The sequence below is a fragment of the Moritella sp. JT01 genome (genome assembly GCF_001574435.1).
GTDB lineage: Bacteria > Pseudomonadota > Gammaproteobacteria > Enterobacterales > Moritellaceae > Moritella.
This window is the reverse complement of sequence record NZ_LOCN01000026.1, coordinates 57,672-115,331: the sequence shown is the minus strand read 5'-3', so window position 1 is coordinate 115,331 and position 57,660 is coordinate 57,672. Positions and strand designations below refer to the sequence as shown.

44 protein-coding genes and 2 pseudogenes are annotated in these 57,660 nt (G+C 38.7%); 34 read left to right on the top strand and 12 right to left on the bottom strand.

Going from position 1 to position 57,660, the window contains the following annotated elements; genetic code table 11:
- On the bottom strand, positions 1–2,417 hold a 2,417-nt coding region (gene rne / locus AKG98_RS18290), incomplete at its 3' end, for a ribonuclease E (RefSeq protein WP_255358673.1).
- 540 nt (positions 2,418–2,957) lie between these two features.
- Between rne and rluC the strand changes: the two genes are divergently transcribed.
- Positions 2,958–3,911, top strand: a complete 954-nt coding sequence (gene rluC, locus AKG98_RS18285) for a 23S rRNA pseudouridine(955/2504/2580) synthase RluC (RefSeq protein WP_067049290.1) — start codon at positions 2,958–2,960, stop codon at positions 3,909–3,911.
- Positions 3,912–4,018: 107 nt separating this feature from the next.
- Here the strand turns inward: rluC and AKG98_RS18280 are convergent, their stop codons facing one another.
- Positions 4,019–4,606, bottom strand: a complete 588-nt coding sequence (locus AKG98_RS18280; protein ID WP_067049288.1) for a nucleoside triphosphate pyrophosphatase — start codon at positions 4,604–4,606, stop codon at positions 4,019–4,021.
- A 104-nt stretch (positions 4,607–4,710) separates the two neighbouring features.
- Between AKG98_RS18280 and yceD the strand changes: the two genes are divergently transcribed.
- The 12 genes from yceD to AKG98_RS18220 all read left to right on the top strand — a co-directional run bounded on the left by yceD (position 4,711) and on the right by AKG98_RS18220 (position 14,012).
- Positions 4,711–5,259 carry a 23S rRNA accumulation protein YceD gene (gene yceD / locus AKG98_RS18275; protein WP_083544014.1) on the top strand — a complete coding sequence of 183 codons (549 nt, stop codon included), beginning with the start codon at positions 4,711–4,713 and terminating at the stop codon, positions 5,257–5,259.
- A gap of 16 nt (positions 5,260–5,275) precedes the next feature.
- Positions 5,276–5,446 (top strand): 50S ribosomal protein L32, encoded by a 171-nt coding sequence (gene rpmF, locus AKG98_RS18270; RefSeq protein ID WP_006033904.1) that lies wholly within the window; start codon positions 5,276–5,278, stop codon positions 5,444–5,446.
- Between the two features lie 9 nt (positions 5,447–5,455).
- Positions 5,456–6,469 carry a phosphate acyltransferase PlsX gene (gene plsX, locus AKG98_RS18265; protein WP_067049286.1) on the top strand — a complete coding sequence of 338 codons (1,014 nt, stop codon included), beginning with the start codon at positions 5,456–5,458 and terminating at the stop codon, positions 6,467–6,469.
- A 131-nt stretch (positions 6,470–6,600) separates the two neighbouring features.
- Positions 6,601–7,524 carry an ACP S-malonyltransferase gene (fabD, locus tag AKG98_RS18260; RefSeq protein ID WP_067049280.1) on the top strand — a complete coding sequence of 308 codons (924 nt, stop codon included), beginning with the start codon at positions 6,601–6,603 and terminating at the stop codon, positions 7,522–7,524.
- Between the two features lie 16 nt (positions 7,525–7,540).
- Positions 7,541–8,275 carry a 3-oxoacyl-ACP reductase FabG gene (gene fabG, locus AKG98_RS18255; protein ID WP_067049277.1) on the top strand — a complete coding sequence of 245 codons (735 nt, stop codon included), beginning with the start codon at positions 7,541–7,543 and terminating at the stop codon, positions 8,273–8,275.
- A 142-nt stretch (positions 8,276–8,417) separates the two neighbouring features.
- A complete protein-coding gene (gene acpP / locus AKG98_RS18250; protein WP_067049274.1) occupies positions 8,418–8,654 on the top strand; it encodes an acyl carrier protein in 237 nt (78 codons plus the stop codon).
- Positions 8,655–8,773: 119 nt separating this feature from the next.
- Positions 8,774–10,018 (top strand): beta-ketoacyl-ACP synthase II, encoded by a 1,245-nt coding sequence (gene fabF, locus AKG98_RS18245; protein WP_067049271.1) that lies wholly within the window; start codon positions 8,774–8,776, stop codon positions 10,016–10,018.
- Positions 10,019–10,196: 178 nt separating this feature from the next.
- Positions 10,197–11,195 (top strand): endolytic transglycosylase MltG, encoded by a 999-nt coding sequence (gene mltG, locus AKG98_RS18240; RefSeq protein ID WP_067049321.1) that lies wholly within the window; start codon positions 10,197–10,199, stop codon positions 11,193–11,195.
- Positions 11,196–11,210: 15 nt separating this feature from the next.
- Positions 11,211–11,855, top strand: coding sequence for a dTMP kinase (gene tmk, locus AKG98_RS18235; RefSeq protein WP_067049268.1), 645 nt, complete (start codon positions 11,211–11,213; stop codon positions 11,853–11,855).
- A gap of 4 nt (positions 11,856–11,859) precedes the next feature.
- Positions 11,860–12,831, top strand: a complete 972-nt coding sequence (gene holB / locus AKG98_RS18230) for a DNA polymerase III subunit delta' (protein ID WP_067049265.1) — start codon at positions 11,860–11,862, stop codon at positions 12,829–12,831.
- Between the two features lies 1 nt (position 12,832).
- Positions 12,833–13,606 carry a TatD family hydrolase gene (locus tag AKG98_RS18225; RefSeq protein WP_067049262.1) on the top strand — a complete coding sequence of 258 codons (774 nt, stop codon included), beginning with the start codon at positions 12,833–12,835 and terminating at the stop codon, positions 13,604–13,606.
- A 154-nt stretch (positions 13,607–13,760) separates the two neighbouring features.
- Positions 13,761–14,012 carry a DUF2960 domain-containing protein gene (locus AKG98_RS18220; protein ID WP_043994895.1) on the top strand — a complete coding sequence of 84 codons (252 nt, stop codon included), beginning with the start codon at positions 13,761–13,763 and terminating at the stop codon, positions 14,010–14,012.
- A gap of 108 nt (positions 14,013–14,120) precedes the next feature.
- Here the strand turns inward: AKG98_RS18220 and AKG98_RS18215 are convergent, their stop codons facing one another.
- The 7 genes from AKG98_RS18215 to AKG98_RS18185 form a co-directional block, all read right to left on the bottom strand.
- Positions 14,121–16,943 carry an Hsp70 family protein gene (locus tag AKG98_RS18215; protein ID WP_067049259.1) on the bottom strand — a complete coding sequence of 941 codons (2,823 nt, stop codon included), beginning with the start codon at positions 16,941–16,943 and terminating at the stop codon, positions 14,121–14,123.
- Positions 16,944–17,039: 96 nt separating this feature from the next.
- A complete protein-coding gene (locus AKG98_RS18210; protein WP_067049256.1) occupies positions 17,040–18,869 on the bottom strand; it encodes an Hsp70 family protein in 1,830 nt (609 codons plus the stop codon).
- A complete protein-coding gene (locus tag AKG98_RS18205) occupies positions 18,866–19,504 on the bottom strand; it encodes a DUF2760 domain-containing protein (RefSeq protein WP_067049253.1) in 639 nt (212 codons plus the stop codon). The genes AKG98_RS18210 and AKG98_RS18205 overlap by 4 nt, the downstream gene beginning before the upstream one ends.
- A gap of 305 nt (positions 19,505–19,809) precedes the next feature.
- Entirely contained in the window at positions 19,810–21,270 is a 1,461-nt protein-coding gene (gene rsmF, locus AKG98_RS18200) for a 16S rRNA (cytosine(1407)-C(5))-methyltransferase RsmF (RefSeq protein WP_067049251.1), read from the bottom strand.
- Between the two features lie 98 nt (positions 21,271–21,368).
- Complete coding sequence (locus tag AKG98_RS18195) at positions 21,369–24,083, bottom strand: MlaD family protein (RefSeq protein WP_067049249.1); 2,715 nt, start codon at positions 24,081–24,083, stop codon at positions 21,369–21,371.
- Positions 24,070–24,693: a paraquat-inducible protein A gene (locus AKG98_RS18190; RefSeq protein WP_067049247.1), complete on the bottom strand. Its 624-nt coding sequence runs from the start codon at positions 24,691–24,693 to the stop codon at positions 24,070–24,072. Before AKG98_RS18190 ends, AKG98_RS18195 begins: the two co-directional genes overlap by 14 nt.
- A complete protein-coding gene (locus tag AKG98_RS18185) occupies positions 24,680–25,288 on the bottom strand; it encodes a paraquat-inducible protein A (RefSeq protein WP_067049244.1) in 609 nt (202 codons plus the stop codon). The genes AKG98_RS18190 and AKG98_RS18185 overlap by 14 nt, the downstream gene beginning before the upstream one ends.
- A gap of 247 nt (positions 25,289–25,535) precedes the next feature.
- Here AKG98_RS18185 and AKG98_RS18180 point away from each other — a divergent pair, with 247 nt between their 5' ends.
- From AKG98_RS18180 to AKG98_RS18100, 17 genes are all read left to right on the top strand, one after another.
- Entirely contained in the window at positions 25,536–25,847 is a 312-nt protein-coding gene (locus AKG98_RS18180) for a YebG family protein (protein ID WP_067049241.1), read from the top strand.
- Between the two features lie 205 nt (positions 25,848–26,052).
- Entirely contained in the window at positions 26,053–26,685 is a 633-nt protein-coding gene (proQ, locus tag AKG98_RS18175) for an RNA chaperone ProQ (protein ID WP_067049239.1), read from the top strand.
- A 113-nt stretch (positions 26,686–26,798) separates the two neighbouring features.
- Complete coding sequence (gene prc / locus AKG98_RS18170) at positions 26,799–28,799, top strand: carboxy terminal-processing peptidase (protein WP_067049237.1); 2,001 nt, start codon at positions 26,799–26,801, stop codon at positions 28,797–28,799.
- Positions 28,800–28,891: 92 nt separating this feature from the next.
- Entirely contained in the window at positions 28,892–31,504 is a 2,613-nt protein-coding gene (gene pepN / locus AKG98_RS18165) for an aminopeptidase N (RefSeq protein WP_067049235.1), read from the top strand.
- 261 nt (positions 31,505–31,765) lie between these two features.
- Positions 31,766–36,616, top strand: a complete 4,851-nt coding sequence (locus AKG98_RS18160) for an NAD-glutamate dehydrogenase (protein ID WP_067049232.1) — start codon at positions 31,766–31,768, stop codon at positions 36,614–36,616.
- A gap of 90 nt (positions 36,617–36,706) precedes the next feature.
- Positions 36,707–37,717, top strand: a complete 1,011-nt coding sequence (gene pyrD / locus AKG98_RS18155) for a quinone-dependent dihydroorotate dehydrogenase (RefSeq protein WP_067049230.1) — start codon at positions 36,707–36,709, stop codon at positions 37,715–37,717.
- A gap of 101 nt (positions 37,718–37,818) precedes the next feature.
- On the top strand, positions 37,819–38,379 hold the full coding sequence (locus AKG98_RS18150) for a cell division protein ZapC domain-containing protein (protein WP_067049228.1): 561 nt from the start codon (positions 37,819–37,821) through the stop codon (positions 38,377–38,379).
- A 153-nt stretch (positions 38,380–38,532) separates the two neighbouring features.
- Positions 38,533–40,665 (top strand): bifunctional 23S rRNA (guanine(2069)-N(7))-methyltransferase RlmK/23S rRNA (guanine(2445)-N(2))-methyltransferase RlmL, encoded by a 2,133-nt coding sequence (rlmKL, locus tag AKG98_RS18145; protein ID WP_067049222.1) that lies wholly within the window; start codon positions 38,533–38,535, stop codon positions 40,663–40,665.
- Positions 40,665–40,895: a glutaredoxin family protein gene (locus AKG98_RS18140; RefSeq protein ID WP_067049220.1), complete on the top strand. Its 231-nt coding sequence runs from the start codon at positions 40,665–40,667 to the stop codon at positions 40,893–40,895. The genes rlmKL and AKG98_RS18140 overlap by 1 nt, the downstream gene beginning before the upstream one ends.
- Before the next feature lie 166 nt (positions 40,896–41,061).
- Positions 41,062–42,972: an ABC transporter ATP-binding protein gene (locus tag AKG98_RS18135; protein WP_067049213.1), complete on the top strand. Its 1,911-nt coding sequence runs from the start codon at positions 41,062–41,064 to the stop codon at positions 42,970–42,972.
- A 15-nt stretch (positions 42,973–42,987) separates the two neighbouring features.
- Positions 42,988–44,754 carry a DUF3466 family protein gene (locus AKG98_RS18130; protein WP_067049211.1) on the top strand — a complete coding sequence of 589 codons (1,767 nt, stop codon included), beginning with the start codon at positions 42,988–42,990 and terminating at the stop codon, positions 44,752–44,754.
- 149 nt (positions 44,755–44,903) lie between these two features.
- On the top strand, positions 44,904–45,080 hold the full coding sequence (gene rmf / locus AKG98_RS18125) for a ribosome modulation factor (RefSeq protein WP_067049208.1): 177 nt from the start codon (positions 44,904–44,906) through the stop codon (positions 45,078–45,080).
- Between the two features lie 381 nt (positions 45,081–45,461).
- Positions 45,462–46,316 carry a hypothetical protein gene (locus AKG98_RS22535; protein ID WP_067049205.1) on the top strand — a complete coding sequence of 285 codons (855 nt, stop codon included), beginning with the start codon at positions 45,462–45,464 and terminating at the stop codon, positions 46,314–46,316.
- Between the two features lie 566 nt (positions 46,317–46,882).
- Positions 46,883–48,172 (top strand): PAS domain-containing methyl-accepting chemotaxis protein, encoded by a 1,290-nt coding sequence (locus tag AKG98_RS23045; RefSeq protein ID WP_067049204.1) that lies wholly within the window; start codon positions 46,883–46,885, stop codon positions 48,170–48,172.
- Positions 48,173–48,370: 198 nt separating this feature from the next.
- A complete protein-coding gene (locus tag AKG98_RS18110) occupies positions 48,371–48,772 on the top strand; it encodes a DUF2007 domain-containing protein (protein ID WP_067049202.1) in 402 nt (133 codons plus the stop codon).
- A 23-nt stretch (positions 48,773–48,795) separates the two neighbouring features.
- Positions 48,796–49,320: a GNAT family N-acetyltransferase gene (locus AKG98_RS18105; RefSeq protein WP_067049200.1), complete on the top strand. Its 525-nt coding sequence runs from the start codon at positions 48,796–48,798 to the stop codon at positions 49,318–49,320.
- 268 nt (positions 49,321–49,588) lie between these two features.
- Positions 49,589–49,816, top strand: a complete 228-nt coding sequence (locus AKG98_RS18100) for a hypothetical protein (RefSeq protein ID WP_157534163.1) — start codon at positions 49,589–49,591, stop codon at positions 49,814–49,816.
- Between the two features lie 430 nt (positions 49,817–50,246).
- On the opposite strand, the gene AKG98_RS18095 is transcribed toward AKG98_RS18100, so the two are convergent.
- Positions 50,247–50,438 (bottom strand): hypothetical protein, encoded by a 192-nt coding sequence (locus tag AKG98_RS18095; RefSeq protein WP_067049197.1) that lies wholly within the window; start codon positions 50,436–50,438, stop codon positions 50,247–50,249.
- 355 nt (positions 50,439–50,793) lie between these two features.
- On the opposite strand from AKG98_RS18095, the pseudogene AKG98_RS22760 reads away from it, so the two are divergent.
- The 3 genes and pseudogenes from AKG98_RS22760 to AKG98_RS18080 form a co-directional block, all read left to right on the top strand.
- Positions 50,794–51,006 (top strand): annotated as a pseudogene (locus AKG98_RS22760) (integrase); the annotation flags it as partial.
- Between the two features lie 899 nt (positions 51,007–51,905).
- Entirely contained in the window at positions 51,906–52,541 is a 636-nt protein-coding gene (locus AKG98_RS18085) for a CatB-related O-acetyltransferase (protein WP_067049192.1), read from the top strand.
- Between the two features lie 337 nt (positions 52,542–52,878).
- Positions 52,879–54,382 (top strand): annotated as a pseudogene (locus AKG98_RS18080) (ISNCY family transposase).
- 110 nt (positions 54,383–54,492) lie between these two features.
- Here the strand turns inward: AKG98_RS18080 and yidZ are convergent.
- Together yidZ and AKG98_RS18070 are read right to left on the bottom strand one after the other, a co-directional pair.
- Positions 54,493–55,449: an HTH-type transcriptional regulator YidZ gene (gene yidZ / locus AKG98_RS18075; RefSeq protein WP_067049190.1), complete on the bottom strand. Its 957-nt coding sequence runs from the start codon at positions 55,447–55,449 to the stop codon at positions 54,493–54,495.
- Positions 55,424–56,623: an MFS transporter gene (locus AKG98_RS18070; RefSeq protein ID WP_067049188.1), complete on the bottom strand. Its 1,200-nt coding sequence runs from the start codon at positions 56,621–56,623 to the stop codon at positions 55,424–55,426. Before AKG98_RS18070 ends, yidZ begins: the two co-directional genes overlap by 26 nt.
- A 201-nt stretch (positions 56,624–56,824) precedes the next feature.
- Between AKG98_RS18070 and AKG98_RS18065 the strand changes: the two genes are divergently transcribed.
- On the top strand, positions 56,825–57,337 hold the full coding sequence (locus tag AKG98_RS18065) for a tyrosine-type recombinase/integrase (protein ID WP_067049186.1): 513 nt from the start codon (positions 56,825–56,827) through the stop codon (positions 57,335–57,337).
- The last annotated feature ends 323 nt before the right edge of the window (positions 57,338–57,660 follow it).

Sequence of the window (57,660 nt, the reverse complement as noted above, 5' to 3'; positions counted from 1 at the left end):
GCTGCTGTTACAGGTTTAGTTACTGCTGCTGTTACAGGTTTAGTTACCGCTGCTGTTACAGGTTTAGTTACCGCTGCTGTTACAGGTTTAGTTACCGCTGCTGTTACAGGTTTAGTTACTTCAGCCGTTACAGGCTTAGTTACTTCTGCATTTTCAGTTTTTACTACATCGTTAGTCTTAGCATTTTTAGGGCCACGACGAGTACGTTTAGGTTGCGTATTTACATCAGACTTAGACGTGTTCAAAACATCAGCTGTTGCAGGTGTTTGTTCTGATTCTGCAGATACTGTTTGTTCATTGTTTACACGTACTTTTTTACGCATATTTCGGCGTTGGCGACGTTCAGCTAAAACAGCTTGATTTTGTGAGCTGTTTTCTTCTTTCGCATTTTTAGTCTGTGTAGGCGACTTATCTTGATTGTGAGTTTTTTGTTTTTCATCTAACTTATTGTGCTGTTTTGATTCCACGTTGTTATGCGGTTTCGATTCAACATCGGCTGTTTCATTAGCGTCTTGTTGTTTGTTTTCAACATTATCAAGAGTTCGAGGTTTGCGATTACGACGGGTACGTGGTTTACGAGGCTCATCACTATGACGGTTACTCGATATTTTTTCTGTTACCGTCTTTTTAGGTGCTTCTTTAACCGTTTCTTTTACGACAACTTTTTCGTCGCTACTAAAGAACCCTGAAATAGCTTTGCTAATACGGCTAAATACCGATTCTTTTTCTATAACCGGCTTCACTGGTTTAGCTTGAGTTGGTGCTTTAGGTCTTGTACTTTTTGTTGCTTTTTTAACTTCTGGAGTTGGTTTAGCCGTTGAGTTTTCAGGCGTGTTAATTGGCTTCACAAGCGGTTGAACCGTTTCGTTATTCACTTTTGGTTCATAACGAGTAAATTCACGTGACTGTGTCAGTTCAGTACTTGATAACTCAGAGCTATCGTCATCCGCTTTAACACGAGAAACTTCAAAATGAGGCGTTTGTAAGTTCTCATTTGGAATGATGAAGCTTTTAACTTTATAGCGTTTCTCTAAACGTAGGATTGAGTTACGTTTTTCATTTAATAGGTAAGCAGCAACTGGAACCGGTACTTGCGCTACGATGTGATTTGTATTTTCTTTTAGAGACTCTTCTTCGATTAAACGTAGAATAGAAAGTGCTAAAGATTCATTATCACGGATCGTACCTTGACCATCACAGCGAGGACAGACATGCGTACTTGATTCACCAAGAGAAGGGCGGATACGTTGACGAGACATTTCCATTAGACCAAATCGAGAGATACGACCTAATTGAATTCGCGCTCGATCTTGTCGTACCGCGTCACGTAAGCAGTTTTCAACTTCACGTTGGTTTTTAACTGGACCCATATCGATAAAGTCGATAACAACAAGGCCACCAAGATCTCGTAGACGTAGTTGACGAGCAACTTCATCTGCGGCTTCTAAGTTAGTATTTAATGCTGTTTCTTCAATATCGCCACCGCGTGTTGCACGTGCAGAGTTGATATCAATTGATGTTAAGGCTTCAGTTGGGTCAATAACAATTGAACCACCTGATGGTAGGCGAACTTCGCGTTGAAAAGCTGATTCGATTTGAGTTTCAATTTGGTAGTGATTGAATAAAGGCACATCACCTTGATACAATTTAATACGGTCGATAAAGTCTGGGCGTATTAATTTGATGCGGTTTTTAGCTTCTTCAAACGCTTTTGGATGATCAATGAGAATTTCACCAATATCACGACGAAGATAATCACGAATCGCACGGGCTATCACGTTACTTTCTTGATGTATTAAAAAGGTACCTTGACGGTCTTTAGCACTATCTTGGATTGCTCCCCAATGATTTAACAGTACTTTAAGATCCCATTCTAATTCTTCAGCAGATTTACCCACACCAGCAGTACGAACAATGAGTCCCATGCCTTCTGGTAATTCTAATGTAGCAAGTGCTGATTTGAGTTCAGTACGCTCATCACCTTCGATGCGACGTGAAATACCGCCTGCACGAGGATTGTTTGGCATTAGAACAAGATAACTACCTGCTAAACTAATGAAGGTTGTTAATGCTGCACCTTTGTTACCACGTTCTTCTTTTTCAATCTGAACAATTACTTCGGTACCTTCTGCAACAACATCCTTAATACTCGGACGTCCACGTTGCTTACCTGTACCTTGTTTGAAGTAAGTGCGAGAGATTTCTTTAAGAGGAAGGAAACCGTGGCGGTCTGCACCGTAATCAACAAAAGCAGCTTCTAAGCTTGGTTCTACACGGGTAATTTTACCTTTATAGATATTCGCTTTCTTTTGTTCATGACCAGGGCTTTCAATATCTAGATCATAAAGGCGTTGCCCATCAACTAGCGCAACGCGCAACTCTTCTTTTTGAGTTGCATTAATTAACATTCTTTTCATTTTATTATGTTCTTATAAATTAATTTTCATGCTTGGATAAATTAGTTAGACGTACATCAGGCCTTGTGTCTGTAGATAATCAACCTCTCGGCTGTTTAAATTAAGGCGCTGTTAGATGCTCTAAATGTGATCAAGTGTCTTACGATTATTTCTGCACTTATTAGATTCCATCAATAACTAACGTGTATAATTGCATTCGAAAAGGTGTCATACATAGAAGTTGAATTGTGGGAGGTGGTATCCAGCTGGATAAATGAAACTCCCTATCAACATACACCTTATATACAAAATGTACGCTAAAAATCCGCAGCAAGAATAACGGCATCCTGGTTATTCTGAAATTATTGGTATAAATAAATGATTATTTACCCCAATAGCAGATATACTAAAGCCATTATCATTCTTGGCTGTATTTTTTTAGCAGTACAGAGGGTATTATCCCATTGCCTGTATTAATATAGCAAGTTAACTTTCCATTCAATTTAGAAATTCTTTTCAAATTGATACTTATACGCATTTGAGTTAGACAATAAAATAATTATGACCGATAAAATTTCACCGAAAGTAGAATTTGTAACCATTACTGAAGATTATCAAGGACAGCGAATTGATAACTTTTTACGCACCAAGTTAAAAGGTGTGCCAAAAAGTATGATTTACCGCATCATACGTAAAGGTGAGGTGAGAGTTAACAAGGGTAGAATTAAACCCGAGTATAAATTACAGCCTGAAGATATTGTTCGCGTACCACCTGTGCGAGTTTCAGAAACTGAAGCAATCTCACCGTCTGCGAATTTAGATTCGGTACGTGCACTTGAATCACAAATCATATATGAAGATGACTACTTAATTGTTATCAACAAACCATCTGGCATGGCTGTACATGGTGGTAGTGGATTAAGCTTTGGCTTAATTGAAGGTTTACGTGCTATTCGACCAGATAGTAGATTCTTAGAATTAGTTCACCGTTTAGATCGCGATACGTCAGGTTGTTTACTCGTTGCTAAGAAACGCAGCACGCTTAAAGCGTTACATGAGCAACTCCGTTTAAAAACAATGAGAAAAGATTACCAAGCACTTGTTGCTGGTGCATGGCCACGCAGTTCTCGAATTGTAAATGCCCCACTATTAAAGAACACAGTAAGCTCAGGTGAGCGACTTGTACGTGTTGACAGCGAAGGTAAGGAATCTCAAACGCGTTTCAGCATCATACAGCGTTATGAACATGGCACGCTAGTGCAAGCAAGTCCTATTACAGGTCGTACGCATCAGATCCGTGTTCACGCATTACATGCCGGTCATCCAATTGCTTGTGATGATAAATATGGCGACAAAGATTTTACGAAGCGTATGAATGGTTTGGGCTTAAAGCGCCTGTTCCTGCACGCGGCTCGCTTACAGTTCTTTAACCCTGGTACTCAAGAAACCCAGGAAGTTGAAGCACCATTAGATATAGCGTTAGTTAGAGCGTTAGAAAAATTGAAAAAGTGTTAATCATATAAGTGATTAAGTGTCATTCACTTAGTCATCGTTGATTTAAAAGCCAGTATCCTTGATGCTGGCTTTTTTATGTTCTAAATTTGGCTCAAGTTGTTCTCTATTTAAGCTTCTAAAACGTTATATCCTTGTTCTTGCAAGATCTCAACCAAACTAATAAGCGGTAATCCGATTAAAGTATTTGGATCCTTACCTTCTAATTTAGAAAACAATGCGATACCAAGTCCTTCGCACATGAAACTACCAGCACAATTATACGGTTTTTCAGTTTCAAGATAGTACCGAATTTGGCCCTCAGTTAAGCTTCTGAAATGCACAATAAACTCTTCAACTATCGTATCTGTACGACCTGTGCATTGATTTACAACAGAAAGCCCTGTGTAAAAAGTTATATTTTGTGCAGAAACGGCAGATAATTGTGCAAAAGCTGTTTCAAAATCACCTGGTTTACCTATTATTTTGTTATTAATGACACAAACCTGATCCGATCCGATAGATATTGAGTTACTATACTCCCGACTGGCAGATTGAGCTTTTTCTAGTGCTAGGCGTGATACTAGCATTTCAGCCGTTTCGTTTGGCTTGACGGTTTCATCAACTTTTGGGTTGAAGGTATCGAAAGGGCAGTTTAGTTTTTCTAAAATCTGTTTACGAAATGGCGATGTTGAAGCAAGGATTAGTTTAGGTTTCATGGTTTATCTATCATCAATTATTTAATTATTTGATGATTTTAACGGCAACTGGCCTATTTTTGTAGGGAATTTTGATTTTTTTTCATTTTCCTTTTGACTCTAACATGATGAATCTATATTATCCGCAACCTATGAAAAAGGTAAAACTACCAGTAACTGTTGATCCTTATCGTACTGCTCAACAAAGATTGGACTTCAACACTTGTGTTGAAGGTCGTCTGTTGAAACGTATTACGGATGCAACAGCAGGTGAACCAAGTGATGCCGAGGTATCAATATCGTACGACAAAGATGAGCAAGGTCTTATAGTGATACAGGGTAACGTATCACTAACTGTAAACCTTGAATGTCAGCGTTGTGGTGAGATATTTACGCAAGCTTGTGAAACCGAATTTAGATATAGTCCTGTGAAGAATGATTCCCAGGTCGACGATCTGCCAGATGCTTATGAGCCCATTGAATTGGATGCAAATGGCGAAATAAATCAAATTTCATTGATTGAAGATGAAGTGATTATCAATTTACCACTTGTTGCTTTGCACCAAGTGGAAGATTGTTCAGTGAATCCAAATTACATGAGTTTTGGTGAAATCGAGCCTGCTGATGAGCAGCCCAACCCATTTGCCGCTTTATCTGAATTAAAGCGCAAGTAATCAGGAGTATAGGCCAATGGCTGTACAAAAAAGTAAAGTAACTCGCTCTCGCCGCGGTCAACGTCGTTCACATGACGCTCTAACTGCAGCAGCTACAACTGTTGACGTGACTTCAGGTGAAACTCACCTACGTCACAACGTAACAGCTGATGGTTACTACAAAGGCGTTAAAGTAATTAACAAATAAGTTATTACTTTGCCTAATCTAACAATTGCGTTAGATGCCATGGGGGGCGATTTCGGCCCCCATGTCACTATCCCCGCCGCAATTAATATACTGAAAAAGTATAAAAACCTGTCTATTTACCTTGTCGGTAACGAAGCTGAAATAATCCCTTTATTACAGAATACTTCTACGTCTATTACATCTCGTTATACAATTATTCCTAGTTTCGATGATATACCCATGGATCTTGCCCCTGCGCTATCACTGCGTAACTTTAAGCAATCCTCTATGCGTATGGCATTGAATCTTGTCCGTGAAGGCAAAGCGCAAGCCTGTGTGAGTGCTGGCAATACCGGTGCATTAATGGTGCTTTCACGACACTTACTTAAGGTACTGCCTTTTGTCGATAGACCTGCTTTAGTCTCTGCGCTTCCTACCATGACTAAACAACCTGTATATATGCTCGATTTGGGTGTCAATGTGAGTTGTGATGCGGATGCATTATTTCAATTTGCATTAATGGGGTCTGCACTTGCAGAGCATGTCGGTAATATATCGAATCCAAAAGTTGCTTTACTTAATGTCGGACAAGAAGATATTAAAGGTAATGATTTGGTCAAGCGGGCAGCGCAATTACTGTCTGAGCATCAAAACTTGAACTATATCGGTTTTATTGAAGGCAATGATATTTTTTCTGGTAAAGCAGACGTCATTGTATGTGATGGCTTTACCGGTAATGTCGCACTTAAAACAAGTGAAGGTGTTGTTGACTTGGTCATTTCTCAACTCACATCTGTATCAAATAAGAACATATTTACTAAATTAGTATCACTATTGGTCAAACCACTAATAATGAACAGTCTAAGACGTTTGAAACCCGACCAGTATAACGGAGCAACTTTGTTAGGATTGCCGGGTATTGTAATTAAGAGTCATGGTAATGCTGAGCAGGTTGCCTTTGAATTTGCAATTGAACAGGCTGTAAAAGAAGTTGAGAGTGGATTAGTAGATAAAATATCCACCAGTCTTGATGTGATTGATTAAGATTCAATTTAACTTATTTTATTCGTTTTTTCTCTTGAAAAATTCCATCGTTATCCTCATATTACTTTTTAGTTAGATAAGTTCATTCTCAAATTGATACATGAATCTTTATTAATTTTTATAGGTAATTTATGTCAAAATATGCAGTAGTATTCCCTGGTCAGGGTTCACAAACAATTGGTATGCTTGCAGACCTTGCTTCAGATCATCCAATCGTAGAACAAACGTTTGCTCAAGCAAGTGAAGTGCTTGGCTATGACCTATGGGACTTAGTGCAAAACGGAACTACTGAAGATCTAAGCCAAACTCATATTACGCAACCTGCATTATTGACGACTTCTGTTGCACTGTGGCGAATCGCCTCTGCGAAAGAAAGCTTTAAGCCTTCATTAGTTGCTGGTCATAGTTTAGGCGAGTATTCAGCATTAGTATGTGCTGGTGTAATTAAATTTGAAGACGCAATTGCACTTGTGGAATTACGTGGACAATTGATGCAACAAGCTGTACCACAAGGTATTGGCGCAATGGCCGCGGTTATTGGATTAGATAATGATGCGACGATTGCAGCTTGTGCAAAAGCGGCTGAAGATGAAGTTGTATCAGCTGTAAACTTTAATTCACCTGGTCAGGTGGTTATTGCGGGTAATAAAGCCGCGGTTGCTCGTGCTTCTGAGTTATGTATTGAAGCGGGTGCCCGACGTGTCATGCCTTTACCTGTAAGCGTACCTTCTCATTGTTCGTTGATGAAACCTGCAGCGGATGAATTAAAAATCGCATTAGAACAAGTTACTTTTAATACGCCTGTCATTAAGTTGATTAATAATGTGGATGTAGCGTCACCAACGGATGCGGATAGCATTAAAGATGCGCTTATACGTCAACTTTATATGCCAGTACGCTGGACTGAAGTGATAGAGGTTATGGCGAAAGAAGAAATTACAGCGTTATATGAATTTGGTCCTGGTAAAGTACTCACAGGACTTGTTAAGCGTATTGATAAAACGATTAAAGGTAGTGCAGTAAATAATCAAGCAACAATTGCTGATTTTGCATAACAGTAGGAATAAATAAATGAGTTTTTCAAGTAAAACAGTACTCGTGACGGGCGCAAGCCGTGGTATTGGTCGCGCAATCGCGGAACATTTTGCAAAGTTAGGTGCCAGAGTTATTGGTACAGCAACTTCTGCACAAGGTGCTGAGCGTATTGGCGCTTATTTAGGGGATGCGGGTTTTGGTTTGGAACTAAATGTGACAAATCAAGATTCAGTTGATGCCTTATATGCCGAGATCAAAACCCGTGTTGGGCACATCGATATTTTGGTGAATAATGCCGGTATTACAGCAGATAATATCTTCTTGCGTATGAAAGAAGATGAATGGTGTAATGTTATTGACACTAACTTGACCTCTTTATATCGTCTATGTAAGCCTTGCTTACGCGGTATGATGAAGCAACGTTTTGGTCGTATCATTAATATTGGCTCTGTTGTTGGTTCAACTGGTAACGGCGGTCAAGCAAATTACGCAGCGGCTAAATCAGGTTTATTAGGTTTTACTAAGTCACTTGCAAGTGAAATTGCGTCTCGCGGTATCACTGTTAATGCGGTAGCACCTGGTTTTATCGAAACAGATATGACAAGTGAGTTATCGGAAGAACAAAAACAAACAATATTAGCTCAAGTACCAACCAATCGTCTTGGGAGTACTGTTGAGATAGCGGAAACTGTTGGATTTTTAGCATCTGATGGTGCAAGCTATATCACGGGTGAGACCATCCATGTAAATGGCGGAATGTATATGGCATAGCCATTTATATTTGATTTTGTTTATAAATTTGCGAGCTTTTTCACCATTCGTGGTTTGACCACCAAGTTAAGGGTTGCAAGTTTATGAGTAATCAATAAACTACTAATCAAAAGCTTTATATTTTTTAAAGGAAAAGTAAAACATGAGTAACTTCGAAGAACGCGTAAAAAAAATCATTATTGAACAACTTGGTGTTAAAGAAGAAGAAGTGAAAAACGAAGCTTCTTTTGTTGATGACCTAGGTGCAGATTCTCTAGATACAGTTGAACTAGTTATGGCTCTAGAAGAAGAATTCGATACTGATATCCCAGACGATGAAGCAGAGAAAATCACTACTGTTCAAGCTGCAATCGACTTCGTTGTTTCTAGCGCTGAATAATTCAGCTGATTAACTTCTCGATGAGAGATAATCAAAATAAAGTTGTTTTTATAATGACTTTATAAATATATAAAAGCGGTCGCAAGACCGCTTTTTTTTTGCCTATTTGGAGAACGAGTGTGGCTAATAGAAGAGTTGTAATTACAGGATTAGGTATTGTTTCACCGGTTGGTAACTCTGTTACGACTTCATGGGAAGCAATTAAATCTGGTATCAGCGGCATTGAAAATATTGAGCACTTTGATACCACTAATTTTTCAACAAAGTTTGCTGGCTTAGTGAATGATTTTGATGCTGAAGCGGCTGGGCTTAGCCGTAAAGACTGCCGTAAAATGGATTTATTCATCCAATACGGGATCGTAGCAGCAGAGCAAGCAATTAAAGATTCAGGGCTAGTTATTACTGAACAAAATGCAACCCGAGTTGGTACTGCTATTGGTTCTGGTATTGGTGGACTTGGTCTGATTGAGCAAAATGTGCATAATTTTGCTAAAGGTGGGGCACGTAAAGTGAGTCCATTCTTTGTACCTTCAACGATTGTTAATATGGTTGCTGGCCATGTGTCTATCCGTAACAATCTGAAAGGTCCAAACATTGCCATCGCAACGGCTTGTACTTCAGGGACGCACTGTATTGGTCAATCTGCGCGTATGATTGCATATGGCGATGCCGATGTAATGGTTGCCGGTGGTGCAGAAAAAGCATCAACAGAAATGGGCATGGCGGGCTTTGGTTCAGCGAAAGCATTATCAACGCGTAATGATGACCCACAAAAAGCAAGTCGTCCTTGGGATAAAGACCGTGATGGTTTTGTGCTTGGCGATGGTGCGGGTATTTTGGTTCTGGAAGAATATGAGCATGCTGTAGCTCGTGGTGCAACTATCTATGCTGAATTAGTTGGCTTCGGCATGAGTGGCGATGCATTCCACATGACGTCACCGCCTGAAGACGGAGCCGGTGCTGCTCTAGCGATGAGTAATGCAATCGCTGATGCGGGTATTGAAGCAAGTGAAGTAGGTTATGTAAATGCACATGGCACATCAACACCGGCTGGTGATAAAGCCGAAACTGCTGCGGTTAAATCTGTATTTGGCGAGCACGCTTATAAACTTGCAGTTAGCTCAACAAAATCAATGACTGGTCACCTTTTGGGTGCGGCCGGTGCGATCGAAGCCATTTTTACAATTCTTGCTTTAAGAGATCAAATATTACCCCCAACAATCAACTTGGAGAATCCAAGTGAAGGTTGTGATCTGGATTTTGTGACCGATGGAGCTCGTGCAGTGAGTATGGAATACGCTTTATCAAACTCATTTGGTTTTGGTGGGACGAACGGTTCGCTATTATTTAAAAAAGCGGACTAAGATATCAAAGTCATCACGTTAAACAGTTAATTATTCATTTTGGTATAGCGAATATAATAAAATAAGTGTTTTTAGTTATTTGATATCCACATACAAGGTGATTAAACACACCTTGTATGTATCAAACAATTTTTCATTGGTGTAAAATGTGTGCTGGATTTAATTTATGCATCGAGCTATGAAAAAGATAATTACTGCTATTTCCTTATTGTTTACCATTCTATTGATTGCTGGCGTACTTTTCTATTCACGCTATCAATCATTTGTATCCGCTGAACGTGTACAAACAGATCATATCCTCACTGTTTCTTCGGGTGATACCGCGCAATTAATCGCTAATCAAATGATTCTGGAGAGCAACTTCGAATCTAAAGTCTTTTTACGCGTCTTTTTTAAACAAAATCCAGGTATTACCAATATCAAACTTGGGTCGTATAAAGTAGCAGCGGGCTGGAATTTCCAAACATTATTCGAGCACCTTGTGTCTGGGGGGGAGTTCCAGTATAAAATCACCTTCATCGAAGGATCAACATTTAAAGAATGGCGCAAGCAGTTAACACAAGCAACGGGTATTATTGATGATACGGCTGACTTATCTGAAGTAGAATTAGCACAATTATTACAAATAGAAAACTCAAAGCTTGAAGGCTTGATGCTGCCTGAGACCTATTTTTATCCGCAAGGGACGTTAGTTTCAGCGTTATATTTAAAATCACATAAAAAACTCCAAGCTTATTTAGATACAGCGTGGGAAACAAGAGATAAAAATTTACCGCTAAAAACACCTTATGAAGCGCTGATTCTTGCCTCTATCATCGAGAAAGAGACGGGATTAGAAAGCGAAAGAGCGACCGTATCGTCTGTGTTTATTAATCGATTGAACAGACGTATGCGTTTACAGACTGACCCAACCGTCATTTATGGCATGGGTGATGAGTATAAAGGTAATATTCGTCGTAAACACCTACGTCAAAAAACAGATTACAACACATATGTGATTAGAGGTTTACCGCCCACACCGATTGCGATGGTCGGTAAAATGTCTATTGATGCAGCACTACATCCAGCCAAAACAAGCTATTTATATTTTGTTGCAAGTGGTGACGGTGGTCATTATTTTTCAAAGAATTTAAAAGAACACAATCGTGCTGTTCGTAAATACATTTTAAAAAGATAATTGAAGAGAGTTATTGTGCAAGCTAAATTTTTAGTAATCGAAGGCCTTGAAGGCGCAGGTAAAAGTACCGCAGTAAGTACCGTTATTAATTGGCTCGCGGAGCAGGGGATCACAGATGTCATCACCACACGTGAACCAGGCGGAACGAAACTTGCCGAAAAGATGCGTGCTATTGTGAAAGAAGTGAATACCGAAGAACCGCTTACTAAGTCAGCTGAACTAATGCTAATGTATGCGGCACGTGCTCAATTGGTTGAAAATGTCATTAAACCAGCATTGGCAAAAGGGCAATGGGTTGTTGGTGATCGTCATGATCTATCTTCGATAGCTTATCAAGGTGGTGGTCGTGGTTTTGATATTACGGTGTTGAATACATTGCGTAATGTTGCTATTGGCGACTTTAAACCAGACATGACATTATTATTAGATATCGATCCTGCTGTTGGTCTACAACGCGCTCAAGTTCGTGGCGAATTAGATCGTATTGAATTAGAGCAGTTATCTTTTTTCCAACGTATTGGCGCTAAATACAAAGAGCTTGCTGAAGCTGATGACAGTATTTATTGTGTTGATGCTGGCCAGAATATTGATAATGTTCAAGCACAAATCCGTGATGTATTAACGGCGAATGTTAATTGTAATAATGAAAGTGTTGAATAATTAAATGCTATATCCTTGGTTATTACCTCATTGGGAAAAACAGCAAATGCAAATGACCGCGGGTCGTTTGCACCATGCTTTGTTTATTACTAGTGCGAGCGGTATGGGAAAATTGTCATATGCGCAGACACTTGCTCAAACATTATTATGTAAAGAGCCTATTGGTTGGGAACCTTGCCACCAATGTCACCCTTGCCAGTTATTCGAGACCAGTGTACATCCTGATTATTATTTGGTTTCAACTGAACCCGGTAAAGTAATTGGTGTTGATCAAATAAGGCATATTAGTCAGAAATTAAATGAGTATTCACAGCTTTCTGGTAATAAAGTCGTCATTATCGAGCATGCTGAAAGCTTTAATTTAGCCTCTGCTAATGCGTTACTTAAAACACTAGAAGAACCAAGTAATGGTAGCTACATCATTCTGTTGGCTGAAAATAAGTCACAAGTATTACCGACAATTTATAGCCGATGTCAAAAGCTGCACCTTCCAGCGCCGCCGGAGCAGGAGACACTTTCATGGTTACAGCAGCAGTTCCCGATAGAGAGCCCGACATTGACTGCTATCCGCATTAATCATGGGGCACCTTTACACACGCTAAGTTATTTAAACAACGGCGATGATGATTTGCGTAAAGAGGTATTCTCGAATATAGCATTGCTGACACAACAGCCAGCTGCGATTACGCGATTGTGTGAGATCATTACAGACCGCACATTAGAGAAGCTATCTTGGTTACAATTTATCTTACTTGATTTACAGAAAGTGAATCGGGGTGTAGGCATTGATTATATTGTTAATACAGACCAACTTGAATGGTTAACACACTTCTCAACCCTGTTATCACAAGAAAAAATTACTCAACTACAATCAGAGTTGACAGAGCTTCGTCAGTTATTAATGCAAAATAATAACTTAACGGCTGAAACATTGATTCTGTCATTTTTAATTAAACTAAAAAGATTCATAAATTAATATGTTAGTAGATTCTCATTGCCATTTAGATGGCCTAAATTACGATACGATTCATACCGATCTTGCCGATGTTGTTAATAAAGCAACAGAACGTGGTGTGTCGCATTTATTAAGTGTATCAGTGACTTTACCCCGCTTCAAAACAATGATTGAACTGATAGCCAAATTTGACAATATTCATGCATCATGTGGTGTTCATCCACTTAATCTTGAAGATGAATACGAAAAGTCAGAATTATTGGCATTAGCACAAAATGAAAAAGTCGTTGCTATCGGTGAGACGGGTTTAGATTATTTCTATTCACCTGAAAACAAAGATATCCAGCAAGCGTCATTCCGTAATCATATTCAAGTTGCAATTGAGCTTAATAAACCACTGATTATTCATACGCGTGGTGCTGTTGACGACACAATCCGTATCTTAAAAGAAGAAGGTGCAGAGAAAATTGGTGGTGTTATCCACTGTTTTACTGAATCAGATGCAATGGCGGCAGCGGTATTGGAAATGGGATTTTATATTTCTATTTCAGGTATCGTGACGTTCAAATCAGCAAAAGATTTGCAAGCCGTGGTTAAAACAATTCCGACTAATCGATTATTGGTTGAAACTGATTCACCTTACTTAGCGCCTGTACCTTACCGCGGTAAAGAGAATCAACCTGCTTATGTTCGTGCTGTTGCCGAATTCGTTGCTGATTTGCGTGGCGTAACCTTCGCCGAATTAGCAGAATCAACGACAGAGAACTACTTTAAGCTGTTTAACGCTAAAAAGTAATATCAACCTGATATAGCATCTTGACGTAACGTGGTTATATACAGCACTCAACTTTTGACGACTGAGTTGAGTGTGGTATTATCCACACAAATTACAGTACTATCTCGATATTCGTGTGACGAACTATCGAATTCAATTATTATTTGGAGGCATTTTGGCTCACCTAATTACCTATACGTATAAAAAACAAGATAAGAAAATTCCATTTTCATATAGACAGTTCCACCATATCTATGAAGCGGCTGCTGCAGAAGAAGGCATCGACCTAACGCAATATTTGATAATGGAAAAACAAGTTGAAGATGTATCGAAAGGTACGAAATCAGTAAGAGAATTCCGTAAAAACCATTTTACTAAATTAGGCTTTACTAATATGTGGTTTATTAAAGATGGTATTGAAGAATAACAAGTAAGTGATAAAGTGTTTAACGATTCATGAGTAGTCTATGAATAGTTAAATATGAATAATAGGTGGTCAATGAAGACCACCTATTAAAATAGCGTTAACTAAACGCTATGATAGTAACGTCAAACCAGTTGGTAAACTGTCACCAAAAATACGCTTCATTACCGTCTCATCAGAAGTTTGCACATCACGTACTAATGCTAACCAAGTTTCCGATAATTTATTTTGCGTTAATTTCTCTATCACCGCTTCTCTTACCTTATCTTGAATATCCATTTCTCTATCACCGGTTTTTCTGGCAATCATAACGGCTGCAAAAGCAATGTGTGGTTCTGTTTGCCAATTAGCTTCAAGTAATGTATTTAGCCATGTTTCAGCAATATGGCGTGGAATAACATTATGTTGGCTACCATAAAATGCTACACGAGACGCGATACGACCTAATGCCCACCAGTGCAATTGCTGATTTTGTGGTTTCTTTAATTTAGCCAGTAAGTATTCACCAAACTCAACTTTTAGCGCCACTGGAATGTGTTCTAGTGATGCGGCAAGTCGAATAATATCATCATAGCTGCGTTGTTTCGCTTGATTGATGATTTTGGCATGTTTATTACTGTCTTCAACAAAGTAGACAGAAAGAGTATCGTATATTTCGATCTGCTGTTGTTCGTTAAGCCCACCAGCAATACGACGCCATAAATTCCACCAATCACTCCATGATTGTGTCGATTTGTTGTACTGAATAGCAGATTTGAATATTGGCCAAATCTGTTCCATACGCCAGTCATCAGCAGGATAGCCAAAGCCAGGACGAAGCAGGAAGCTTGTTAGTTTTAACCAATTGCGTTCATGCTGCTCGGTACGGCGGCGGTTTTTAGCAAATTGTAAACACGGCGCAGCAAGTTCACGTAATAGATCTGTGTCCCAGGTATCACGTTTACCTAAGCGTTTATCAAGGTCGTTACGCAGTGATTTAACTAACTTAGGATCGCTTTTTTTACTACTTACACCATACACAGCTTCAATTAATTTAATGGCCTCTGGAAGGTTAGGGTGACGCTGTTTAACCGCATTGGTATCTTTAGTATCATCATTGGTCGTCTTATTTGATAAGCTTGGACGAACAGAGAACTCTAATGCCCAGCGTTGCTTATTGTTGGTTTCACTCACACATTCAAGTTGTAAGGTACCAATGCTACTCAACTTGCAAGACAAGTACACGGACTCAAAACGTTTGTGATCTTTGTGCTCAGGGATCGTGACGACAAAAGGTGGTAACGGCGTTTTACCTTTCAACTCACTCTCAAACTCTTTTTCAAACTTTTTATCAATAATGTCACCAGGTTTTAAATTGCTTTCATAGCTTGTGGTGGCAAGGTTGAAACGAATGGGTTCACCGATAGTTAACGAAAACAAACGGCTATCTAAATTGATAACTTGCTCGTCTTCTGTCCCTTTCGGCAATAGACAAATAGATTGTGGTGTACCAGAACGGTCGGTTATTTCAATGAAATAATTTCGTGGACTACCACCACCAATTTTTTTCTGTTTACCCATTTTGGCAAAGCCAAATTCAACGGCGCCATATGCAACCGATAAATCAGGATTACCATTGTGTAACATCTGAACTTTTTGTTGCTTCCAACCCGATAACACTTTTTCAATGTGCAGTTTAACTTGTTGGCTATTAAAGATACCACCATTAACAAGGATTGCGGCTGGCACTATTGTGGGATCATAATCTTCAGTTGCGTCTACATCGTAATAAGTATGGATGAATTCGGCAATGTGTTTTGAAATCGCAGGATCAGACGTATAAGGTAAACCAAATTCAACCACCGCATTTTTTCTGTGCGTTGGTAATTCGTTAAACGCGCTATTGGGCAGGAAGCCATTAAACACCATATCGATGACTTCATTTTTGGTGAGTTCACATTTTTTAGACTGCGCAATTAACTTCGACCCACGACCCAGTAAGGTAATAGATGTGGTACTTGGTGGTTGCTCGGATAAAAACAGCTCTTTTGCTTGGCGTGTCTGCTGTATTAGTTGCCCTAATGCCGCAGATTTTAAACGTTGGTCTGGTGATATTCTTGATTCGACAATATGAGCTAACGCTAAGTCGATGTTATCACCACCGAGCATTAAATGATCACCAACTGCGACACGATTTAAATTTAGCTCGCCATGATCTAATGACATTTCGATTAAGCTTAAATCCGTTGTACCACCACCTATGTCACAAACAAGCATGGTTTTATCGTGTTCAATTAAGTCTGTTTTAGCTTGTTTATTACGGTGATACCAGTCATAACAAACGGCTTGTGGTTCTTCTAATAGCGTCACGTTTGTTAAGCCAACGAGATCTGCAGCGGCGAGAGTTAATGCACGGGCTGTGTCGTTAAAAGAGGCTGGAACAGTAATGGTAATATTTTGGTCGGCAAGTAAGTGCTCTGGATTATGATAATTCCAAGACGCTTGAAAGTGTGCAAGGTAGCTTGCACTGGCAATAACTGGCGATACTTTTTCAATGTTATCTTCAACAGCCCAAGGGAGAATTGCAGCTTGTGCATCGATACTTGGATGAGACAACCAACTTTTGGCACTAGAAACTAAACGGCCTTTGGTTTTTGTACCTAAATCACGCGCCCATTGACCAACAATGACATTTGCTATTTCACCGTTAAAATTAATTTTTTTCCAAGGTAAAACACAATCAGTTGGGGCAATTTCGTTGTCATTAAAATGATAGCGGAATGAAGGGAGTAACGGTTTTCTTGCGACTTCGCCAGGACCAACCAATTGGTCAACGAGAAATACAGAAGCGCTGGCTTGATAATCATCGATATTTTTATAAGAAAGAACACTGTGGGTGGTGCCAAGATCGATGCCAATTACATATTGCGCTGTTTTAGAAACAGGTGAGGGCATTAAAAACTCCATATAATAAAACTCAGGGCAAAGTGCCCTGAGTTAAGTACACATTTATCAATATAACGACAGTGTAATGATTATGCTAGATCATGTTTATTGACGAACAGTTAATTCAATTTCCCAAGCTTCATCACTATTATTTGCGATAGCTTCAACTTTTAGTGTGCCAACTTCAGTGACTGTCACTGAAAGTGATACAGGAACCACATCGCCACTGTTACGGCTATTTGTTTCAAGTGTTACTTCGATATCAGGTAGTTGCTCAAGGTCTTCTGGTTGCCAGAAATCAAGGTGCGTACCAACCACATCGTCACGACGTACTGTTGAACCAAAGAATTTGAATTTAACTGGTTGACCGACTACTAAACCAAATTGGTGTGTAGTTACATCAACATTTGAACCTTCTTCCAGACCAAATGGTGCAATACAAACTGCTTCAAGTGGCGGTTCGAAGCCAGGGATAGCAGGCATTGAGCTTTCAACACCGACATAGTATGAACTCGCTAAACCGCCTTTAATACGAACGCCTTTACCATGTTTCGCATAACCGTGGTAACAAGCACCATTCGCAACAGCAAGATCTAAATCAATACCCGTTAATAGTTTTGCTTCTTCTTCAACGTCAGCTGTAATTAACCAATCGTTGATAATACCCATTAGCTTAGTGCTGATAGCATCAGATTTAAACACACCACCATTAAACAATACGGCCGTTGGTTTAATGAAGTCACCGGCATCGGTTTCTAGTGCGTCATGCTGTTTATTCAAGAAATGCGCAATGTGCTTAGTGATTGCCGCATCTTGTGCATACGGTAGACCAATCTGTGTTAACGCTGTGCGCGTATTCTGTTGTGGCATATCGGTCACAGCAGTTGCAGGAAAGAAACCCTCTAAGATAGTTTGGTGTACTTCCTCGCGTGTTAATTCAGTTTGCATCGTGCCAGCAATTAACTTTGAGCCACGACTAGGGATAACAATTGGCATTGCTTCTATGTCATTATCTGATAGCAGTTGTTCCTTAGCGTCACGACAAGCATGTGTGATCGCTTGAATTTGCCAAGGTTGTAACTGTTTACCTTCTTGCATTAACTTCATTTTTAGACGATATGCAAGGGCAAGATCCATATTATCACCGCCAAGTAGGATATGTTCACCTACGGCAACACGTGATAATGTTAAGTTACCTTCAGATTCGTCAACCGATATTAATGATAAATCCGTTGTACCACCACCGATATCGATGACTAAAATAGTATCGCCAACATTGACTTGGTCACGCCATTCGTCACCGCATGCTTCTAACCAGCTATAAACTGCCGCTTGAGGTTCTTCAAGTAGATTTAAATGTTTAAGGTTTAAATCTTGTGCTGCTTGTGCCGTTAAGTTACGTGCTGCAGGGTCGAAAGAAGCAGGGATTGTGATGGTTACGTCCTGCTCTGAAATCGGTGCATCTGGGTGTGCATCATTCCAAGCGGCTGCGAGGTGGTTTAAATATTGGCTTGTTGCTGTTACAGGCGAGATCTTTTCAACTTCGTCAGGACTTGAGAACGGTAAGATCGGATCATGTGGGCTTACAGTCGCATGGCTTAACCAGCTTTTTGCACTTGATACCAAACGGATAGGTGTCTTTAAACCAAGTTTACGTGCTACATCACCAACAAGGACTGTATTTTCACCATCCCATGGTAATGGTGTTTGATCTTGGCTGATCTCATCGGCATGTGCTTGATACACAAATGAGGGTAACTGATATTTCTCGGTTACCGAACCTGGTGCAGATAATTGTGGGATTGCAAATAGTTGCTTAACGGCTTTATCATTTTCGTCGGTAAGATCTATGTATGATAGTACACAGTGTGTAGTGCCTAAATCGATACCAATACTGAATTGTGCGGTTGTTTCGTTCAACGTTATGTCGCTCATAGTTCAACCTCTGCTGCTGCAACGATGTTAGCATTGTGGCCTTGTGCCATTTTTGGCAGGTTTACGCTGCTGATTTTCCAGCCTTGGTGGACTAAAATACCACGATAAGGTGCTGAACCAAGCACGTTACCAATCAGTTTGATTTCTGATGGGTTAAAACCTTCAGCAACAGTTACTTGGCTTTCTTCTTCTTCAGTACGGATCGGCGTGAACGTGAAGTATTCATTAATTACTTTTTTACTACCAGTATGGATGATACGTGCTGCAGCACCAATTTGTTCATCCGTTGCACCCGTTAAGTCTTCTTGAATGAAATCAACAAAACGTGCTTCATTTTGTAGCAGTGATAAAAGCTGACATGCGGCAGCTGGACTTGCTTCTTGTAATGGTGCTTTAATTTCAACAATTTTTTCTACTTCAACGATTTTCTCAACGTCGACGTGTTTAATGACTTCCACTATTTTTTCGATTTCAACGAATACTTCTTTTTCAACAATCTTTTCTATCTCAACTGTTTTTTTACCACCTCGAACCAAGGTAATTAATAATAAGATTAAAGTCAGAGCGAATAAGGCGATATGCGCTGCATCAGGACCCGCAGGTAGTTCAGTGATGTTAGTAAGGTCGAAGTTCATATATTTTACTCAAGTTTGTATAAATCAATATTAACGGCGATTTTATCATAGTTATTTATGTAACGAAGCATAATGTGATTTTTTAGCTTATTTACCTTGTAGTTAGGAACAAAGAATAGCCATTTTAGCTGGAATAATTAGAAACATATTTTCAAGGTGAGTTATTTTAAAAAATAAATAAAAAAAAGCCCAATACAAATCCTTGTAGTGGGCTTAGGGAAACTGGCATTCTCATAATATTAAATATAGTAAATTATTTGCGTATATCAAATTGCCATTAAGTTATCGTGCTGTCGGTCGTGATATTATTCGTTAAACAAGTTGTTATCACGAACCAGGTCACGCGGGTAGTTATTTTTTAAACGCTGATTAACACGTTTACCTAAACCAAGCACACTACCTTCGAGTAATACCACAAGTTCACCCTGTAAGTCATCTAAATTATCGATGTCTATATCAGCAAAGTTAATGTCACGTCCCATGATGTATTGTTTAGCTTGCTCAATATCAAGTGACACGGAGTTTCTATCGCAGTGATGACCGAAGGTGCGCGCCCATTCATGTTGTGCACGGAAGCCTTTTTTAAACTTCTCAGCAATCTTAATACCGATACGATCGAATTTGAATTTACCGATGAACGCTGGGAATTCTTTCGGGAATAGCCAGATTTCACTATCACGATGATAGAAGACGCCACTTTCAAATTCAAAATTAAAGGTGTCACAGAAATAATCACGAATTGCGTCATTTTCGATACGGCTAACTGGGCTAAACGGGAATACTAAGCGTTTTTTCTTTTTAATTGGGCGTAGACCAAGTGATTCTTTTTTAGTGAATTTAGCAACAAAGAAACCTTCACTGTCATAAATCTGTGGCCAGACATGCAAGAAACCTTCTGCAGTTAAACAATCATTCGCCGTTGGGAATAGGTCGGTAAGCGGAATAACATCTGCGTTATCAGGATACAAATCGAGGAGATGTTGGCAAACAGCTTGGTTCTCCGTTTGATTTAATGTGCAGGTTGAATAGATTAATGTGCCACCGGGTTTTAAGGCTTTAAATGCACTTTCAATTAATTCTTTCTGAATATCCGCAATGTCATTGATACTGTCTAACGACCAATTAAGCATCGCTTTATCATCTTTACGGATTGCGCCTTCACCTGAACAAGGTGCATCAAGTAACACAGCATCAAACATTTCAGGTAACCAAGTACCAAATACATTCGCATCATAGTGACTAAGAGCAATGTTTTTAATACCACAGCGTTTGATATTCGCGCTTAATACTTTTAATCGGCTAGATGATAATTCGTTAGCCACAATGAAATTATTATTATTACACAATGCAGCAATCTGACTTGTTTTTGAACCGGGCGCTGATGCGCAGTCAAGAATAGTATTGTATTGCGCTGTGGTACCTGATACTTGTTCTTTAAATAACGCGGTAACAGGTAGCATTGAGCTGGCTTCTTGAATATAAAAAAGGCCTGCGATATGTTCCCAGCTATTGCCTAGCTTGGTTTCTGTATTTTCTTGTTGTAACCAAAACCCTTCTTCACACCAAGGTATTGATGTGAGTATCCATTGTTTTGTTTTTGCTAATTGTTTAAATTCTTCAACAGAAATTTTAAGTGTGTTTACACGAACACTGGTTTTCAATGGTGTTTTGCAGCAAGCAATAAAGTCATCCATAGAAAGGTGGTCAGGGATAATGTTACCCATTAGCGTAAGGTAATCTTCAGGCAGTTTTATATTGGAATGCACTTTGCGGGCTCAATTGAGAAAGATGCGGGCATTTTACCATATACCCCAGCTACTTCAAGTTTATGAAATTCGTCGTAGCTGGGTATTACATTATTCTCTTATTTAGCGGGCTTTTGGATTTTGGTGTCCCACTTCAACCAGTCGGGGTTAACTTCTGGGGCTAATTTGAATTGTGTGAAAGGCGCAGCTGATTTGCTATTTTTATCTGGATGCGGTGTGGCAAACGCAATACCACCAGCCAGAATCGTTTTTAATGATTCTGCTTTTAGGGTAGCGCCAGTTAAACCAATATCAACATTAAACCCTGATACCGCCCAGAATTGGCTATCGTTGCGGACAAGATGCTGATATTCAGGTTGGATATTAAGCGTAATTAGTACCTTATCACTGAGAACGGACAATTCAGAATGCGTAATTGAGCCGACTTCTATTTGACGATAATAAACCGGTGTACCTGTTGTTAATGCCATTAAGCGTTCACTCACTACAGTAACGGATAAGCCGACCTTTTCAGAGGAAATATCCGGCGCTGCGTTGAGCACGTTGAATCGTTTAGCTTTATGACCATTACCTTTAGTTACGTTGATATACGGGCCAGAGAGTATCGTATTGGCGTTTTTGATACCATCTAAACTCACATCAATCGTTTCTAACCAGTACTGGCTACCTTGGCGGGTAAAGTATTTAGCGTAATCGGTTTCTAATTTAGCTGTTGCTTCAACAAAACCTTGGTCAACTTTAAGCTTAATACGACTGATTTCACCGACCTTTATACCTTTGTGTTTTATTTCAGTACCGACATGAATGTCTGTGCCTGACTCAAATGTTAACGTGACTATTGGGCGATTATCAGTTGCCGCAGCAAAGCTTCGGAACAGTTTGTAATGGGTCAATTTTGACTTGGCTAGACTTACTTTATTGTCATTGACCGGTTTGATGTTATCAAAGTTAATTCCACCCGCTGCAATCGTTAATAATGATTCTGTTTGAACTTGTAAATTACTTAAACTGCCTGATATTTTAATACCAGAAACATCCCAAAATACACTGTTTTTGTTGATAAGGTGTGCATATTGGCTAAGAATATCAAGCGTGATAATGATGTGTTCGTTGTCAGACGCTAAACGAAAATTCGCAACGCTGCCTACAACTAATTTACGGTAATATACTGGCGCGCCATTAGAGATAACATGGTTTGGCTTACTGACTAAGGTCACCGATTTATTTGCTTTAAAGGCGTTGTCACCCAATTTAGCAAGTGCTAAAGAAGGGTAGAGGCGGTATTGTTGTTTTTTGCGTTTAGTTTTAAACGCAGGGTCGTTAACCAGTTCAATACCGCCACTGACTAATGCTGCGATGGGGGAGGATTTAATGTTGATGCCAGATATATTCGCATTCACCGATACACCACTAACATTGATGAAACGTGATGACGGGGTAAGTAAATGCGCATAGTCTTGATAAAGATTAACGTTTAAATCAATTAAGTTAGTTTTAGTATTAAAGCTCACATGACTAATATGGCCAATAGGGTAATTCTTATAATAAACCTTGTTACCCACGGCTAAGCCGTTAGCATCGTTAGCGGTAATCGATATTTGTTTATGTGGAATAAGATCATCTACGTTTGACACTAAATCAAATGTAGTCCGTAATTCACCTTTTCCTGGTGTAAAGAGAATGTAATTACCAGTGACAAAATTAGCTACATTTTTACTTTCCGACAAAGACAGCTTGGCTTTTTCAACCCAAAATTGTGTGCTGTCACGAAACAGATCTACGACGTCAGGGTTTACATCGGCAATTGCGGTGGCGACAAATGATGCGTTTTGTGTCGTTGGAATTAATGATTGTGTCATTACTTGTGTTATTTCACCGACTTTCAAGCCGTTGTAGTAAATATTATTACCAATTTTAATATCGTTACTGTTGCTTAATTTGAATTCAATTTGTTCGGCACGTTGTGCATCACTAATGCTAGTGTATAGAGGATATATTTGATTTTCACTTGCTTGTTTACCAATGGTGGGTGAATCAAATGCGAGTGCGCCACTGATAATGGCGGTTAAGCTCTCGGTTTCTACTTTGACGCCATCAAACCCAAACTCTGCATTAATGCCGCTTGCATTCCAAAAACGTGATGTGTCTTTAACAAGATAGCTATATTGTTTATCTATTACGGCTTCGACCAGGATCTCATCGGTGCTTTTATCCAGCGTAAAACTATGCACTTGACCGACAGGGATCTTCTTATAGAAAATCTCTGAGCCTGGGCGCACTGATGAGAGTTTGTCAGCGGTTAAATGCACAATCAACCCCTCATCATCTGGCGGGTTGTTCGGCGCATTCTGTACCGCTGTGAATTCGATACTGTATTCACCATCACCCGGTGAAAGGTCAATATAGTTGCCTGTTACTAGGGCGTCTAAACCTGAAATTCCTGCAATCGAGGCTTTCGGTGCAACGAGCCAAAATTGTGTGTTGCGGCGTAGTACTTGTTCTGCTTTATTATCAATTTCAGCGGTGACGTAAACACCTTTAAGGTTGTCATCTAGCGCGATGTTTTTTACCTTCCCGATTATTAAGCCTTGATATTTAACCAGTGTTTTACCGGCGACAATGCCATTCGCATTCGAGAAGTGTACTCGGATCTCGATACCGGCTTGGGTAATACTTTGGTACATAAGGTAGAGGCCTAGTATGACTGCTACAATGGGTAGCAACCATATTGGCGACATCACATTCGGTTTATGTAGCACAGGTTTAGGTGCATTACAGTTATCCGGCATTTGTGGTTCGTTATTTTCTTTCATTTTTATGGTTTAAATCCCAAATTAAACGTGTATCAAAACTTTCTGCGGCGAGGATTGTTAATATAACAACCAACCCAAAGCAAGTTGCTCCATATCCGGGATCAACGGAGAGTAAATTTCCTCGGTTGATCACCGCGACCATAATTGATATAACAAACAAGTCCATGATGGACCATTTACCGATCCAATGAATGGCATTAAATAATAATAATTTTCGTTTTGGTGTAATAAATATTTTATTTTGAATCGATAATAAAATCAGCATTAAGCCGATTATTTTAAATAAGGGAACTAAAATAGAGGCGATAAATATAATGATCGCAATACCTAAGTTATCACTTTTTGCTAGTGCGATAGTACCAGACATAATGGTGTCTGGCGTAGACTGACCAGCACTTGTTAGCGTACTTATCGGCAACAAGTTGGCGGGAATCATCATTATTGCCGCGGTAATCAAGAGTGCCCATGTTTTTTGAATACTACGTGGTATACGAAAATGAACACGCGTGAAACAACGCGGACAACGTTGCCGTTTTACATCCTGCTTCACACTGATTAATAAGTGACATTCATGACATTGGGCAATTTTATTATCTTTAGCGTTTTGCATTTTTCTCCATTTTCTGCCAGAAGATTTCTAGGTTGAGTCCATACATAATAAGGCTAGAAATAAACATAAGTGAAACAAAGCTAAGTAAACCTAACTGTAGTTGGATATCAGCAATGTCAGAAAGTTTAAATACAGCGATCAAAAAGCTAACAAGATAAACTTCTAACATACTCCATTCGGTAAAAAACTTAACGAGTTTGAGTAATAATATGAGCTGTGGTGTGTTACGTTTAGTCAGTAATAATAAACAAACTTGTGCGAGACAAGATAAAAATAGAAAGGGTGCAATAAAACTACAAAAAATAACGAGTAAACCGACGAAGTAAAACTTTTTTTGTAATAAGGCCCAAGCGCCTTGAATGAGTGTCGCTGATTCTTCGACCCCCAGCATGGTGATAGTGAACATTGGAAACACATTTGCAATAACAACAAGTATAAGCCCCGTTAATGAAAGAGCTAATACGGAACTAATGGAAAAAGCATTATTTGTATATAATAACGTATTACAACGGGGGCACAGTGCATGCCTATTTTTTGCAATAGGTATATGATCAACAATAAGATCACATTTATTACAGACATTAATATTCGACATTTACACCCGCCAATAGTTAATTCACTATGCTTTTAAAGTTAGCACAATCATATTGCGTTCATTAATAGCATTATTTTATCGTAAATATCAACAGTATCACAAGTTTATCCTTCATGAACGTGATTATAATATGACTGAATTAGTCTGCCTTAACTTGAATCGGGCATATTTTATGAACAGTGACTTGAATTAACAGGGAATACTAAATACACTGTCATAATATACAGTGTATTTAGGGAATTAGTTCATGGCCGTAATAGTAAAGTATGTAGTTGAGCGAAATGGTGTGGAAAAAATGGTATCTACAAGTAAAAAAGAAGCGGATGCATATGACAAGATGTTAGATGTTGCAGATGGTCTTACAGACTTTATCGGTACATCATTACTTGAAATAGATGATCGTCTAACTGAAGAATTAGCATTATACTTGGCACAAAATAGTGTATCGCTACAGGTCATCTTGAAAGGTGGCAAATTAAAAGCGACTGAAGAGAAAGAAGAAAAGGCCCCAAAAGCTAAAAAATCGTCAAAAAGCACGGTAGAAAAAGAAGCAGCTTAATCTTTCATACGCTTAATTATTGTTTGTAAAAGCATAAAAAATCACCGAAAGAGTTATTTTTTAACACCTTTTGGGGTTAAATTGGCGGATTAAAGATAGCATTTAATTGCAATCGCTCTATAATAGCGATAAATTTTATACATGCGATATAGCAAGATTACCATTTTGTTATGTCAGAACAATTAGAAGTAATTTAAGGTCATTCATGGAAAACATTGAAAAGCTAAAAAATAGCAAAGAAGTTATCGCTTACTTGGTGGAAATATTCCCAAAATGTTTCACTGGAAAAGGCGAAGCTAAACCGCTAAAAATTGGCATTTTTCAAGATCTGGCTGAGCGTCTAAAAGAAGACGATAAAGTTAGTAAAACATTATTACGTACGGCACTTCGTCAGTATACTGCAAGCTGGCGTTACCTTCACGGCGCTAAAAAAGATGCTGTACGAGTTGACTTAGATGGCAACGACGCAGGTGTTTTAGATGCAGAGCACATAGAGCATGCACAAAAAACACTTGAAGAAAGCAAAACTAAATTTTTCGCTGAACGTAATAAGAAAAATGCAGAACAAAAGGCAAAAGCTGAAAAGCAAAAACCTGCTGTTAAAAGAGCCCCTAAAAAAGTAGCTAAAAAATCGGCTCCTAAAGCGGATCAAAAGCCTACAATTAAAGTTGAACGTCCTGTAAATGAGTCGGAACTTAAATCAGGTCAATCTGTCAAAGTTGTTATTGGTAAAGCACCGGTACAAGCAACTATCGTTGAAGTATCTAGAGATGGTGTTCAAGTTGAACTACTATCTGGACTTTCTCTAAAAGTAAAAAAAGAGCACCTTTTTGTATAAAGCAATAAGAGTGTTTTGAATTTTTAATAGTTGAGTGTTAGCTAAAGATATGAAATTTTGCTGATACTTGACTATTATGAATTTAGCGTTACTTATTCTCAAAAGGATTTTTAATGAAAAAAGTTTTACAACGAACTTTTATCAGTGCTTCGGTACTATTGGCCACGCATGCTTTCGCATTTGATCCTGCCATTTCTATTCAAGAACTCCCTACATTAAAACAAGAAGCTCAGCATTCTGAAGCCAGTAAACGTCTTGTTAATCTCTTTACTCGTTCACATTACAAATCGATTGATTTTGACAATGGCTTTGCTGTTGAAGTTTTTGATCGTTATTTAAAGCAACTTGATGCTTATCGCACAATTTTTTTGCAAAGTGATATCGATAATTTTAATAAATATGCACTTTCATTTAAAAAAGATTTTCGTCAAGGTCGGCTTGCACCCGCTTATGATATTTATACCGTAGGGCTACAACGTCGTTATGAACGTTTTGCATACGCATTAACGTTACTTGATACTGAAATCAAATTTGATCGTGATGACGCGTATTACTTTGACACATCTGAATTAGATTGGGCAAAGACGACTGATGAGTTAAATGAACTATGGCGCCAAAAAGTAAAATATGAAGCACTCAATTTAAAATTAACCGGTAAAGACTGGCCTGAGATTCAAAAATTACTGCGCAAACGTTACGATACTGCCATTAAGCGTTTGAAACAGACACAAAGTGAAGATGTATTCCAAACATTGATGAACTCGTACGCTCGGAGTATCGAACCACACACATCTTATTTATCCCCACGTAATGCGGACCGTTTCAAAACTGAAATGAACCTTTCTTTAGAAGGGATCGGTGCAGTATTACAAACCGTTGATGACTACACCGTTATTCGTTCTTTGGTTTCTGGTGGCCCAGCTGCTGCAACGAAGCAACTCAAAGCCGAAGATAAAATAGTTGGTGTTGCGCAAGATGATAAGACGATTGTTGATATTGTTGGCTGGCGTCTTGATGATGTCGTCGACAAGATCAAAGGCCCTAAAGGCACGAAAGTGCGTCTTGAAATTATACGTGGCGAAGGTGCGAGTGCAAAACATAAAATAGTGGAAATCATTCGCGATAAAGTACGTTTAGAAGACCGTGCAGCAAAATCGAAAGTCATCGATGTTGAAGGCGAGAAGGTTGGTGTTATCGAAATACCCAGTTTCTATGACGGTTTAACTAAAAATGTACTGACTGAATTAACAAAGCTTAAAAAAGATAATGTGAGCTCTATTATTGTCGATTTACGCGATAACGGTGGCGGTGCATTAAAAGAAGCAAACTCACTTTCAGGTTTATTCTTCGATTCAGGCCCGACAGTACAGGTTCGTGATGCGAGAGATAAGGTGAACGTACTCGAAGACCGTGATGGAAAAACGTACTATGATGGTCCGCTCGTTGTATTAGTTAACCGTTATAGTGCATCAGCGTCGGAGATTTTTGCTGCTGCATTACAAGATTATGGCCGTGCACTCATTGTTGGTGAGCAAACATTTGGTAAGGGCACTGTACAGCAGCACAGAACCTTAGCACGTTTGTATGATCTATATGACAAACCAATCGGTAGTGTGCAATATACTATATCGAAATTCTACCGTATTAACGGTGGCAGCACTCAATTACGTGGCGTACTGCCTGACATTACTTTCCCATCGGCAGTAGAACCTGAAGACACAGGTGAGTCAATTGAAGATAATGCGCTGGCTTGGGACCATATCCGTAAAGCAAGCTATCAACAATCGTTAGTATTGCAATCAAAAATTAATGTGTTAACAGAAAGTCATAACAAGCGTGTTGCTGTTAATCCTGAGTTTAGTTATATCCAAGAAGATATTCTTAAATACAAACAGGAACTTGATAGTAAAACAATTTCTTTAAAAGAGTCTGTGCGTATTAAAGAACGAGAAGAGAGCGAAGCGATTCGTTTAACTCGTTTGAATGAACGCTTAGCACGAAAGGAATTACCTGCGGTTAAATCATATGATGATAAACCAGAGGACTTCGAGTTTGACGATACATTCTTATTAGAAACAGCCAATATAGCGATTGATTTAAGCAAATCTAGCTAGACCACCTCTATTTTTACTCCAAGTGCAGCGGGATGCTGCACTTTTTTTCCTTTATTTTTACGTCTCTATCCGTCGATAGATTAGGACTATAAATGACAGTTATGCCTAATGCTAAGCACTTAAAAGATTATACAGCCCCAAATTATTTCATAGACAATATCGATCTTGATTTTAATCTTGATGACAGCAACACTAAAATTGTTGCGATCAGTAAGGTTCGCCGTAGTGGTAGTCATAATGACCCGCTTATACTAGACGGTGTTGACCTCACATTATTATCAGTGTCTATCGATGGCCATCACATTGATAACTACTTAGTTAAAGATAACCAGCTTATCATCTCTGATTTACCTTCTGAATGTGTATTAATCATTGAGACGAAAGTGAACCCACAGGAAAATACCAGTTTAGAAGGCTTATATAAATCTGCCGACGCATTCTGTACACAATGTGAATCTGAAGGTTTCCGAAAAATTACCTATTATCTTGATCGCCCAGATGTGCTGGCTGTGTTTAGTACTAAGATCACCGCTGACAAAGCGACTTTCCCCTATTTATTGTCTAATGGTAACTGTGTTGATCGTGGTGAATTAGATAATGGTCGTCATTGGGTTCAATGGCGTGACCCTTACCCTAAACCGGCGTATTTGTTTGCGCTGGTTGCCGGTGATTTTGATGTATTACGCGATAATTACATTACGACATCTGGTCGTGATGTGAAGTTAGAGTTGTTTGTAGATAAAGGTAACTTATCGCGAGGCCATCATGCGATTGAATCTCTAAAAAGTTCAATGAAATGGGATGAAGACCGCTTTGGCTTAGAATACGACCTTGATATTTATATGATTGTTGCCGTTGATTTCTTCAACATGGGTGCAATGGAAAATAAAGGGCTTAACGTATTCAACTCTAAATATGTATTAGCAGATGCGGCGAGTGCGACTGACGTTGATTATCTGGGTATCGAAGCTGTTATTGGCCATGAGTATTTTCACAACTGGACGGGCAATCGCATTACTTGTCGAGATTGGTTCCAGTTAAGTTTGAAAGAAGGCCTCACGGTATTCCGTGACCAAGAGTTTAGCTCTGATCTGGGTTCGCGTGCAGTTAACCGCATTCAAAACGTTAAAATTTTACGTTCTGCACAATTCCCTGAAGATGCAGGGCCAATGGCGCATCCAATTCGTCCAGCGTCAGTGATTGAAATGAATAATTTCTACACTGCAACTGTCTATAATAAGGGCGCAGAAGTTATCCGCATGATCCACACGCTTCTTGGTGAAGAGAATTTCCGTGCTGGTATGGATCTTTACTTTAAACGTCATGACGGTCAAGCCGTGACGTGCGATGACTTTGTTGCGTCCATGCAAGATGCATCTAGTGTAGATCTCACTTTATTCAAAAACTGGTATTCACAATCAGGTACCCCGCAAGTAACGGTGACAGATCATTACGATGCTGAAAACAATATTTATACGTTATCAATGCAGCAACATACGCCAAGCACTGCCGATCAAAAAGTAAAACAAGTACTTCATATTCCTGTTGATATTGAATTGCTTGACGAGCAGGGCGGCAAGATTGAATTAATATTTGAGGGTAAGGGTGTTCACCATATTTTAAATCTTACTGAAAAGCAGCAAGATTTTGTGTTTGAAAATGTAATGTCTGCACCAGTACCAAGTTTATTTAGAGAGTTTTCAGCGCCAGTTAAGCTTAACTATGCTTATACCAATGAGCAACTTACCATGCTAATGGTACATGCGAGTAATGATTTTGCACGTTGGGATGCATCACAGCTATTAATTAATAAGCATGTGATTAACAATGTAACCCGTATTCGTGATAAACAGAATCTGGTGCTACCGACAGTATTTGGGCAGGCTTTCCGTGATTTAGTGAGCAATGAAGAGCTCGACCCAGCCCTAAAAGCGGAGATGTTACAGTTCCCATCGACGAACAGTTTAATGGGCTTGTTTGACGAAGTAGATGTCGATGCTTTACTGACAGTGACTGCTTTTATTAAATCTGATATCGCTGCGAATGTTGCAACAACTTGCGCCTCTATTTATGCTGACATGCCTAAACGTGCTTACGAAGTAGAGCATGCGCATATTGCTTTGCGCTCATTAAAAAATGTGTGCCTTGAATATATCGCATTAGCGGGTGTTAGGAATGTTAATGAATTGGTATTAGCTCAATTTAAACAGTCAGATAATATGACTGATACCATGGGGGCGATAAGTGCTGCAAACAAAGCGCAATTACCTTGTTTTAAAACCATGATGTCTGCATTTGAAACAACCTGGTCTCATGATGGCTTAGTGATGGATAAGTGGTTTTCTCAAATTGGGGCTAGCCCAAGTGACAATTGCCTCACTGTCGTTAAAGACACGCTGAACCATGCTAGCTTCTCTTTAGCAAATCCAAATCGAACGCGTTCATTAGTGGGCAGTTTTTCTGCACATAACACCAGCGCTTTTCATGCGATTGATGGTAGTGGTTATGTTTTCTTAACGGATATTTTATGTCAGTTGAATAGCAGCAACCCGCAAATTGCATCTCGATTAATTACGCCGCTTATTGAATTTAAGAAGTTTGATCAAGCCCGCCAAGCCTTAATGAAAGTGCAACTGATCCGTTTAAGCAAGCTTGATGGTTTAGCTACTGATTTATTTGAAAAGATAGATCGTGCTCTAGCTTAACTCGACACCCCAGCAAACGTTTAACATTAAGTTAAACGTTTGTTTTATAAAAAATGGGTATTTTGGCCAATTCTGGCGTCATATACCCACCTTGAGTAATTATTCAATGTTTTATTCTTAAAAACCTTCATTTATCTTTCTATCTTGTTGCCTCTGTAGCATTTTTATTACAAATATTAATGTTAGAATGCCCGCTTGAATTACCTCATAAGTTACTTTTTTAGCTAGACTTAATAAACCAAGATTTGAAGGATTGCTAGTATGTTGAATAAAACGCCTATTCCCGTGTTACTGGAAAACGTAATCAGCCTTGTAAAGACTAAAGTAGATGCAAAAAGCAATACATTAGTCGAGCAGTTTGTCACTGCATTATATGCTGGAATGAGGCAAGAAGATCTCTCTTCGCGTAGTGATAGTGATCTGTATTGTGCTGCAATTAGTTTGTGGAACAGATTGAACAGTAGTAACAATAGCGGCCCTGATATTTGTGTTTACAATCCAGAGATCAGCCTCAATGGTTGGCAATCAACACACACGATTGTTGAAATCATTGTCCCTGATTCACCTTTCCTGACCGAATCTGTAATGATGGCGTTATCTCGACTTGGCGTAATTTCACATTTGATGTTACATCAGCCAATTGCTTTGAAACGAGATGAGAACGGCCGTGTAAATAAAATTTTAACAAATCCTAAAAATGCGAAGAATTTCACCTCAGAAACAGTATTTTTAATTGAAATCGATCGTCAAACAGAAAGCAAAAAATTAGATGCGATTAGTGCAGAATTAAACTCTGTATTAAATGAAGTTGCTTTAGCTGTTGGTGATTGGTCTCCAATGCAAGATAAATTAACCTCTGTTATTGGGATGTTGTCTTCGCGACCTAAACAAAAAGGTATTGATTATTCAGATACACTTAAATTCTTAAAGTGGCTGTGTGATCATAACTTCACTTTACTGGGTTACCGTCACTATGACATTGAACCTGTGAAAGGTGATTACGTTATTACACCTGATTGTGATTCAAGCCTGGGCATCATGAAAAATTCGGTGAATAATCAAGGTTATTGTTTAGGTAATTTATCGAGAGATGCGCGACGTGAAGTATTGTCACTGAACACACTTATTTTAACAAAGAGTGATGCTAAATCACGTGTACACAGACCTGCTAACATCGATTATATTGGCATTAAATTATTTGACGAAGACAACAACGTAATTGGTGAAGAGCGCTTTATTGGTTTATATGCGTCATCTATTTATAACAGCAGTGCAATGGATATTCCGCTTATCAGCGATAAAATCAAACGTGTACTTGTTGCATCTGGCTATAACCCTGCAAATCACTCACACAAAGCGTTATTGAATATTTTAGAAACGTACCCTCGAGATGAAATCATTCAATCGAGTGAAGCGGATATCTTGCATTGCGCGCTTGGTGTTTTACATATGCAAGACCGCGATCAAGTTAAGTTATTCGTGCGTAAAGACTTATTCGGTCGTTATTACTCTTGCATGGTTTATGTCACTAAAGAGCGTTACAACACATTATTACGTGAAAAAACGCAACAAGTATTGGCTGACTATTTAGGTAGTGATAAAGAAGTTGAATTCAATACTTATTTCTCTGAAGGTAATATGGCTAGAACACATTATCTTGTCCATGTAGATCAGAATGATAAAGAAGTAAAAGTGAATATTTCCGATATTGAACAAAATATAACTGAAGCCGCTAAGTCTTGGAATGACAAATTCAAGACCGCTATTGTCAGCCATTATGGTGAAGAAAAAGGTCGCTATTTATCTGAGCGATATGGCTATGCTTTCCCACAGTCATATAAAGAATATGTATTACCAAATTCTGCTGTCGCGGATATTATTAAATTAGAAACATTGTCGACAGAGCATAAGTTAGAAATGATTTTCTATCGTGCGCAAGAAGAAGAACATGATTCTAATCATGTTCGCCTAAAATTATTCCATAAAGATCAACCAATTCATTTATCCGATGTATTGCCTATGTTAGAAAATATGGGATTAAAAGTACTTGGCGAAACACCGTTTAAAGTAAAAACAGCAGACGGCACTGTATACTGGGTGCTAGATTTCACCATGCTTTACACGGGTGACAACGTACTAGATACGACCAAACGTAGCGCTGACTTTATGTCTACGTTCCATCAAGTATGGGAAAAGCGTTTAGAAAATGATGGTTTTAATAAATTAGTACTAAAAACAAATCTTGCTGGCCGTCAAATTTCAGTGTTACGTGCTTACGCAAAATACATGCGCCAAATTGGTAATAACTTCAGTCAGTCGTATATCGAAAATACGTTGACGTCATTACCCGAGTTAGCGAATAGCTTGTATGCTTATTTTCATCAAAAATTTGCAATGGACGAAGGTGCGATTGATAGCCTAGATATCATTGCTAACTTTGAAAGTAAGCTTGAACAAGTTAATAACTTGGATGATGATCGTATTATTCGTCGTTTTATTGATTTAATTACAGCGACGTCGCGTACGAACTTCTATCAAATCGATCCAAAATCAACAGCGACTGATCAAAGTAAAGCTTATATTTCGTTCAAATTTGAATCGTCATTAATTCCGGACATGCCGTTACCGTTACCTAAATTTGAGGTGTTTGTTTATTCACCACAAGTTGAAGGTGTCCATTTACGTGGTGGCAAAGTGGCCCGTGGTGGTCTGCGTTGGTCAGATCGTCGTGAAGATTTCAGAACCGAAGTACTTGGTCTTGTAAAAGCACAGCAAGTTAAAAACACGGTAATTGTACCTGTGGGCGCAAAAGGTGGTTTTGTTTGTAAAGAAATCCAGCCAAGCCACAGCCGCGATGAAGTTTTTAATATTGGTAAACAATGTTACCGTACATTCATCCGTGGTTTACTTGATATCACAGATAATATTGTAGAAGGTGAACTGGTTCATCCACAAAACGTGCGCTTCTATGATGAAGATGATTCATACTTAGTTGTTGCTGCAGATAAAGGTACCGCGACTTTCTCAGATATTGCCAATGAGATCAGTGATGAGTATAACTTCTGGCTGGGTGATGCGTTTGCATCGGGCGGTTCAGTGGGTTATGACCATAAGAAAATGGGTATTACAGCGAAAGGTGCTTGGGAATCTGTTAAGCGTCACTTCCGTGAAATGGGTATTAACTGCCAGGAAGAAGAGTTCACTTGTATTGCTATCGGCGACATGGCGGGTGATGTATTTGGTAATGGCATGCTGTTATCTAAAAGCACCAAGTTAATCGCAGCATTTAACCACATGCATATCTTCATCGATCCAAATCCAGATTGCGCAACAAGTTATGCAGAACGTGATCGTTTATTCAATCTACCTCGTTCAAGCTGGACTGATTATGATCGTTCTATCATGTCTAAAGGCAGTGGTATCTTCTTACGTTCAGCAAAAGCTATCACGCTAACACCAGAAATCAAAAAGATGCTTGGTACAAAGGTGTCACTAATGACACCAACTGATTTGATTAAAGCTATCTTAACATCGCAAGCTGATTTGTTGTGGAATGGTGGTATCGGTACTTACGTTAAAGCAACATCAGAAACGAATAATGATGTTGGTGACCGAGCGAATGACCACGTACGTATTAACGGTAATGAACTTAACGTTAAGATTGTTGGCGAGGGTGGTAACTTAGGTTGTACTCAGCTAGGTCGTATTGAATATGCGAAAAATGGTGGCCGTATTAACAGTGACTTCATTGATAATGTGGGCGGTGTGGATTGCTCTGATAATGAAGTAAACATTAAGATCTTACTTAATAGTATTGTGAGTAATGGTGATTTAACACGCAAACAACGTAACGAATTACTGTATTCAATGACAGACGAAGTCTCTGAAATTGTATTGAATAATGCTTACAAGCAAACATTGTCAGTATCAGTGACTCAAACGCGAGCTGCTGAACAGCTGAAAGAACAAATTCGCTTTATGCAAATGCTTGAGCGTAACGGTAAGTTAAACCGCCAACTTGAATTTTTACCAAGTGAAGAAGAGCTAGCGGAACGTTTAGCTAAAAATGAAGGCTTAACACGTCCAGAGCTTTCGGTACTACTTGCTTACGCTAAAATGCAATTGAAAGAACAATTGAATTGCCCAGAAGTGTATGAAGATGAATTATTATCTAAATTGCTAATTACAGCATTTCCTAAGCTGTTACAAGACAAATACAAAGGTCAAATGCAACACCATCCACTTAAAAATGAAATCATCGCGACACGACTTGCGAATGAAATCATTAATGACATGGGGCTGAATTTTGTTGGCCGTATGCAAGATGAAACGGGTGCGACAGTTGTTGAAATTGCGAAATGTTTTGTAATCAGTAAACATGTTATCGGCATGAAACACATGTGGGATAACGTGACAGGATTAGATAATGAGCTAGATTCTGAAACACAATTAGACATGTTATTTGAAAGTCGTCGTTATATTCGTCGTGCGACATGTTGGTTAGTGCGTTACCGTGACCGTAATACGAGTATTGCGGATACTATCGCGTTCTATAAACCTATCTATGATGGCATGAAAGAAAATACTGCTGAAGTGTTGGTTGATGCTGACAAAGAAAAACAAAATGCACGTATCGAAGGCTTGGTTGAAAAATCAGTGCCGAGTGCGATTGCAAACGAAATTGTACATCAAAACACATTATTCTCGGCGTTTGATATTGCTGATGTTTGTAAACAACACCAGGTACCGATGTCATTAGTGCAGCATATTTTCTTCGCGTTAGGTAACAAATTGCAGTTACATGACTTTATGCATCAAATTAACTTACAACCCGTTGCAAACCATTGGCAAGCGCTTGCAAGAGCAGCATTTCGAGAAGAGCTTGCGCTACAACAACGTAGCTTAACATCCGTGGTGTTATCTACTTGTTCATCAACAGGTAAATGCGATATAATCATAGACGAATGGTTATCTGAGCATGATGCGCTTGTTGTTCGTTGGCTGCAAATGTTGACTGATTTTAATATGAGTTCTTCGCATGAGTTTGCTAAATTCTCCGTTGCGTTACGTGAATTGAATTTACTTCACTTAAGCTGCCGTAATGCGAGTTAATGGATAAATTAGTGTTTACGTATACACTCAATTAAAATGATTTAATTATGAAGCACTGTTGATACAGTGCTTTTTTATGAGGAATAGAAAATGTTATATCGTATTGCACGTGAATTTTTGTTTATGCAAGACCCAGAAGTAGTGCATGAAATGACAATTAAAGGGTTGAAATTAACTGGCTCTACTCCTTTAAGTTGCTTATATTCGCAGAAATTACCGAGCAAACCAGTCACTGTAATGGGACTGAAGTTTGATAACCCTGTTGGTTTAGCGGCTGGTCTAGATAAAAATGGCGAAAGTATCGATGCTTTTGCCGCGATGGGTTTTGGTTTTATCGAAGTTGGCACAGTGACACCGCGTCCACAAGCAGGTAATGATAAACCGCGTATATTTCGAATTGTAGAATCGGAAGCGATCATTAACCGCATGGGCTTTAACAATGACGGTGTTGACGCACTTGTTGAAAATGTAAAAAAAGCGAACTATAAAGGTATTTTGGGTATTAACATTGGTAAAAACAAAGATACGCCAATCGAAAAGGGGAATGAAGATTACCTGATTTGTATGGATAAGGTTTACCAATATGCGTCTTATATCACCATTAATATCTCATCACCAAATACGCCTGGATTACGTACACTTCAGTATGGTGAAGCACTTGATAGTTTATTAAGTTGTCTTAAAGAGCGCCAGGCTGAATTAACTAAAATGCACGAGAAATACGTACCGTTAGCGGTTAAAATTGCACCAGATTTAACCGATGAAGAGCTAGCGCAAGTTGCTGAGTCATTAGTCAAATATAAAATGGACGGTGTAATTGCGACTAATACAACGTTAGACAGAACATTAGTACATGATATGCCACATGCTTGTGAAACGGGTGGTTTAAGTGGTCGACCTGTGCAGCACGCGAGTACTGAAATCGTACGTAAATTAGCAATATTGCTTGATGGTCAACTACCTATCATAGGTGTAGGCGGTATTGATTCTGTTGTCGCAGCAAAAGAAAAATTCATTGCGGGTGCAGAATTGGTCCAGGTATATAGTGGATTTATCTATAAAGGCCCTAAATTAGTTAAAAATATTGTAAAAAGTTTGTAACTTTTAGCTTGGTTTTCGTCTATATTTCTGATATGGGTATTTACTTATGGATAGGGTGTAGTTAAACTACCTAAAGAGTTAATTACATTACTGGTATCAGGATGTTACTAGAACCAAGCAACAAGTGGTATTGGCAATATGACTACGCAAGTCAATTCATCGTGATTCAATTATCCGATGGGCTTGCGATGTCTTGCCATTTAGATAAACGGAACATGAATAGTTTGTGTAAAGGCCGAATCAATTTTTGCGCCGATGATTCAAGCTATTATTACTATTTATTAGAATCACTCAAAGATTTAGCATTCAGTGTGCCTGAAAAAGTACAAATTGCATTGAACGGAGTGACTAATTTACGGTTTCATAAAGTAAGAATGCCGCAAAGTTGGTTTTTTGAATATAATGATTCTGATGACAAGTTTAGTACGGGTGACATTATTACTTTATCGGTAAGCGGTGATAATGTTCAGTTTGTTATTTTAGAAGCAGATGATCGTGTTTCAATGTGTATGCTATTAGAAAGTAGTGTGCAACTTTCTGACTCTAAAACGTTAAATCAGTTTGATGTTATCCGAGTAATGAATGATCGTGTTAAACTACAGAATACAGAAGTAAAAGCGCTAACAGATGATTCTTTTTCCTACGTTCAGATCATGGCATAGCATAATCTATCAATAATCCCCCGTTTATCTAATAATTTCCCCAACATTACTATGCGACTATAATGCTGCGTGGTATCATTCGCACCCATTAATAATCAAATTCCTTACTTTCTTTCTACTAGAAAGTATCTCGAAATAATATAGGCTTTCAAATTGACTACAATCAACACTTATTTTGCTTCTTCTCCGAAGGGATTGGAACTTCTACTTAAAGAAGAGCTAATTGAACTTGGCGCACAGGATTGCCGTGAAACCATGGCTGGTGTTTCATTTAAATCGACTCAATTAACAGCGTATAAAATTTGTTTGTGGAGCCGCTTAGCATCTCGAGTGACCTTGCAATTAAAAACATTCAAAATCTTCGATGTATTAGATCTATACCTTGCGGTAACTGGCATGCATTGGGAAAAAATATTCGATCTTGATAAAACCTTTGCCGTTTCTTGTTCTGGTACCAATGACAGTATTCGCGATACACAGTTTGGTGCGTTGAAAGTTAAAGATGGTATTGTTGACCGCTTCACTAAAAGCATGAGCGACCGTCCAAATGTCGCTAAAAATGATCCAGATGTACGTATTCACCTACACATTCGTCGTGAAGAAGCGACGCTTTCTCTTGATCTATGTGGTAATGGTTTACATCAACGTGGCTACCGTCAAGGTACGGGTGCGGCACCGCTAAAAGAAAATCTAGCAGCAGCAATCATTAAACGTAGTGGTTATACGGATGGTTTACTTGTTGATCCTATGTGTGGTTCAGCGACCTTACTTATTGAAGCTGCATTAATGGCTTTAAAAGTACCTGCCGGTATTTTACGCACACGTTATTGCTTTCAACAACTGAATGACTTTGATCAATCTGGTTGGGAAGAGCTGGTTGCACAAGCCAAATATCAAGCGCGCAAAAACATTGCCAACAGCGATCTTAAAGTATACGGTTTTGATAAGAGCTGGCGTGTACTTGACCAAGCAAAAGCCAACGTACGTGCGGCAGGTCTAGAACACATCATCGAATTAGAAACCGGTGACGCTAAAAACCTAGTTAACGATTTCACCAGCGAGGGTACATTAATTTGTAACCCTCCATATGGTGAACGTATGGGTGAGCAACCTGAATTGATTGTGTTACACCAAGTATTAGGTGAACGTCTGAAGAGTGAGTTTTCGGGCTGGAATGTTGCATTTTTCTCATCAAGCCCTGATTTACTGTCTCGCTTAGGCATGCGTGCAAATAAGCAATACAAATTGTTCAACGGTTCATTAGAGTGTTTCCTTAAGCTTTACCAAATCTCATCGATTGCGCGTCAAGCTAAAGCACACGTTGAAACACAAATGACCCCTGGTTTTGCCGAAGACTTCCGTAACCGTTTAAAGAAAAATATCAAACAGTTAACGAAGTGGGCGAAAAAAGAACAAGTTAACTGCTACCGTCTCTATGATGCGGATTTACCTGAATACAATGCCGCTATCGATTTATACGGTGATTGGATTGTGGTACAAGAATATAAAGCACCGAAAGACGTGCCAGAACAAAAAGCCAAACAACGTATCATGGATATTGTTGCTGTTACGCTTGATGTGACTCAAATTGATCCGAACAAGCTTGTATTGAAAGTTCGCCAAAAACAAAAAGGCAGTAATCAGTACGAAAAAATACAACAAGTTAAGTCGGTGTTTACGGTAAGTGAATATGGTGCTCAATTTGAAGTGAACATGAAAGATTACTTAGATACCGGTCTGTTTATCGATCACCGTCTAACACGTCGCATGCTTGGCCAAATGAGTGCGGGTAAACGTTTCTTAAATCTATTCTCATATACAGGCAGTGCCAGTGTTCACGCTATTTTAGGTGGTGCAGAATCATCAGTTACTGTTGATATGTCGAATACTTACCTTGATTGGGCAAAGCGTAACTTTGCGTTAAACAACATCAGTATGCGTAAGCACGAAGTTGTACAAGCAGATTGTCTCGCTTGGTTAGCACGTTGTGAAGATAAATTTGACCTTATCTTTATTGATCCACCAACATTCTCAAACTCAAAGCGTATGGAAGACAGCTTTGATGTAGAACGTGATCACATACAACTGTTTACTTGGTTAGAGAATATTCTATCTTCGCGTGGTGAAATTGTTTTCTCTAACAATAAACGTAACTTTAAGCTAGATTTTGAAGGACTCGAAAAACTGGGTCTTAAAGCAACCAATATTACTGAAAAGAATCGCTCTAAAGATTTCGCGCGTAACAAAAACATCAGTAACTGTTGGCTCGTTGAACGACTAGCATAATGACTAAATACGCATTCTATACCACAGAAGGTTGTCACTTATGTGAACAAGCTTGGGAGCTGGTGATCGCTCAAGGTTTGGTCAGTAAAATGACACAAGTTGAGATCATTCATGATGAAGATGACATCGCCCGTTATGGTATTCGTATTCCAGTGATTAAGAACAACAATACCGAGAAGGAAATTGGTTGGCCATTTGATTCAATAGAATTAGCTGACTTTCTCGATTAAGACTGATTTATTTGATTAAATCCGAGTTATTTTCAATTACAAGGTAATTGTTAAGGCTCGGATTTTTTCTATTTTACAACTTTATGTTAGAATCTAACTAACTGCTTGTTTCTTCGTATGAGAATTTCAACGAAGATGCAATAAATTATTTTATTAAGGAATTACCGTGGCTGTTATCACGTTACAAAATGCTTGTCTTGCCTTTGGCGACCTGCCGTTATTAAACCATGCCGATGCTGTATTTGAACGCAAAGAACGCGTATGTCTTGTTGGCCGTAATGGTGCAGGTAAATCGACAATGATGAAAGTTATTGGCGGCGAAATTCAACTTGACGATGGTGTCCTTAGAATTGAACAAGATGCAGTTGTTTCTCGTTTAGAGCAAGATCCACCAAAAGTAAGTGGTGTGACAATCTTTGATTTTGTTGCGGGTGGTCTAGCGGACATCGGCCAAGTACTAAAAGATTACCATCACCAAGCGATTCTTGTTGGTGAAGATTACAGTGAAAAAGCATTAAACAAATTGATGCGTTTACAAGAAGAACTTGATAACCGTAACGGTTGGGAGTTTGAGCAAAACATTGAACAAGTACTAACGCGCTTGGATTTAGACGCGGATATGATGCTTGATGACTTATCTGGTGGTTGGTTACGCCGTGCTGCATTAGCGCGTTCTCTAGCAAGCAAGCCTGATATCTTATTACTTGATGAACCAACGAACCACTTGGATATTGAATCTATCCTTTGGTTAGAAGAGTTCTTAAAAGATTTCGCCGGTACTATTATCTTCGTAAGCCATGATAGAAGTTTCATTCGTTCTATGGCAACACGTATTATCGATATTGACCGCGGTAACCTTTCGTCTTTCCCTGGTGACTATGACCAATATATAGTTGCTAAAGAAGAAGCACTACGTGTTGAAGATGAGCAAAATGCGTTATTCGATAAACGTTTAGCACAAGAAGAAGTGTGGATCCGTCAAGGCGTTAAAGCCCGTCGTACACGTAATGAAGGTCGTGTAAAAGCACTGAAAGAAATGCGTAACGAACGTAGTGACCGCTTGAACGTACAAGGTAAAGCGAAAATTACCGTTGATGAGACATCACGTTCAGGTAAACGTATCTTTGAAGGCGAAAACGTATCTTACGGTTTCGAAAACAAGCAAATTGTTAAAGATTTTACCTTTAACATCATGCGAGGCGACAAAATTGCGTTCGTTGGTCCAAACGGTTGCGGTAAGAGTACATTAATCAAGTTATTGCTTGAAGAATTACAACCGCAAGCAGGTATCATCAAATGTGGTACCAAGTTAGAAGTGTCTTACTTCGATCAACATCGTACAGAGCTTGATCTAGAGAAAACAGTAATCGACAACTTAGCTGATGGTAAACAAGAAGTTGTAGTCAATGGTAAACCGCGTCATGCACTAGGTTATTTACAAGACTTCTTATTCCACCCACAACGCGCACGTACACCTGTTAAAGTACTGTCTGGTGGCGAACGTAACCGTCTGTTGTTAGCAAAATTATTCCTAAAACCATCTAATCTTTTGATTATGGATGAACCAACCAATGATTTAGATATCGAAACATTGGAACTTTTAGAAGAATTACTTGCCAATTATCAGGGTACGTTATTATTAGTAAGCCATGACCGTAACTTTATCGATAACACAGTAGAAAGTTGCTGGATGTTTGATGGTGAAGGTAACATCACTAACTTTGTTGGTGGTTACCATGATGCTAAGAATCAACAAGCAAATACACAATCTTTGTCAGCAAAGCCTAAGGCGAAAGTTGCGGTAGTTGAAAAATCAGTAAAACAAGAAAAACCAGTTAAGGCTGTTAAAGTAAAAAAATTGCCTTATAACATTCAAGTTGAACTTGATAAACTGCCTGCAAAAATGGAACAACTTGAAACACTCGTTGAAACGTTGCAAGCTGAAATTAATCAACCTGATTTCTTCAATAAGCCAGCTGACGAAACAAAAGCAATGCTTGAAAATCTTGCAAGTAAAGAGCAAGAGTTAGAGACTGCATTTACCCGTTGGGAAGAGCTTGAAGAAATGAAAGGCTAAGGAAATCTAAACATAATGCTTTTAAAAAAGACTAAGTTAGCAGGGATTATTAGTCTCGTATTGTGTACAACTGCGGTGGCTTCAACCACCGCTATTGTTGTAGACAGCAGTGGTGCTCACGATTTTGGTCCATATGTGTCAGCAATGGACACTTCAAGTACTGCGACTGGTTCGATGACCAGCGCGACGTACACTCAAAAATATGCACAACAATTTTCATACGATATTGGTGCGCCTTGGACATATAACGAATATTGCGTTTATGATTCGGATGTGTGTAAGATGTTTTGGGATGGCTCAAAGACAGATAATAGTGATGGCCTATTCGTTTGGCGTCGTAATATTTTAAATACCTATAACAGCGCCAATGGTACTTATGAATCAGAAACTGAAACATCAGTAAACGATACTGTTATTTCAATCCCTAGAGGCTTAAGTGAATCTCGCAAGATTACTGCAATAACATCTACGGATCAGGCGGGTTATGCTACTGACTCAGGCCTTAAGATTGTTAGACGTGGTTTTTATAATGATATTACACTTGCACCTTTAGGTTTTGACAGTAATGGTGGCTTTAGTGCCGCGCATGATTTTACTGACGTATATGTCAGTAATTCGGATAAAACGATTACTTATTCAAAAAGGTTAATTGTAGGTCAAGCGAGTGTACGGTGGTCGGGTAATAAGCGTACTGATGAACGTTTTAAATATTGTTTTAATTACCCAGTCGTTGATGATCGTAATGATTATGATGATCTTTATAATTGTCCTGGTTTTGATCTTCAAGCAAGTTATTGGAATGACGATGGTAGTGCTATTGCATACCTCTCTGACAATTCAGGAACTAAATGGTTAAATACCGGTAGCAACTCAACGTTTATTGCTAATGCTTATGCGATTAACACATCAGGCTTTGCCGTTGGTTTTTCTACGCAGCAGATTAACTCATCGACAAATGGCGGTCGTGCTCGTGCAACCATATTTAAGCCAACTGTTAAATCAGCAGATGCGCTTTCTTATAAGATGACTGAAATCACAAAGCCTAAAACAGATGCGGGTAGTGATTATGATAATGTAATTCGCGATACCGTTGCGATTGATATTACTGATACTGTTTATGTTTCAGCTAGCTCACCATTTGCTGCTGCAGATGGTACAGATAGCGACACTCAAGCATTCATTGTTGTTGGCAACCGTACATATAACCAGCCTCAAAACAGAAGTTATGCAACCGAGTTTTATACGTATGATGTAAAAACACAAGAAACACGTTACCCATTCCAGGCCAATCCTATTAAAGGTGCGAGTTCACAGGTGAGTAAAATCAATAATGACGGTATCGTTGTTGGTTGGCGTGATGCCCGAGGTGAAACGACGCCGACTGCGGATGGTTCTCCACGTTTTCAAAGTGCGTTCATCTATGACTACAAAACTAAAAAATCAGCGTATTTAGATGATTTATATTGTCAAGGTATCGACAACAGTGATGTTAAATACCGATTTGCCAACGCGATCAGTATTAGTGATCCTGACGCCAATGGTAATGTAGTTGTCGTGTCTAATGCGTTCGATTATAAAAACGTTGATAACTATAAGAATAGAATTGGGTCTACTCCAGTCGTATTAACGATGACAATCACTGCGGATGAATTGGCTAATCTGTCCACGACATCGCAGTGCCCAATCAAAGCTGAAGAAGACTATTCACGTAGTGGCGGTAGTATGAATTGGTTCATATTGTTACCTACTATGTTGCTTCTATTCCGTCGTTTTAAACGTTAAACGCTAAATATTACGCTTTGTTTCATAAAGCCGCAGTAATTTCATTACTGCGGCTTTTTTTATTTGATTTGTCGAATATCTTAACCTATTACTTAATAGAGGCTTGGAAAGTCTCAAGTTTAAGTTAAACATTTTTTGAGGAATCTAGAATGAAGAGACAGAAACGAGATCGTTTGGAAAGAGCATATTCGAAAGGTTATCAAGCAGGAACAGCGGGTAGGTCGAATGAAGTTTGTCCATTTCAAAGCGCAGATTCGCGAGGTCAGTGGTTAGGTGGTTGGCGTGAAGCACAAGAGATCCGAAGTACAGGGCTTTTCATCAAATAATAAGAATATAGTAAACACAAAGAAACCCCGTTGGCCCCCTGCCAACGGGGTTTTTCTGTATCTAAAATAGCAGTAACCTTGCTTATCTAAAAGATATGTCTTGATATAACAGCACAAGATACAGTCGAGGATAGCAGTGGTGTGGGTGGGGGATTTTCAACCTGATAATAACAAATTAAGTATTCAAACAGAGTCGTCGATAAAATTTACAATTAATAAATATTTAGATAGGAAAAAACATATGATAAATCTAATGCATTGTTTAATTTAACAAAAAAAAATGGGCACACTACTTGCTTTATGGTAATAGCCAACCGCAATTATACCCATTACCTTTACGTGGCGTGGATATAGGAAGCGGAATTTACCTAGGAGCGTGAAATGAAAAATATACTCTGTAAATCATTACTAGCGAGTACTATGCTTGTAACCACATCTGCTTATGCAGTGCCAATTGATCTTGATTTTTCAAACCCATATAACGTAACGTTTGATACGAATATTTATTGGGATACCTCTCATGCGGCAACAACAGATGGGGTTGTTCGCTATACAAATGTCGGTATGAGTGGGGGTAGCACGATTGATGCTAGGGTTACAGCTACCGTCTTTGGTGGTTATGTGCCTGATTGGCAGGCACCAAATTATGCGAATACAAGCGGTGCTGAGCCAAATGGGGATCATGGTTTTCTTTATCGTAGGGATTCTTCAATACCGATCGGTCAAGCAGTAACTGGTGGACTAGAATTTGTTTTCGAATTATTTGATGGTACTGGTGCCCTATCTAATACTTTTACAAATCCAATAACAGCCGATGAATTAAATATTATTGCTTATGATGTGGATGGTGAGCCACAGCAAACGGAAAACTTACGGGTATTTAAAGCTGATGGCTTAATGTCTTATATCACGGGTACTAACCCGGCAAGTTTAGTCGCTACTGATATGGGAGCGAGTATTCTCTTTGAAGGTCCGGGTACTAACTTTAGTGAAACTGATACAACAGGCGCTGTGTTATTAAATTTTGCTAATACAGACAGCTTTACGTTACGATTTGAATCATCAACAATTGCGAACAATACAGCTGCAAATAACCCTATTTTCAGTGCTATTGATGGGGATTTATTTATCCAGTTTACTGGTCCTCCAGTAATAGTTCCTGCACCCATTTCAGTTACATTATTGGGTCTTGGTTTAGTCGGTCTTGGTTTATCAAGAAAAAGAAAAATAGCTTAATGTTATATTTTCAAAATCCCCGGTATCAAGAGGAAGTTATTTTATCTTACGAAAAACATAGCGTTCCAATATCTGCAGTACTTCAAAGGAATATTCGTTATATATGATTATGTGTAGAGCCAAAGCTATGATTAATAAAGTAATGGGAGGGTTTCCCTCTCATTACTCCCTCCTAAAATATAATGGTTAAATAACCAAAAAACTTATTCTACTTTTGAGTCGGCCATTTTCTTAAACCAATAACTATCCATGCTAGCAACCCAAGCTCCATCCTTGCTTTTCGGTATTACACCAGCCCACATAAGTTCTAACTCTCGGTTGTATGAATCAATAGAGTGTCCACCATATTTACCTTCAAAAGCTAACACCACAGGGACTTGTCCACTTACACCTGCCTTTCCCTCGTGGCCGATTAGTTTATTTCTATACTAGAAAATCTTATCTATTGAATATAGCTGTAAGCATATGTAAGCAGGTGTAAGGGAGCTTAAGCAGTCGATTTTAATTTATCCTATAGTCGCTATACTGGTCAGAATTTATATATAGATAATAACTTGAGAGATAGAATGTTTTTTAAGAGAAAGTCACCTGCAATACCGAAGCCTACTTATAACGATAATATTGTCGATTCTATTAATAATTCAGTAGCAGCGATTGAATTTGATAAAAAGGGTAACATAAAAACGGCTAGCCCACTTTTTCTAAAAGCGTTAGGGTATAGCCTTCATGAGATTGAAGGTGAGCATCACCGTATTTTTTGTAGTCGAGAATTTAGCATTAGTCATGAATATAAAGACTTTTGGAATGATCTTTCTCGTGGTAAGGCCCTGTCTGGAACGTTCAAGCGCTACAAAAAATCGGGAGATGAAGTTGTTATTGAAGCTACCTACTTTCCCATTTTCAAAGAGGGAATTGTGGATGGGGTAATGAAAATAGCCAATGATATCACTATTCAATATAACCAAGCACAGACTCAAAAGGATTTAATTACGGCACTTCATTGTAGTTTTGCTGTTATTGAGTTCGAACCGAACGGAACAGTGATAGATGCAAATACACTTTTTTTGGATACTTTTTCATACAAATTAGATCAAGTAAAAGGTTTGCATCATCGCATATTTTGCTTCGATAGCTTTTACCAAGAACAACCAGACTTTTGGAAAAAACTGTCCAATGGCCATACCTTTTCTGGACGCTTCTTACGAAAAGATGTAAATGGGAAAGAGGTATGGATCCAAGCATCCTATAGCCCTGTTTTCGATGCGAATGGCAAAGTATATAAAGTAGTAAAACTTGCATCAAATATAACTTCAGACGTGATGAGAGAGTTAGAAATATCAGATGCTGCAAACATTGCATATAGTACTGCAGTCGAAACATCTCAAGTAGCGCTTGAAGGAAGCAAAGTTCTTCATGATTCCGTTGAGCTTTCTAATAAGATGTTGGGAAGCATCAACTTATCAATACAACAAGTAGAAGAGCTGGGGGTTTTATCTAAAGATGTGTCTGAAATAGTTAAAACTATTAGTGGGATTGCAGCACAAACGAACCTACTCGCGCTTAATGCTGCTATTGAAGCGGCAAGAGCGGGTGAGCAAGGGCGTGGTTTTGCTGTTGTTGCTGATGAGGTCCGCCAACTGGCCTCTCGCACGTCAGCATCAACTGAAGAAATCAATTTAGTTGTAAGTAAGAATCTTATATTGACGAATGACGTGACTGACTCTATGACTAAAATTGGTTCTGTAGCAGATGAGACTAATTTAAAAATAACAGAAGTATCTTCTATTATGAATGAAATTTATGAAGGTGCTGAAAGTGTATCAACAGCAGTTAATAGCTTTAAAGAGAAGCGTTAATTATTGATACTATGCGTGACCTGTCCTGTTGGTTCGCAATTAAGAAAGCAGGGCAGGGATTAGGTTACGCCTTCCACCCAACATCGTTATTACACTTTCTTACATTGACGCCGTTTACACTACGTGAATGAAACGCTAATCTAGTTGTATGTACAGGAGTAAATTCCGTATGAAAACTGTTATGTTTCTAGGAGGGGTATGAGTAAATTTGTTGTAGTGTCTAAATATTCATTTCCTTTAGACGCAAATATAGCTAAAGCTAGTTTAGAAAGTGAGGGGATTCCTGCTCATATTGCGGATGAACACACAGTTAATATGCAATGGCTTTATTCCAATGCTATTGGAGGAGTGAGGCTATTTGTCCCTGAGGAATTTGAAACTGAAGCAAAAGCCATATTAGACATGAATTTCTCTGAGGATGTAAATTTAGCTTTTAAAGAAAAGCCCGAACAATGCGCTCAATGTAGTAGTGGTAATGTTATAAATTACACTAAAGGTAAAAAGCCTGCATTCCTATTATTTATACTGTTAGGGTTCCCTTTGTTTTTTTATAAACATGGTAAAAAATGCATGGACTGTGGTTGGTTTAAAGAAACATAACAAGACATTAAATAAGGATATATATGGAACAATTACTTCTAGAAACAAAGAGATTAATCCTACGCCCGTATAAATATTCAGATGCGAATCAAGTTAAAAATTTGGCTGGTGATTCGAGAGTATCCGATCCAACACTCAATATTCCACACCCTTATACAATCGACATGGCTCGAGAATGGATCTCAACCCATAAAAATAAATGGCAAGAAAGAACTGGTTTAATATACGCAGTTATAGAAAAAGATACTGATCAATTATTTGGTACAATGAGTCTCGTCGAGATTAACGAAACTGATGCAGAGCTAGGTTATTGGTTTGGGCATCCTTACTGGGGTAACGGATACTGTTCTGAAGCTGCTGAGGCGCTAATAGCGTATTCTTTTAGCGTTATGGGGATAACTTCTCTATACGCCGAACATTTAGCAAGTAACCCAGCTTCTGGGCGAGTAATGATAAAGAATGGAATGCATTATTCCGGGTCTAAACATAAGAAAAACCGAGACGGTATTTTATCTAAAGTCGAGACATATGAGATAAAACACACGTAACAAAACCATGTTATTTACTCACTTATGAGATACCGGAATTAATAAAGAAATTAAACTTTGTTATATTAATCGAAGTTCAGCCTGGAAAAGCAAATTAACAGATCGACTTATATAACAAAATGAAAGAAGCGGACTTTATTAATACTCAATACTCTAATAAGACACCAACATAATGGCAGTGTATGAACGCAGGCTCGATTTCGCTTCGCTACACATGTTAGTCAACTTTTACTCGCCCCTTTTGGGTGTTATGTTTATCGGAGGTTTTGTGAACGAATTTAGTATCAGCCGCATTAATACCGATTTTGGTATTTTCCGTATTTCAGGTTTGTGGAGTAAAGAAAGTCTAGAATCACTTAGAATTGATATTCATTCAATTGAAGTGATGGGAACTGATGGTTGGGTTTTATTAAATCAATCTAATGAAAAGGTTATTAATTTGATCACAGATTTAATGCCGACTTTAAAAACGCACTTACTGGCTAATAGCCGATAAAGATAAAATGGAAGCAGCTACAAGTTTGTATAAAACAATGGGCTGGAAAAAAACTGAAGATCCGCATCCCGATAGTGGAGCTGAGCGAGCTTACTATCTAAATTTAAAGTGGTAGGGTCGCATACAACAAGTGCGTATGGGAATTCAACCATACTTTCTATAATGCAAACCGTCTAAGCCAAATTTGCCCCAAAATGGCTTAGAGCAGTTAATCATACTCGAAATCCTCACATTAATTTTCTATATATTTTCTTATTGATAAATACTGTGATTACATTCAGGTATAATTTGAATTCACAAAAATGACGAAAATATATTATTTTGTCGATACGACAATAGGTAAAAATCTACTCTCTGGTGGTGAATATTTATTAATATTAGAAACAAAAACGCCAGCAAATGCTGGCGTTTTAAAGATGAATGTCAATTATCACATCATGCCGATATCACGTAGGATATGCGGTGATAACCCTCTTAATTGAATATCTAATGATGTTTCTTTTTTATCACTAAATAAAATGTCTTTCGTGTGTTTAATCAGTCCTTTGATAGAAACAGCATAAGCTTTTTTATCTAAAGCCAAATCTTGTGGAATCATATTGAAGTGCGCTGCGTGTGCCATATTAGCCTCTACCTGAATTTAATAATTTATGTTTTAACTGGGTAATGTTTATATGCTTATCTGGTGAATATAATAGCGGATGAAATAACCATGTAACAATGATAAAAAATACCATGATGCATTAGTTTTACTAATGCACGTGACACCGCCAGTAGCTTAATAAATAATCATTCACTTTAATTGCATTTAAATTGGGATTTTTATTCCAAAGATAGTTAAAACAAGCACTTTTACATATACGTAACAATTTAAAGTTATTAAAATAACCTTAATATAGCAATAACAAATAATGCTGAGTCTTTAATATTCAACATAGATGAATTTCATTTATTAGATCCTGTAATGCGAATCTAGCTTGTTGAGTTTAATCTCTAACCCATTTAGACTAGAAGAAATTTGGGGCATTCGAACCAGGCTCCAAATTAATGATAACCCGATGCAACTAGCTCTATTAAACTTGGCTATAGATAGCAAACTGCGTTCATGTGACTTACTTAGAATGAAAGTTCGAGATGTTTACTCCCAAGGTATCGTTCACCCACAAGTACAACTTAATCAAAGTAAAACAGTCTCGGTAGTGTTCGTAACGGTATGTGACGGAAACTATGACAGCCCTTTAAATCCGTCGCCTGCGAGGTAGAAAGTACTTTGTCATACTAATACCATACGAGCTCTCGAAAGTATGACGAAATGCGCTCAATCTATTCAACCCTGTCATACTTTAAATTTCACTTTAACTATATAGATATATCAATTTCCCCATTTGTAGTTGTCGTTAAACATTAAAGTTTAGAATTGAACAATAAAGCGTGAAACTAACACATTAATGATTGAAACTTTTGGCCCCCATAAAGGGAGAGATAATCCGGTTAACTCATACCTGTCTACCTTGGGTTTAGTGTAATAACGCTAAGCCGAATTTGCCCCATTTCGCGTTAGAGCAGTTGCTCAATTGCAATATGTTCATATCGATTTTCCATAGATTTTATCATGCAAAATTTACCAACTGAATTGCTCTTATTTATGCATAGTTAAATGGTTAGATATGATGATTTTATACAGTATTATTGGCATTTTGGTGAACGCAGTCTCGAATTGCCAGAAGACAATCACGTTTATCTTGCTAGTGGAAATTAATGCCAATATAATCAGTTGCATAGATAGTCTTATTGATAACTTACAAGACTTAAAAAATAATTTACAGGACGTCTCGATTTGTCAGAAACAGACAATAAAACAATTCCTGAGATAATTATTATTTTCAATGGATTAAATGCCATTTAAATGGTGAACGGATTTGGGGATTCGAGACGTCCTACTATACAAATGTTATGTGTTATCATCGACTCCCTCATATCAAGAGAGTACTTATGCGACTTATCCCTTTATTAAAGCAGCCACGAATCCACTGACGAGCACAATGTTTAATTAATAAATTATATTTTTTAACATTTTTTTGAGGTTAGTATGCAGAATAAACATTGGTCAAAATTTCAGTTGCTACATGAGGTAGTAACAAATCCAAATATTTTTATAAAGGGTGAGCATAGCTACTACAGTGATTGTTGGGACAATGGTTTCGAGGACTCAGTTGTTCGGTATCTACACGGTGATGAAGTTAGTCGAAAGTGGGAGCCTCGGTGGGAAATAGACAAGCTCCATATCGGCGATTACGTCTGCATAGGTGCGGAAGTAGTTATTTTAATGGGAGGTAATCATACTCATAGAGGGGATTGGTTCTGTTTATATCCGTTTATGGACTATATAGAAGAAGCTTATATTGGTAAAGGCGACACTCGTATTGGTGATGGCTCATGGCTAGGGATGAGGGCTATGATTATGCCAGGTGTGTCGATTGGAGAAGGTGCTATTGTAGCTGCTAATAGCGTTGTTACTAAGGATGTTGCTCCATACAGTGTTGTTGGTGGCTCTCCTGCTAAATTAGTTAAACATCGTTTTAAGCCATCTGTCGTTAATGAGCTGTTGCAGTTAAGAGTTTATGATTGGCCTGTGGAAAAATTTGAGGCACTTAAAAGGTACTTATGTTCGTCAGACATCCAGCAACTTAAAAGTGCAGTTTTAGCTTATGAAACTCAAAAATAACACATAACAAGGCATTTAAACGGAACTAAAACAGTGGGTTACGCTCCGCATCGCTACACAGTATAACTCACTATTTTAGTCCGCTTAATGCGGCGTTAATCTCATTTACCAGTACTTTCTGTAACGCTATATACCATTTAAAGTTTCAACTCTAAGCCATTCCTGTCCAGCTATGGCTTAGGGCTGAGCTATGTGAACTTGTGAACACCAAGGGACTCTGTCGTACCATAACTACCAAGCGACTCTGTCGTTTTTATAATTACCAAGGGAAATTGACGGATCGAATTTTTAAGTAATCCTCTGAGTATCACCGTGTACTTTTCAGAGGTTACTAAGGATGATCGTGATGAATTCCCAATCCCAGCTCATTGTTGATGTGATTACTAAGGTTGCTGAAGGTAAAATTAGCATTCTTAATGCCTCAAAATTACTCAATAAGTCCAGTCGAACCATTGAACGTTATCTCCGTCGATATAAAAAAAATGGCATTCGTTTTGTTGTCCATGGCAATACTGGTAAAACGCCAACCAACAAGATCCCCGACTCATTAAAAAGACAAGTTCAGTCACTTATTAAAGATAAATATTATGATTTCAACATGTTGCACCTCATTGATATCTTAAGGGTGAGAGAAGGAATTCAAGTGAAGCGTGAAACGCTTCGCTCTTGGGCTCATGCTATTCACCATGTGAAACGGGCTAAGCATCGTCGTTCAAAAGTGAGAAGAAGGCGTGAACGTATGGAATCATCGGGATTAATGCTGCAAATGGATGGTAGTCCACACCTGTGGTTCGGTCAGAATAAGTCTTGCTTGATCGCCATTATCGACGATGCAACCAGTGATATCCATGCTGAGTTTTTTCCGTCCGAGACTACCGATGGCTGCATGAAAGTAATGAAGGCTTATATCGAGAAGCGAGGGCTGTTTAAGACGCTTTACGTTGATAGAGCAGGCATCTTTGGTGGGCCGAAGCGTTGTAACTTCTCACAAATGCAAAGGGCATGTGAAGAGCTCGGGATCGAGATCATCTTTGCCAACTCGCCTCAAGGTAAAGGTCGGGTTGAACGTGCATTCGATACCTTTCAAGATCGCTTGGTGCCAGAGCTCCGCCTGGCAGAAATAACGGACATGGACAGCGCTAATCATTATCTGCAAAATACATTTATTCCAGATTATTGGTTGAAACAACTCACTGTCCATGCAAAGAATATCCATTCGGAATTTAGACCAGTCCCAGCGTACATCAACCTTGATGCTGTCTGCGTTCAGAAGGAATACAGAAAAATCCGTCGTGATCATACCTTCAGTTACAACAACACCATGTACATAATAGATTCCCCCTTAAGGCATTCAATCGTGAGCCATAAAGTAGAAATACGGAAACAGTTGGGTGGCGGCTTTGCCGCTTATTTTGCCGATCTTAAGCTCACCATCGCTGAAATCAAGGAACCATGCAAACTCACGGAATATGGAGAGGAAGTACAGAGGAAGCTTGATACCATCAAGCTTGCTGAAGAGCTTGGCAACCTATCTGAAGCAGCTCGAATCAGCGGTTGCTCAAGGGAAAGCATTTACAATAATCGACGCCTGCTTGAAGCTCAGGGGCCTTTGGCACTGAAACGGATGTATGGTATCCCTAGACCAAGATGTTGAAGATAAAGTCATCGAGCTAACATTAGAAAAACCTCACCTGACCCAAATCCCTATCAGCAGTGAAATGATGAAAAGACACAATATATCAATCAGTCACTCGACAATTAGAAATATCTGGGTAAGAGAAAAACTGAATACTAAGGTGTTACGGATCGAACGTGCAGGAGCATTAGCGAAAGCAACATAGTAAAATGAGGGGGTGGACTAAACTTAACAGTGTAAATGACAAAGTCCCACGGTAATTACTCTGTCACACTCCCTCGGTAATCACATGGCCGAGCTAACTCGATATTCTTATTAGTGAATGCAATACAGTGATTTAATAGTTTCCTTCAGCCACAGTAACTTCGGATTGTGAGCGTTGCGTTTATGCCAAATCAACGTGAAGGGAATTAACAGTTTATCATGATAAACCTTGTCTACAGGGATGGGTAAACACAACAAATCTGGATGTTGCTGCTTGGTATAATGTTGACAATATGCAGGTGCAGTCGTGATCATATTTTGGTTTGGTTGAGCCGACATGAATAATGATTGCTCAAAGCTAGCCATAGTAAGCGTGATATTTCGCTTCAATCCCTGTTCACTTAGTATTTCATCTAACGCCCAAGCTTCACACTTCTCCCAAACGATATTGATATGTGGGTATTTGAGGAAGGTATCGAGGTTCCATTCCTCTTGTAAGGCAGGATGATCTTTACGCAAATATACAACAGGAAGATCATAAAAAAGAATTTCAAAGTCAATAAAGTAAGGAAGTAGATGTAGTGACTCTTTAGAGCGCGGGTGGCTTTCTCTTCCCGTGAGTCCAATATCAGTTTCGCCACGGATAATTGATTCTAAAGAGTCGTAATCCCAGTTATGCGTTTTTATTTTTGCGTCTGTATAATGTTGCTGAATTTTCTGGACTAGTCCATTCAGTATGGTTAGCAGAAGCGGAGATTCAATAGCTAAATCAAATTGAATCCCTTTTGGCGAGTCACCACTATGTTTTTCCAGAAGTTGGCGACTTATCTGTAGCCAATCTGAAAGATCTTGTTCCATGCTCTGTGTGAAAGGGGTTGGTGCTAACCCCTTCGGGGTTTTAACAAACAAAGGATCATCAAACCAATCACGTAATTTTCTCAACGACTTGCTCACGGTAGATGGCGTGACATTCAACTTTTTTGCAGTTCTCGACACACTATGTTCTTTAGATAATAGTTGTAGTGTATACAGCAAATTAAAATCAAGCTGGGCTAGTGATCTTTTCATATTTATGACCGTGAGAATGTTTAGGTATCAATAGTATTAGAGCAAGGCTAATTACGCTACCTATAATCAAGGTTGTAAGTAGCATATTCAGTGCATTTACGCCAAGAGCACCCATTAACCAGATGTACAATGCAGAGCTGGACACTTGGGTAATACCAAGCAACGAACTCGCCATTCCTGCGCGCGCAGAATATGGGCTAAGAGCTTGACTCATGGATACACCAAAGCCAATGGCAAAACCCGCACATATCAGTACAAAACTTAGCAGATACAATTGATTATAAAAATTAGAGATAAGCGTGAATGTTATAACCACAGCAGAGAGTGCAAACAAAATTTGTGATGCCAGTAGTAGGGTGCGTTCTTTAAATATTGATAAAGCAAAAGGTGCGGAGAACGAGGTGATCATACTGACTAAAGCAGTGCCGGCTACAATGGTAGAATACTCGCTTCTATCAAAACCCATCTCTCCCATTATTAATAAAGGAGACACGTTAACATAAGTTAAAATGGTCATAACACCCAACGAAGTAATAATCAGACGGCTGATAAAAAAACGTTCAAAGAATGATTCTTGTGCAGCGTGACGGTCTGAATGAATGTCATGAATTACAACCCACTTGTTTGGCTTAGTCTCTTTGAGTACCAGTAAAGATAATAGACAGACCACACCGCCCATAACAGCCATCATAATAAACAGACTTGACCATGGAAATTTAAGCATTATAAGGTAACCAATCACGGGCGCAATAACAGGGATAACACAGGTGATACCATTGAGCATAGAAAGAACTTTAGCGCGCTGTATATCATCCAAAGTATCCCGAATAATTGCAAAGGCAACCACGTAACAGCTACCAGCGCCAATCCCCTGAATGAATCTAGCAATAAGAAACGGCGTACTATGTTCAGCCATTCCACCAAATATAGATGATACTGCAAAGATTGCGGCACCAGTAATAGCAACAGGTTTACGGCCTATTGAGTCGGCCACTTTCCCAGCAATAAGCATTGTAGTAGCCATACCTATCAAATAGATAGAAAAAGCAAAATGAAGTTGGGATTCTGTTGCCTGAAGGTCTGCTGCAATTTGTGGCAGACCAACAAGATAAAGATCGATGGCAGTGGGATAAAGTAGTACAAGCGTAAAACTACAAAGAAGATATCGGAACATAAAAGCCTCATAAATTAATTAGTATTAATTAGTATGAGTATGATAGTGCTGTAAGTATTGGCTGGCGAGTGAGCTTTATGACATCAGGTATTTCCATTGGCGACAAACACTAAAATAAGCTTTGGTTATTTTAGATATTAAATCTGTAATGCGAACTACATCCTTTAAAGCTCGAGCTCTAAGCCATTTAGACTAGAAGAAATTTGGGGTATTCGAACCAGACTCCAAATTAATGATAATCAAATGCAACTAGCTCTCTTAAACTTGGCTATAGATAGCAAACTGCGTTCATGTGACTTACTTAGAATGAAAGTTGGAGATGTTTATTCCCAAGGTATCGTTCACCCACGAGTACAACTTAATCAAAGTAAAACAGGTAATTACGTTCAATTTGAAATAACACCTAGAAGTCAGCAAAGTATCAGTAGGTGGATCTTTTCGGCAAAACTGGGAATTGAGAGCTACCTATTTCCCAGTCTTCGCAGAATAGGCCAACCGATTAGTTATTCTTACTACTCAAAGATTATCAAGTCGTGGGCGTTAAGCTTAGGGCTGGATGATAACTTATATGGCACGCATTCGATGAGACGAACCAAAGCTACGTTGATATATGCCCGCACTAAAAACATACGGGCTGTACAGTTGCTTTTAGGTCATACGAAAGTGGACACAATTCGATACTTGGGCATTGAGATTGAAGATGCCCCAAAGTAGCTTAGAGTAGTGACTCAGTTATATTTTGTTCATGACAGTTGGGTGGCGGATTTGCCGCTCATACTCGATATCCTCACATTAATTTGCCATATATTTTTTTATGGATAAATTTTGTTGCACAATCGTAAACCTAGTTTTATATACAGGTATCATTGGCTTTATCTTGTTTTCACGAAATATTGATGATTTATACTGCCAAATAGTCTTTGTTTCAAATGTTATTAGAAAGTATGTATATCCAATTGTAATATAAGGAAAATTTGATATTGTTAATGGGAATGAAATTAAAGTTGGATTCACGTTATACGGAATTCCGTATAACA

Coding starts and splice junctions, on each gene's coding strand:
- rluC (WP_067049290.1), top strand. CDS start 2,958: ATGACCGATAAAATTTCACCGAAAGTAGAATTTGTAACCATTACTGAA.
- AKG98_RS18280 (WP_067049288.1), bottom strand. CDS start 4,606: ATGAAACCTAAACTAATCCTTGCTTCAACATCGCCATTTCGTAAACAG.
- yceD (WP_083544014.1), top strand. CDS start 4,711: ATGATGAATCTATATTATCCGCAACCTATGAAAAAGGTAAAACTACCA.
- rpmF (WP_006033904.1), top strand. CDS start 5,276: ATGGCTGTACAAAAAAGTAAAGTAACTCGCTCTCGCCGCGGTCAACGT.
- fabD (WP_067049280.1), top strand. CDS start 6,601: ATGTCAAAATATGCAGTAGTATTCCCTGGTCAGGGTTCACAAACAATT.
- fabG (WP_067049277.1), top strand. CDS start 7,541: ATGAGTTTTTCAAGTAAAACAGTACTCGTGACGGGCGCAAGCCGTGGT.
- acpP (WP_067049274.1), top strand. CDS start 8,418: ATGAGTAACTTCGAAGAACGCGTAAAAAAAATCATTATTGAACAACTT.
- mltG (WP_067049321.1), top strand. CDS start 10,197: ATGAAAAAGATAATTACTGCTATTTCCTTATTGTTTACCATTCTATTG.
- holB (WP_067049265.1), top strand. CDS start 11,860: ATGCTATATCCTTGGTTATTACCTCATTGGGAAAAACAGCAAATGCAA.
- AKG98_RS18225 (WP_067049262.1), top strand. CDS start 12,833: ATGTTAGTAGATTCTCATTGCCATTTAGATGGCCTAAATTACGATACG.
- AKG98_RS18215 (WP_067049259.1), bottom strand. CDS start 16,943: ATGCCCTCACCTGTTTCTAAAACAGCGCAATATGTAATTGGCATCGAT.
- AKG98_RS18210 (WP_067049256.1), bottom strand. CDS start 18,869: ATGAGCGACATAACGTTGAACGAAACAACCGCACAATTCAGTATTGGT.
- AKG98_RS18205 (WP_067049253.1), bottom strand. CDS start 19,504: ATGAACTTCGACCTTACTAACATCACTGAACTACCTGCGGGTCCTGAT.
- AKG98_RS18195 (WP_067049249.1), bottom strand. CDS start 24,083: ATGAAAGAAAATAACGAACCACAAATGCCGGATAACTGTAATGCACCT.
- AKG98_RS18190 (WP_067049247.1), bottom strand. CDS start 24,693: ATGCAAAACGCTAAAGATAATAAAATTGCCCAATGTCATGAATGTCAC.
- AKG98_RS18185 (WP_067049244.1), bottom strand. CDS start 25,288: ATGTCGAATATTAATGTCTGTAATAAATGTGATCTTATTGTTGATCAT.
- AKG98_RS18180 (WP_067049241.1), top strand. CDS start 25,536: ATGGCCGTAATAGTAAAGTATGTAGTTGAGCGAAATGGTGTGGAAAAA.
- proQ (WP_067049239.1), top strand. CDS start 26,053: ATGGAAAACATTGAAAAGCTAAAAAATAGCAAAGAAGTTATCGCTTAC.
- prc (WP_067049237.1), top strand. CDS start 26,799: ATGAAAAAAGTTTTACAACGAACTTTTATCAGTGCTTCGGTACTATTG.
- pepN (WP_067049235.1), top strand. CDS start 28,892: ATGACAGTTATGCCTAATGCTAAGCACTTAAAAGATTATACAGCCCCA.
- AKG98_RS18160 (WP_067049232.1), top strand. CDS start 31,766: ATGTTGAATAAAACGCCTATTCCCGTGTTACTGGAAAACGTAATCAGC.
- pyrD (WP_067049230.1), top strand. CDS start 36,707: ATGTTATATCGTATTGCACGTGAATTTTTGTTTATGCAAGACCCAGAA.
- AKG98_RS18150 (WP_067049228.1), top strand. CDS start 37,819: ATGTTACTAGAACCAAGCAACAAGTGGTATTGGCAATATGACTACGCA.
- AKG98_RS18140 (WP_067049220.1), top strand. CDS start 40,665: ATGACTAAATACGCATTCTATACCACAGAAGGTTGTCACTTATGTGAA.
- AKG98_RS18130 (WP_067049211.1), top strand. CDS start 42,988: ATGCTTTTAAAAAAGACTAAGTTAGCAGGGATTATTAGTCTCGTATTG.
- rmf (WP_067049208.1), top strand. CDS start 44,904: ATGAAGAGACAGAAACGAGATCGTTTGGAAAGAGCATATTCGAAAGGT.
- AKG98_RS22535 (WP_067049205.1), top strand. CDS start 45,462: ATGAAAAATATACTCTGTAAATCATTACTAGCGAGTACTATGCTTGTA.
- AKG98_RS23045 (WP_067049204.1), top strand. CDS start 46,883: ATGTTTTTTAAGAGAAAGTCACCTGCAATACCGAAGCCTACTTATAAC.
- AKG98_RS18110 (WP_067049202.1), top strand. CDS start 48,371: ATGAGTAAATTTGTTGTAGTGTCTAAATATTCATTTCCTTTAGACGCA.
- AKG98_RS18105 (WP_067049200.1), top strand. CDS start 48,796: ATGGAACAATTACTTCTAGAAACAAAGAGATTAATCCTACGCCCGTAT.
- AKG98_RS18095 (WP_067049197.1), bottom strand. CDS start 50,438: ATGGCACACGCAGCGCACTTCAATATGATTCCACAAGATTTGGCTTTA.
- AKG98_RS18085 (WP_067049192.1), top strand. CDS start 51,906: ATGCAGAATAAACATTGGTCAAAATTTCAGTTGCTACATGAGGTAGTA.
- yidZ (WP_067049190.1), bottom strand. CDS start 55,449: ATGAAAAGATCACTAGCCCAGCTTGATTTTAATTTGCTGTATACACTA.
- AKG98_RS18070 (WP_067049188.1), bottom strand. CDS start 56,623: ATGTTCCGATATCTTCTTTGTAGTTTTACGCTTGTACTACTTTATCCC.